Below are 57,671 nucleotides of genomic sequence, written 5' to 3' on the forward strand. Positions count from 1 at the left end.
ACTTCACCAATCGCAACCATCTTATTTTTATTTAATTCCATAAACGAAATCAATTCCTGAAGTTCACTTTCGGAAGGTGCGTTTTGTTCTGGATGAAAACCGAATGCGGAATGGATTCCTTTATGAGATTCCGATAGTTTTAAATTATGGATACTTGAAGGAAGGTTCATTGAAATGCTGATTACATCAGTGAGTTCTGACGTTGGACTTTCCAAATAGTCAATAATCATTTTCCGGACGGTTCCATCGTATTGGTCAAGATGACTATGTGCATCAATGATTGAACGGGCTCTATTAACTTCGTAAGTCATTATGAATCTCCCTTTTCAATTTCATGAACTCATCACTTAATAATAAATCTTCAGTACGTGGACGAGAAAAAGGTATAATGATTTCTTTTTTTATGGAAGCAGGTTTATCTGAAAGAACTAGAATACGGTCCGATAAAAATAGGGCCTCTTCAATATTATGTGTAATAAAAAGAATTGATTTTTGGTATTCTTTCCAAATGGATAACAGCCATTCTTGCATTTCAAAACGCGTAAATTCATCTAATGCGGAAAAGGGTTCATCTAAACAGATAATGGACTGAGGACTGTTGAGACTGCGAATGAACGCAACACGTTGTTTCATACCGCCAGACAGTTGGTGCGGATAAGCATCTTCATATCCACTAAGTCCGGCCTTTTCAATAAGTTCTAAAGCATTCCCGGCATCTTTTTTACCAGCAATTTCAGAACTTAACAAAACATTCTTCAAAATGGTTCGCCAAGGAAAAAGCGATGGATTTTGGGGCATATAGCTAATATGTCCGCGAGTATTGATAAGGTTTTTGCCGTCCAAAGTTATCGTGCCGCTATCGGGAGCAATAAGACCACCAATCAGATGAAATAACGTACTTTTACCACTGCCCGAAGGTCCAACAATCGTGACAAATTCACCCTCATTCACATGAAAAGAGACATCTTGAAGTACTTTGGTTGCTCCATATGATTTTGATATATGCTGTAAATGTAATTTACCCATTCAGTGAATTACCTCCTTGCCGTTGCCATTTCAGCACCCACTTTTCAATCAGTGCAATGATTGCAAAAAAGGTCAAACTTAATATCATAATTAAAAAGATTGCTACAAAAACACGGTCCGTTTTAAATGAAGATGAAGCAAGTGTCATATATACACCAATCCCTTTTCCAGAACCAAGCCATTCGGAAATAACCGCACCCATAACGCTATAAGTACCGGCAATTTTTAAACCTGAAAATATGGCCGGTAGAGCATGTGGCCACTGAAGCTTCCAAAAAACTTGCTTATTCGACGCGCCAGTCATTTTCATATAATGCAGTAGATCTTTATCGGTTTGTCGAAATCCATCAAGTGTTGCAATGGTAACTGGAAAAAAGCAGACAAGCACAATTACAATTACTTTAGGTAACATTCCGAAACCAAACCAAATGACAAGCAAAGGTGCTAAAACGATAATGGGTATATTTTGAGACAAAATAAGCAGTGGATAGAATGCTTCTTGAAGCATTGGAAGTCTAAATAAAAAGATTGCGACGACGAGCCCGACGCTAATCCCAATTGCATATCCGGTTAAAGTGAGACGGATTGTGGATAGGATATGCCCGGAATAATGCATCCATCCATGAATAGCCTCTTGCCATACTTGTGAAGGAACAGGGAGCAGCCATACAGGGATATCAAAAATGCGACCTGCCATTTCCCACAAGATAAGCAAAAGGAGGAGGACCGATAATGGTCTCCATCCTCTTTGTAAAATAGACTTCAACGGTATTTTTCTGTTAATGCATTCATAGACGCTCCGTCAGGTCTATAGAAGATTTTTACTTGTGAAATGATGCTCAGTGAACCCAATTCAATCATTCGTTCATTCATTTTTTGGATAATCTCTAAGAGCTCCGCCAAATTACCTTCCATTGTTGTTTCGAGTGGGGAAACTTGGTATGGGACTCCTGCTTCAATAATCACTGCAATCGCAGCATCGACATAAGGAATTACATCCTCGCCATTAGGTGTTTTCGGTATAATTTGGATACTTACTAATGCGTTTGTCATTTGAAATGCCTCCTTATTTAGGTAAAAATTCATTTGTAAAAGCGTCTTCTGGAATAAACTCACCTTCGAGTAAGCTGTTTTCATTCATCCAGTCTGCATAGTCTTTCCAAACTTCAAGTTTTTGTTCACCCCATTGATCGGCATCTTCTTTATATTTCGGCGAAATCCATTGTTGGCTTGCTTTAACAAGTTCTTCGTCAAGGTCAGGAACTGCTTTCGAGAAAATTGCTGCTGCCTCGTCTGGTTTGTCAATTGCAAATTCATACCCTCTTGAAATTGCTTTGACAAAAGCACGAACCGTCTCTGGATTCTCGCTAATCATTTTTTCATTTGTAATAAAAACAGGTGTGTAATAGTCGAGCTTTTTTGTGTAGTCATTAAGGTATTGCATATTTAAGTCAATTCCGCGAAGTTCAGCTTCAACTCCGGTCCATGCATAGTAAATCCAAGCAAAATCGATGTCACGCTCAAGTGCGGTAAAGAAGTCGGAATTTCCCATATTGATGAACTCAACTTTTTTGACATCCGCATTTTCCGGTTCCATTAAAGAGGAAATTATGGCTTCTTCCACTGGGGCTCCCCAACCACCATAGGTTTTACCTTCATAATCTTTTGGCGATTCTATGCCGTCTTTCTTCAAGGAAGCAAACCCCGAAGTATTGTGTTGAAGAATTGTAGAGATGGAGACGATTGGAATATCTTGTACACGTGCTTCTGTAATGGATTCTTGTGCACTAATTCCAAACTGTGCTTTACCCGCAGCTACGAGTTGGTCTGCACCCGCTTCGCCAGGAAGCATAATATCCACATCAAGACCTTCTTCTTCAAAAAAGCCTTGTTCTTTCGCTATATATAAGCCGGTATGGTTCGTATTTGGAGTCCAGTCCAATACAAATTGAACCTTTTCCAATTTCCCGTCTTGCTCAGTTTCTTTACTTTTCTCTGTCGTACATGCTGTAAGTAATAAAGTAAGCATGATGAACGCAATAATCTTTTTCAATTCGTTTCCTCCTAATAAATTCATAGCAATTACAAATGAACAATTTTTCGGAATACAAAAATGCGTTCTCCGGACAACCGAAGAACGCATAAACATAGACATAGCTAATGAGTATGTTCCCTCCGCTGGCTTTAACCAGATCAGGTTCAAAGGGTCTATACTTCTCGAGTATATCTCAACCAGCTAAACTGGTTCCCCCACATAAAATGTAACTGTATGAAATTTTGAATTATAGTACACTTTCTACTTTGCCACATTTATTCAAATGAATCAAGTGCAACATTTCCTTTTTACTCATAGACAAGTGAAGAAATTAGAAAAGTATGGCACAATGAGGATAGAGTTATTTGAATATTAGGAGGAATGGCGGATGAAACCCAAAGTATATGCAACATACAAAATGCCTGATGATGTGGAACGATTTATGAAACAACATTGTGATATTCGTAAGTGGGAAGGAGAAGAGTTAATTCCTCGGGACGTGCTTTTAAAAGAGATTGCGAATGTAGATGGTCTGTATTCTTCACGCAATTCGGGCGGAATCGTTGATGAAGAACTCCTTCAAAGCGCGCCCCATTTAAAAGCAATTAGCACCGTTTCTGTTGGATATAATCATTTTGATGTTGAGGCGATGAAAAAATATAATGTCATAGGAACCCATACACCAGATGTGTTAAATGAAACAGTTGCAGATTTGACATTTGGACTAATTTTATCGACCGCGAGACGAATTGTTGAATTGGATCGATATGTAAAAAAAGGGAATTGGAAGTCCACTGCGGCATACAGCGAGACTTATGGACGAGATGTACATAGCAGTACAATAGGAATTATTGGAATGGGTAGAATTGGAGAAGCCGTCGCGAAAAGAGCGAAATTTGGTTTCGATATGGATGTTCTGTACTACAATCGAAACAGAAAACAGGAGGCAGAAGAGAAATACGGAGCCGAATATTGCGAGTTGGAATCTCTTTTAAAAAGATCAGATTTTGTCGTACTTATGACGCCACTCACACCGGAAACCGTCCGAATTATCGGAGCCAAAGAATTCAAGCTAATGAAAAAAACTGCGTGCTTCATAAACGTTTCCCGTGGTCAAACTGTGGACGAAAAAGCCATGATAGATGCGCTAAATAACGGAGAAATTTATGCAGCAGGATTAGACGTATATGAAACGGAACCGGTTGAAATGGACAATCCACTACTCACTATGCCAAACGTAGTCACAGTACCACATATTGGTTCAGCTACAGCCAAAACTGAAGACGCCATGGCAATGAAAGCAGCAGAAAACATCGTCGCGATATTAACCGGAAAAGGAAAGTTTGATAAAGCAGATTAATGAAAACCAGTAACTCAAGTGCATTATGCATTTGAGTGCTGCAGGAGTTGGGATAATAAACTAATTACCATTGAATTAGAATCGTATTTAGTTATGCTTCTATTTTTTTAATTAACTAAATAAGAGCCTTATTTTAATAGGGTTTTTATGGATATCATTTAAAAATCGAGCCTTTAGTCAAGTAAGTTTTATGGTTTGTAAAGCTTACCGATGATGAATGAAAGAAGGGATTATAATGACAAATTATTATTATATTGCCTCAGATAAAAAGTTGGAAGATGGTAATGCTTATATTCGTTTACTAAGGGTGATTGCTATGAAAAAGAAAGATACCAGAATGATTTTATCTGCAAGTGTACTTGTTGGAATAGTAGCTGTTTTGTCTGACTATATCTTTCCTAGTGTTAGCCAAACGATTAAAACATTTATTATAGGATTAGCAGGTTTGGTCGGTGCTTTGATAGGTCCCAAATTATTTCTGGACAAAGACTACAATAACAAGAAATAAAATAAAAAATATAATTCAACATTCGGGTGCTAAAACAGAACAAATATTGTGCTTCAATTGGGCCGATTTTTCGGAAGAAAGTAAGATTTTGAGAGTGGGAAAATAATTGATTCCATTAGTATATGACCAAATTAATGGCTGGGGCAAAGACGATGAATTCTTTTTAGGGCTTCTGAATAAGATAAATGCGGAAAAAATAGCTGATTCGGGTTGTGGAACAGGAAGACTGACAACTCATTTTGCCAAGGCAGGTTATCATATTACAGCTATTGACCCGAATATAGAAGCGATTGAATATGCGAAAAGTAAGGAATATCAGGACGTAGTGACTTGGATTGTTGGTGATAGCACAAATTTACAAACAAATGAGTTCGACGCTGTAATTATGACAGCAAATGTTGCCCAAGTATTTCTTACAGAGGATAGTTGGAAGAACGTCGTTTCAGATGCATATCGAGCATTAAAATCTGGAGGACACTTTATTTTTGATACACGTAATCCATTAGTTAAAGTATGGAAAGAGTGGGCAAAGGATGAAACTCCTAATGTTGCAACGGATCAGCTCAGCGGTGAGCGGCTTGAAATTTGGACGGAATACGAGGGGTTCGTAGAAGATGTATTTACGTTTTACGAAACTGTGAAAAATGCACGTACGGATGAAGTAGTTATTCATGAAAAAATACAATTAAGATTCTGAACCGAAGAAGAAATCTATGAATCATTACACCGAGTAGGTTTTTCACAAATTCAAACCTATGGGGATTGGGAATTCGAACAGGCAACTAAGGAAACAAAGTCATTTATTTTTCACGGTGTGAAATAAGGGGTTTCTCCGTATATCAGCCGAGCAGGTTAACCATTAAAATATGGGCCATTACATATCAATAGGGTGAGATTGTTAAAAAAATCTTAGATGCGACAGAATACTAAAAAAATAACCTAAAGAATAGTCAAAATGAGCGCTAACAAGCGATTCAGATTGATTATTTTTTTATATTAAAAAGTAAGATTATACTAGAAATTTAACAGTTCAAAGGTATAATTCCTTATATAATCGAAATGTTTAATGTGTAAAGTATTATTTGGATATGTCACATCATTCAAGATGGGTTTATTTAATTAGAAGTGTGCATAGTCGCACTGTCTATATAGTAAAAAAAGAAAGGGGAGTTTTGCATGAGTTGGGATTTTACATATGATGTTGTAGTTATTGGTTCAGGGGCTTCCGGCTTTGCAGCTGCAATCACTAGTAAAAAAGAAGGCTTGAAAACGATTTTAATTGAGAAAGAAGAGGTTTACGGGGGTGCATCTGCCCTTTCTGGGGGTGGCGTTTGGGTTCCGAATAATCGATATTTGGTAGAAGCTGGTGTGAATGATTCGTTTGAAGAAGCCAAAACTTATTTGGATCAAACAATAGGAGATAAAGTTTCCGATGAAATGAAAGAAACGTATTTAAAACGCGGAATTGAAATGTTGGATTATCTACATGAAACGTCAAAGCACTTAAGGTATTCATACGCGAAAGATTATTCCGATTATTACCCGCAACTTGAAGGTGGAAAAGCTGAAGGACGTTCGATAGAGCCTTTAATTTTCGATCTTAATAAGCTAGGAGATTGGCAGAATACTTTAAAATCACCAGCCATGGATACAAAAGGTTTTGTTATGACTGGACAAGATTTCCGCCACGTAAATATGATTACGAGAACGTGGAAAGGTAAGTTTAGAAGTTTAATATTAGGCAAGCGTTTACTAGAGCACATATTATTTAAGAAGCAATACGCATCGTTAGGGCGAGCGTTAATTGCTAGATTTGCGATGGCTTATAAAGAGCTTGAAGGTGAGCTTTGGTTAGGTAGTGCTTTTACTGATTTAATTGTAGAAAATGGAGAAGTAATTGGCGTTAAATTATTGAAAGATGGAAGAGAAATCAAAGTGAAAGCAAATAAAGGGGTCATATTGGCCGCTGGTGGTTTCTCAAGAAATCAGGAGTATAGGGAGAAATATTTACCAGCACCGACAACGAAAGATTGGACTTCATCACCTGAAGGACAAACTGGGGATATTTTGGAACCAGCGATTCAGCTTGGGGCAAAATTGGCCTTTATGGATAAAGTATGGGGCGCTCCTTCTGTTATTGATCACAAAGGAAAACCGTTCTTTTTAGTTGCTGACCGTGCAATACCTTCAATGATCATAACGGACCAAAACGGTCAAAGATATGTAAACGAGCCAACACCGTATCATGAATTTGTCGATAAAATGTATGAACGTAATGATGCTACAGATGGAAAAGTAATTTATTCTTGGATTATTTTGGATCATAAAGCTAAGAAAAGACACTTATTTGTTGGATTGTTCCCTGGACAAGACTTTCCAAAGGAATATTATGAGCATGGTGTTGTTATTAAGGCGGACAGTATTGCAGAACTTGAAGATAAATTAACGATACCGAACGGAAATCTAATAGCCACTGTTGAGCGGTTCAATGGATTCGCTAAAACAGGAATAGATTTAGATTTTCATAGAGGAGAAACAGCGCATGATAGGTATTACGGAGATCCTACGTTACAAAATCCTAACTTAGATGAAATCAATGATGGGCCTTATTATGCCTTACGCATTTATCCAGGAGACATTGGGACAAAAGGTGGGGTCGTCATTGATAAATATGCACGTGTCATGAAAGAAGACGGAACACCAATCAAAGGACTTCATGCTTGTGGAAACAGTTCTGCTGCCGTAATGGGTGCAACGTATCCTGGACCCGGTGCAACGATTGGCCCCGGAATGGCATTTGGTTATATCGCAGCGAAATATTGTAAAGAGCAAGCATAATATAAAGGAATACTACTAATGGACGTTTTATTGGGAAATTCACTCTTTTTCATCTCAGGAATTGTTGTTTTATGGAGCAAAGATTCTCAGAAAGTCCAACCGTTGTCATCAAATTGTTATAGTGATGAAATTCAAGTGTAAGCTGATTCTGTTCTTTTTGAGTTAGAATAAGCTTTATTTTTTGTTAAACCTCGATGCATAGGCAACTAATAGATCGCTAATTCATATTCGAATTAGCGGTCTATTTGGTGTTTTATTGTTTGTTTTATAGCAGTGACCTGAACGGGTTCAGCATTTGAATTCCAGGTTTTTTTACTGGTATTTTGACATTTAATTTACCAGAAGTTACTATTACGTTACACGATATACCGCTTGACATAACAATTGAAAAAAGGGGTGACTACTATTAAATATGCAGGTGGTCCGATGACCGAAGCAATGTATTATGTGTTGTTAACACTGATGAATCCAAGCCATGGATATGGGCTTATGAATGAAATTACAGAAGTTTCGAATGGTAGAGTTCATATGGGACCTGGGACGCTTTACGGTGTTCTAGCTCGGATGCAAAAAGAAGGACTCATTGTGCTAACGGAAAATGATGGTAGACGAAAGACGTATGCTATTACATCGGAAGGGGAACAAGCATTGCGGCAAGAGTATAAGCGCTTAAATTCATTAATAAATGACGGTGAGATCCTGAAAGAAGGTGACTTACATGACTAAAGTTGTTCGGAAAATGCTTATTGGTGATTTTTGGCGCATTGGGGAAAATGAAAGTTGGTTCTCCGATATGTCGCGTAAGGGATTGCATTTGAAAAAAATTGGGTACTTTTTTGCTCATTTTGAAAAAGGTGAACCGGAAGACATTAAGTACAGAATCGATATGTCACTGGATAAAAACAACTCAGATGAGCAAAAGGAACTCTATATGGAAAGTGGCTGGAATTATATAACGAAGTTTAAAGAACTGAGCGTTTTTGTATCGCCTGTTTCATTGGATTCGCCCGAATTACACACTGATCCTGCAGAACAATCCTATGCATTACAGAGTTTCGATAAAAAGATTGCTAGAAATACATTGTACGTAATTGTTCTTAGTATCCTAGGTATAGGTATGCTGGCATTCATTTGGTTTATTGACAATACGCCTGCACTTTCTCTTATAGAAGGGAGTTCGATTCAATATCCAACGATTGTGTTGGCATATTTATATCCAGTTTATACAATGATTCGAGCCACCCGTTCCATACGAAAATTAAGAAACAATCTTGCTGAAGGAAAACCTATCAATCACCAGGCGCCATGGAAAAAGCATTACAGAATAAATCTTGTGCAATCCATCATCATTATTACAATCGTCGCGATAGGGGCGACAATTCCTTTCATTCAATTAGCGATGAATAAATCGGAAGCATTACCAAAAGAAACCGATGATTCCGCAATTGTTAGACTAATGAACATTGAGCAAAACCCACAATTAGTACTCAGTCAAAGAGCGATGAAAGATCCAGATACTGATAAAATCTTTGGTTGGGAAAATGAAATAGCTTATGAATGGAGCCCTTTAGCGCCACGTCAATACGAAACTAGAGAAAGTGGCATTGTTCCAGAACAAATGTGGGCTGATAAGAGTGGAACGTATTCTCCAAGCATTTCCACACAAGTTTATTACTTAACTTTTCCTTTATTACAAGAAAGAATAATAGCTGACCTATTAACAAGGAATGATTTCATCTTTGAAGGAAATAATCCTGTTCAACACGAAAGCGACGTCTTTGACACACTATTCACTCGTGAACTTGAAGAATGGAAGGAGGTAGTTGGAGCTAAAGGAAAAGGGATCATTCATGTGTTGTACCACGGTTATGCGGATATAGATGAGATTATCATAGTAATGGAAGAGAAAATGGACTTAATTCAAAATAATTGACGCAGCGCAATTAAAACTACACACCCTTTAAATAAAACAAGCTTTTGTTGTAGGTGAAAGGTCATGATTTACGGATATAATTTCAGAAATGTCGGATATATGCTCCGAACTGCCGGATATAAGTCAGAGTGTATCGGATATACCACTCAAACAGTCGGATATACTCCCCGAAGTGTCGGATATCCGTGAGAAACGAACAAACCGAACAAAAGTCAGTATGTAAATTCCAAAGAAACAAAATCCATCACCCCGAATAAGCATTATAAAAACCTCCCAAGCATACTATATAAAAACCATGCCCTAGATGGAGGGATAGAATTGGACATATTAAGGAAAGTTAAAAACTTCCGAGAAGAAGAAGACAGACTACAGTGGGAAGGTACATTTGCTGAGTACTTGGCAATTGTCAAAGAACGAAAAGAAGTCGCCCAAACAGCACATTCACGTGTCTATAATATGATCAAAAGCTCTGGGCTAACTGAAAGAGATGAAAACAAACTCTATCATTTCTTTGGTGAAGAAATTTTTGGACTTGAAGATGCCATTCAAAGGCTTGTGGAAGAATACTTTCACCCTGCCGCTAAAAGACTTGATGTACGTAAACGAATCTTATTATTAATGGGTCCAGTAAGTGGGGGGAAATCAACAATTGTTACATTGCTCAAACGTGGCCTTGAAAAGTATTCAAGAACAGACGAAGGTGCGGTTTATGCAATAAAGGGATGTCCAATGCATGAAGACCCGCTTCATTTAATTCCACAGAACTTATACGATGACTTTTTTGAAGAATATGGAGTTCGCTTAGAAGGTACATTATCGCCATTAAATACAATGAGACTTGAAAAAGAATACAACGGTCAAATTGAAGATGTACTCGTAAAAAGAATCTTTTTTTCGGAGGACAAACGAGTAGGTATCGGTACATTTACACCTTCAGACCCAAAATCACAAGATATAGCCGATTTAACAGGGAGCATCGACTTTTCAACAATTGCTGAATTCGGTTCTGAATCCGATCCGCGTGCTTATCGTTTTGATGGGGAACTGAACAAAGCAAACAGAGGATTAATGGAATTCCAAGAAATGCTTAAATTAGATGAAAAGTTTTTATGGCATTTATTGTCTTTAACGCAAGAAGGGAATTTCAAAGCAGGCCGATTTGCTTTAATTAGTGCAGACGAGTTAATTATTGCTCATACAAATGAAACGGAATATCGTTCCTTCATTTCCAATAAGAAGAATGAGGCACTTCATTCTAGAATTATCGTCATGCCCATTCCATACAATTTGAAAGTGCATCAAGAACAACGGATTTATGAAAAAATGATCAATGAGAGTGATATGTCGCATATTCATATTGCGCCTCATGCCTTAAAAGTGGCGGCCATCTTTTCAATTATGACGAGACTTGAAATCTCAAAAAAACAAGGAATCGATATTGTTAAGAAAATGAGATTGTATGACGGGGAAAGTGTTGAAGGTTTTAATCGTGTAGACGTTGGAGAGTTAAAGAAGGAATTTCCAAACGAAGGTATGAGTGGCATTGACCCACGATATGTCATCAATCGAATTTCATCTGCCATGATTCGAAAAGAAGTTCCTTCAATTAATGCACTTGATGTGCTGCGTTCACTTAAAGATGGATTGGACCAGCATGCATCGATTTCCAAAGAAGACCGTGAAAAGTATATGAATTACATTTCAATTGCCCGAAAAGAATACGATGAAATTGCTAAAAAAGAAGTGCAAAAAGCGTTTGTTTATTCATATGAGGAGTCGGCAAAAACACTTGTAGACAACTACCTTGATAATGTGGAAGCTTTTTGCAACAAAAATCGTTTGAGGGATCCTTTGACAGGTGAAGAAATGAACCCTGATGAGAAACTCATGCGTTCAATTGAAGAACAAATAGGTGTGTCAGAAAATGCGAAGAGAGCTTTTCGAGAAGAAATTTTAATTCGTTTATCAGCCTATGCAAGAAAAGGCACTCGCTTTAACTACAAATCTCATGCGCGTTTAAGAGAAGCTGTTGAAAAGAAACTGTTCGCGGATTTAAAAGATATTGTTAAAATTACAACTTCTTCACAAACTCCAGATGAATCACAGCTTAAGAAAATCAACGATGTCGTTGCAAGTCTGATTGATGAATACGGCTATAATTCAATATCAGCTAATGAATTACTAAGGTATGTTGGAAGTCTTTTGAATCGTTAATCGAAACAAAAAAACAAGGCTAATCGAGAATTAGTCTTGTTTTTTTTTACCTACTGTTAATGCAATAACTTGTATCCCTTCGCATATGATGAAACAAATTGGATAGGTGGGATGAAAATGAACAAACATCAAAAGGACAGTTTTGTCGTCTCCCAGGAAAATTGGTCCCTCCATCGGAAAGGCTACCAAGATCAGCTTCGTCATATGGACAAAGTGAAGGAAGCTATTCACAATAACTTACCGGATTTAATTAGCGAGGAAAGTATAATTATGACGAATGGAAAGGATGTTATAAAAATCCCCATTCGTTCGCTGGATGAGTATAAAATCCGTTATAACTCAGATAAATCGAAGCATGTAGGTCAAGGCGATGGAGATAGTAAGGTCGGGGATGTTGTTGCGAGTGACGGCAGCCCAGGGGGGAAAGCCGCACCTGGTAAGGGGAAAGAAGCTGGAGATCAGCCGGGTAAAGATTATTTTGAAGCGGAAGTTTCTCTAGCTGAAGTAGAAGAAGCGTTATTCAAAGAACTTGAATTACCGGATTTAAAGCAAAAAGAAGCAGCTGATAGCATAATTGATAAAATAGATTTTAATGACATTCGTAAACAAGGGCTTATCGGTAATGTTGATAAAAAACGTACAATATTAACGGCAATTAAAAGAAATGCAATAAAGGGTAAAGCGGAGATTATGCCGATACACAATGATGATCTGCGTTTTAAAACATGGAATGACATTGAAAGACCAGAATCCAAGGCAATTGTCCTTGCGATGATGGATACAAGTGGTTCCATGGGTACATTTGAAAAGTATATTGCGAGAAGTTTCTTTTTCTGGATGACACGTTTTTTACGCTCTAAATATAAAACGGTGGAAATTGAATTTATTGCACACCATACTGAAGCGAAAGTAGTTACTGAAGAAGACTTTTTTTCAAAAGGAGAAAGTGGAGGAACGCGCTGTTCGTCTGTGTATGCAAAAGCGTTAGAACTTATTGATGAAAAGTATAATCCCATACAATATAATATTTACCCATTCCATTTTTCGGATGGAGAAAACATGACATCTGACAATGAAAAATGTATGAAACTTGTTGATGAGATTATGGCGGTTTCTAATATGTTTGGTTATGGAGAAGTGAATGCATATAACCGATATTCAACATTAATGTCTTCATATAAAAAGATTGAACATCCAAAGTTTCGCCATTATATTTTAAAAGAAAATCGGGATATTTATTTTGCATTGAAAAGCTTTTTCCAAAAGCGCTTGGAGGGTTTCGAATGACAAATTTAAAAGAACTTTTTAATGCTGTTGATGAAATCACAGAAATTGCAACTGGGTTTGGTCTAGACTTTTACCCAATGCGTTATGAAATTTGTCCTGCAGATATTATTTATACATTCGGGGCTTATGGCATGCCGACCCGTTATACTCATTGGAGTTTTGGAAAGCAATTTCATAAAATGAAGCTTCAATATGACTTAGGACTAAGCCAGATTTATGAGCTCGTTATTAATTCGAATCCGTGTTATGCCTTTTTACTAGATACAAATAGTCTTATTCAAAACAAACTAATTATTGCTCATGTTCTTGCCCACTGTGATTTCTTTAAAAATAATGTACGGTTTTCCACCACAAGAAGAGATATGGTGGAAAGTATGACTGCCACTGCTGAGCGTATTGCACAATATGAAATGATCTACGGTCAGCTCGAAGTGGAAAGGTTTTTAGATGCAGTAATCGCAATCCAGGAACATATCGACCCATCCATTTTAAGAGATAAACAACATTCCAACTCGAATGATGATACAGAAGAAGAACTTGTTGAACGAAAAACAGAATACGATGATCTTTGGAACATAAATAATAAGGAAGCTTCAATAGAACAACGACTGCTTCCACTGCGAAAAAAAACACCTCGACAACCTGAAAAAGATCTTCTACTTTTTATACAAGAACACAGTAGCGAATTGGAAGATTGGCAAAGAGATATATTAACAATGATGCGAGAAGAAATGCTCTACTTTTGGCCACAACTTGAAACTAAAATAATGAATGAAGGTTGGGCTTCTTTTTGGCATCAACGAATATTAAGAGAAATGGATTTGACAACAGAAGAATCTATTGAGTTTTCAAAGTTAAATGCCGACGTTGTTCAACCATCAAAAACGTCCATTAACCCTTACTATCTTGGTTTGAAAATTTTTGAGGACATTGAAAAAAGATATAATCATCCGACAGAAGAAATGAAACAGTACGGAGTAAAATCGAATTCAGGAAGAGAAAAGATTTTTGAAGTTCGAGAAATCGAGTCAGATACCTCATTTATTCGGAACTATTTAACGAAGGAATTAGTGAAAAAAGAAGATTTATATCTGTTTGAAAAAAAAGGGAAAGATTATCAAATTACGAACAAAGAGTGTGAAAGTGTAAGAAATCAGCTGGTTTCTATGAGAGTTAACGGCGGTTTTCCTTATATTGTAGTTGATGATGGAGATTATATCCGTAACGGTGAACTCTATTTAGTCCATAATTATGAGGAAACAGAACTGGATGTTCAATATTTAGAAAATGTATTGCCCTATATCCATCAATTATGGGGACGAATTGTCCATTTGGAAACAAATGTAGACAAAAAACAAATCGTGTATTCTTATGGTGGAAACAAAATATCACGGCGCTTCCTTTAATTCAAATAAAAAAATGTACATTTTGTTTTCAAACTACCAGCTTAAAAGACGCTTGACTCGTCTTTTAAGTTGGTAGTTTTTGTTGGTTTACCATGCATTAGTTCTAATCTTCTGTGTATAATGGGGGTGTTATATTTAATTATAGGAGGGTTTGTATGATTGAACATTTAGGGATTATACCAATAAAAGTAGATTTACCTTTTCGTTTGAATCATGTCAATTGTTTTATGGCAGAAGGTGAAGATGGATGGACAATCATTGATACGGGATTAAATAATGAGTACACAAGTAAAATGTGGGCTGAAAACATTCAACAACGTGAAATCAAAGACATTTTTATTACGCATTATCACCCAGATCATTACGGCCATTCTGGAACACTTCAACATAAAACAGGAGCCGAGGTATGGATGTCTAAGATTGATTCGGATGCTGGAAAGACGGCATGGAATGATGACTTTTTAAGTGGCCTACATAAGTATTACTCAGCCTCAGGAATTCCAGATGAAATTGCAAATCAGATGGTGAAAAACAATATAGATTTTAAACCTTTAGTCTATCCACTGCCGGTCGTAAATCACTATTTTGTCGAAGGCGAAAAAGTAGTAATTGGTCGTTACGAATATGAAATCATTTTTGCTCCAGGGCATTCAGATGGAATGGTTTGTTTTTACAATAAAGAAAAAAATGTGCTTCTATCGGCAGATCATATATTACCTAGAATCACACCAAATATATCGTATTGGTATCACGGAGACGATAACCCATTAAAATCCTATCTTTCATCAATTAATGATTTGAAAAGCTTGAATATAGACTACGTAATTCCATCTCATGGGAAACCTTTTCACGGCGCGAATCATCGCATCGATGAAATTATACTTCATCACGGGCAACGTCTGGAACAAACGTTGGCTGCACTTGGAAAGCCATCTTCTATTTATGATGTGTATCAAGAATTATTTCAGTTTGAGCTCACAATTCATGAAATACGCTTTGCGGTAGGTGAAACATTAGCACATCTTGAATACTTGCGTCACAAGGGCGAGTGCCAGAGGGAATTGCGAAATGGCGAATGGATTTATTTTTTATAAATATAGAAAAATCACCGATTGATTTTCATGTAAGTTGCTCGCTTTTTAATAATAAATAAATAAGTGTAACTTTTACCAATTTGGTCCGTCAAATGGTGTGAATACCGAATTTGAAAAGGAGTGATTCTATGAAGAGAATTGGTGCAATTGCGTTATTAACATTATTAACAGGCGGTGTAGTTGGGAGTACAATGACATTTGCCGAGGAACGTACAACAGTAATTTCAGAGGTGGAGAAAGATACGACGAATTATATGAAGTTTACTGGAGTAATTCAAGAAATTGAAACATCTGAAAAAGGAAATATGGTTACAGTTGTAAATGAAGATGATTTAATTATGGTTTTAAGCATTACGGATGATGCTCTCCTTCTTAATAGTGACACAACTGAACAAATGAAAAAGGATGAATTCAAAAAAGGTTCGATAGTCGAAGCTTACTATGATAAAATTAAGCCGATGATTTTAATTTACCCTGCACAAGTAACACCAGAAATAGTTGTTTTAAAAGGTGACATAGTGGGCGAAGTGAAAATAGCAAAATTCGATGACGTATTTCTAAGTTTGGATAATGAATTGAAATTGAATATTGGTGAAGACACAATTCTTTTGAACCAAAAAGGTGAGACAATAGAGGAAGCGGATCTCCACAACAAAGAATTAGCCGTTTTCTATTCAGCAACAACACGTAGCATTCCACCTCAGACTTCACCATCTAAAATCATAGCTTTGGATTACGTAACTGAAGAAATGGTCTTAGCACAGGAGATTATCGAAGCGGATCATTACGTGAAGAACGGTGTAAAAATGATTCCTCTACGCAAAGTTGCGGAAAAATTAGGTTACCACGTAGAAGCACAAGCAAGAGTTTCGGGTGCACTCATTACTAAAGAAAATCGTTCTTTTATGATCAATCGTGGAAAAGTAGTATACGGTTTTAATAAAAGCATTGGTAAATTTGAAATCGCACCTGAATTAAAAGATAAAAAGACGTATGTACCTATTGCGTTTTTAGATTTATTACTGGAGAAATAAAACAAATTGAGTACGTAGAATAAAGTGAGCTTGAAACGAGTAAACTGCGAGTAACTGCAGACGTTTCAAGTTTTTTTATATGTTATTTACAAAGAGCAGGTATTGCTTAGATTTTAATTGCACTATACAGGGCTTTTGAAAACCTGTAAGTTTATAGATAATGATAGATTGAGAAAAGGGGGGGCAAAGTGTTGAAAAGACTTATATCTGTTCTAGTGGTTCTTCTTATTGTAGTTATTGGAATCAGAATGGTTTTTGTAAAGTCGGTAAATGAAGTTGTCCCTTCAGTAAATACCTCATTGGTTGATGATGAACTAATTAGTACATCCGGCCTGGATACGAAAACGGAGCTTCCTTGCTATAGTCCATTAGAAAGGGAAACGTACTCTATAAATGTTCCAGTGACTACGTTGTGGAAAGAACCTAATCAAGACCGGGAAGTAGATTCGTATGCAACTTCTTCAGTATCGAATATGAAAGAGTGGACGGAAGTGATGACCCTTCCAGAAAAACAGTGGCTTGTCGGAAAAATTGAAACACAAGCATTGTACGGGCAGGAAGTTACAATTCTCAGCAAGAGCGGAGAGTGGTACGAAATCGCTGTGAAAGATCAGTACACTCCGAAAAACAAAACAGGCTATCCTGGTTGGGTGCCGAAGAATCATATTGCACAAATGAGTCAGAACTACGCAGAGTGTAAGGTTGCAATCGTAAGTGAGCCTTCAATTGAGATGTATAGTGATCGAACTTTAAAAGAACATTTTATAGATGTCAGTTTCAATACAACTTTACCGATTATCGAAGAAGATAAAGAGCTTTTGCATGTTCAAACTCCTGTAGACGGTGTGAAATTCATTCGAAAATCAGACGTGAAAATAGTCGCAAGTGGAGCAGAAGTTCCAAAACCAACTGAAAATGATATTGTCAATACCGCTAAAGAGTTTTTAGGTCTCCCTTATTTGTGGGCTGGGACTTCTGGTTTTGGATACGACTGTTCTGGCTTCACATACTCGGTTTATAAACAGCACGGAATTACACTTCCGAGAGATTCGACAGTTCAAGCAACGAGTGGAACTGCTGTTTCTATTGCGGACTTAAAACCTGGGGACTTAATGTTCTATTCTCACGATAAAGGGAAGGGCAATGTCCATCATGTGAGTATGTATATTGGAGAAGGGCTAATGATTCATTCACCAAATCCGAAAAAGACTGTTGAAATTGTGTCCATCGACCTTGCTCAATTTAAATCTGAGTTTTCAGGTGCCAGAAGATATTTGAAATAAACAGAGGTGTCCTGTTTGAAACAATTAAGAATTGTTTCCTAATGGGATGCCTTTATTTTGTATTGTCTGAGTGGGCAGAGTGATGGTTGCTATTATTTCTGTGTTAAAATTAAAGACATACATGTTTTTGAAAGGACGAGTGAGTATGATCAAAAAGGAAGCAATTAAACTAACATCATTAACAATAAAAGGGGGTTGTGGTTGTAAAATAGGCCCTGCAGATTTGGAAGCTGTTTTACGTATGTTGCCGCAAACTAAAAAAGACCCCAATTTACTCGTAGGTTTAGATACAAGCGACGACGCAGGAGTATACCAAATTAATGAAACGACAGCGATTGTCCAAACATTAGACTTTTTCACACCAATTGTTGATGATCCATATGATTTCGGTCAAATTGCAGCAACGAATGCGATTAGCGATGTATATGCAATGGGCGGAACACCGATAACGGCGTTAAATATTGTTGCATTTCCGATTGCTACGTTAGATAAAGAGATTCTTGCAGATATTTTAAGAGGTGCTGGAGACAAGCTTATTGAAGCGGGTGTTACTCTGGTTGGCGGACATTCAATCGATGACAACGAGCCGAAATTCGGTCTTGCTGTAACGGGTATTGTTCATCCCGATAAAATTAGAACCAATTCGGGGGCACAACCGGGAGACCAATTAATTTTGACGAAGCCAATTGGTGTAGGTATTTCTACGACATCACTCAAACACAACTTGTTAACTGAAGAAGAAATACAAAATGTAACAAAAGTAATGAAGACACTCAATAAAGCGGCTGCTGAAGTTATGGCAACGTATGATGTTCACGCTGCTACGGACGTTACAGGTTTCGGGCTTCTGGGTCATGCTTCTGAAATGGCAAAAGGAAGTGGAGTTGGTATCCAAATCAATTTCAATAAAGTACCTCTCCTACCACGTGTGAAAGAACTTGCCAAAGCGGGATCTGTACCTGGAGGAACGAAAAATAACTTTGCACATATTGCAGACGTTGTAGATTATGCAGAGACATTAGATCAAATTGATAAATGGATTTTATGCGATGCCGTCACTTCTGGTGGATTGCTCATCTCTATTACACATGATGAAGCGGATGAAATGCTAAAAGAGTTGCGCGACAAAGGTGTCGATGCACATATCATTGGTAAAGTAACGGAAGAGCAAAAAGGAAGAATTCAAGTACTGTAATAGGATCAAAATCAACCTAGAAGGTGAAAAAATGTTTCGAGATATTTCATTAACCGATTTACTAGAAGTACAGAGTAAAGGCGAGCACACGTTAGTAGATGTGCGTTCACCTAGAGAGTTTAAAGAGTCAACCATACCAGGAAGCATCAATATACCTGTATTTAATGATGAAGAACGCGCCGAAGTTGGAACTATTTATAAACAAGTAGGTGCAGACGAAGCCAAAGTAAGAGGACTCGAGATTTTTTCCGAAAAGCTCCCTACTTTTATAGCCACTTTTAATAAAATAAAAACTCCAATTACCGTTTTTTGCTGGCGCGGGGGAATGCGCAGTAAAACGGCTGCGACAGTGCTCGATTTAATGGGGATCCACGCAAAACGTTTAAATGGAGGAATCCGTTCGTATAGACAGTGGGTTGTTCATGAACTGGAGGACAAGAAGTTTTTGCCGAAGTTAGTTGTACTCAATGGATATACAGGTTCAGGAAAGACAATTATTTTAAAGAAACTGTATGAAGAGGGGTACCCTGTTATTGATTTAGAAGGAATGGCTGGCCATAGGGGCTCAATATTTGGTCAAATCGGCCTTGAACCGAGCAACCAAAAAAAGTTCGATTCCCTACTTTTGAATGAAGTTACACGCTATAAAAACGAACCTTTTGTTTTCATCGAAGGTGAGAGTAGACGCATTGGGAAAGTGAGTTTACCGGAGTTTTTAAATGATAAAAAAGAAAAGGGAAAGCAACTATTTATCCATATTCCTATAGAAGCAAGAGTGCCAATTATTTTGGATGATTATAAACCATGGGAGTCTTCTATGCCTTTTAAAGAAGCCTTTCAACTCATTAAAAAGCATATTCACACACCTGTTGCTCAACAAATTGAGTCTGATTTGGACAACGGTGATTTCGCTTCTGCAACAAAGCTTTTACTCGAGTTTTACTATGATCCGAAGTACAAGCATTCCAGCAATCAATATGCTGAAGACCAGAAAATCCATATCGACGCAGTAGATGTGGATGATGCCTATCAAAAAGTAGTCGACACAATCGAGAATCTAGTAAAGAACTAAAATGTTGCGAAGTTATGCAGAAACTGTGTGAAATACTCTATAGTAGGATTCACGCATCACTTATATTTTAAGTGGTGTTTTTTGCGTTCAAAAGCTGATAATTTATTCATCCAAAGTGTCAAAAGACTATAAACTCTAAATAACTTTATAACCTATCGAGATTTAGTATGTTACTAGTCTTATCCGCATGTTATGCTAGAGTTATCAGAACTTTTTCACAAGGAGGAATATCAGCTTGATCAAGAAGAAAATTGCATTGATATTAATGAGTGTCTCATTATTTTCTGGAACAGTACTTTTCTCAACACCTGAACAACAAACAATCCAAGCTGCAGTTCAGTATTCGGAAATCAATAAATCAATCAATCAAATAATGACAGACAGTAGAATGAAAAATTCAAATAATAGTGTTGTCGTTCGTAAAGCGTCTTCAGGAGAAATTGTTTATCAACATAATGGAGATAAAGGAATTACACCTGCTTCAACGTTGAAACTACTTACTTCTGCAGCAGCACTAGAAACATTAGGTGAATGATTTAGATTTACTACAGACCTACTTGTAGATGGACCCGTTGAGAACAGGACTTTGCAAGGCAATTTGTATCTCAGGGGGCAGGGCGATCCCACTTTACTAAAAAAGGATTTTGATAACTTTGCCACACAGATATCTAAGCTGGGAATTAAACAAATTTCAGGTAACTTGGTTGGAGATGATACTTATTTCGATGCAGTTCGTTTATCACCAAGTATTGAAAAAAGAGATGAACCTTATTATTATGCAGCGCAGATTTCTGCATTGACGGTATCTCCGAATGCAGATTACGATGCTGGAACAGTTATTGTTTCCGCAAAGCCTACAGTTCCAGGCAAAATTACAAATGTTTCATTGACTCCAGCTACAGGAGCCGTACAAATTTCAAATCGGTCGAGAACAGTTGCAAAAGGCAATAAGAACACATTGAAAATAACGCGTCAATACGGAACAAATACTATTTTAATAACGGGGAATTCTCCGATTGGCACTTCTGGTAAAAAAGAATGGATTACAGTTTCGGATCCAACAAATTATGCACTGGATGTATTTAAAAAATCATTGGCGGAAAAAGGCATTAGATTCGTCTCTTCATCAAAAGTTGTTCGTGGAAAGACGCCAGAAACTGCTGATGTTATAGCGACAAAAAACTCCATGAACTTAAAAAGTTTAATGAAACCATTTATGAAATTGAGTAACAATACACACGCTGAAATATTGGCGAAAACGATGGGGAAAGTTATTTACGGAGAGGGCAGTTGGAATGCCGGACTAAAAGTAATGCGTGATTACGGTGAATCTGTTGGATTGGATATTGATAAATGGCTGTTTGAAGATGCTTCAGGAATGTCGGGGTCAAATAAAATATCCTCTGCACAACTGACAGAACTTCTATTTCTTGTTCGATCTGCCCCATGGTATCATTCGTTTTTACATGGTATTCCAATATCGGGTGGCTACGATCGATTTGTTGGAGGGACTCTTAGAAACCGTTTGAAAACTCCGGCGGTAAAAGGGAAGGTTTACGCCAAGACAGGCAGTTTGGATAATGTTAGTTCTTTAGCCGGTTATGCAACGGCAAAAGACGGAGAAACGTTGATATTCAGTATCTTAACAGAGAATACTAAAAAAAGTACGGTTCCAGTTATTGACCGTATCGCAACAGCAATTGTTAATTCTTCGAAGTAAATTCTTCAATAATAATAGAGGGGTATGACAGTTTAGTTCTGTTGTACCCTTTTTAGTATGAGGAAATATCCAGAAGATATGTCCTTTCTGAGAACAATAAGCAGCTACTTGTTTAAATTAAGGTCGAAAGTCTTTAATTTAATTGAAACTAAATGGTATTATTAATAATGATGAAGAATAATTAAAATGAACTCGTTTAAATGATTTTTAAGGGGAAGATATTAAATGATTACGGAAGTGATTCCTTCTGTGGAAAAAGATAGAAGTATTTCGAGGGTGATTGCAGATATTAAATCACTTTTTAAAGGGCTCGTATTAATCGCAAACGTGCTCCCTGTTTTTGTAGGTTATTGGTTGGCGCTTCACTTTACAAATGCAGCGTTTAGCGAACATCTGGATATGTTCTTTTTAACGATGATTGGAAGTACGGTACTTATGGCGGGTGCTCTTGTTCTAAATAATTGGTACGATGTCGATATAGATACGGTAATGACCCGCACACAACAGCGTCCTACGGTTACAGGAAGAATATCTCTTAAAACCGTTTTAATTCTAGGCATAGCACTTTCGATTATTGGTTTTGTCCTTTTACTGTTCACCACGGTAGAAGCAGCGATTTATGGATTTATTGGTTGGTTCACCTATGTAATTTTATATACAATGTGGTCAAAGCGGCGCTATACACTTAACACAGTAATTGGTAGTGTTTCCGGAGCTGTGACACCCTTAATTGGATGGGCGGCGATTGCGCCAGCAATGCATATTGTTCCTATCGTTTTATTTATCATATTGTTTATATGGCAAATCCCACATACATTTGCAATTGCGATGAAGAAGAGTGAAGAATATCGAGTTGCGGATGTCGCTATGCTGCCAGTAGTGTATGGCTTCGATATGACTAAGCGACAAATGGCCGTGTATATCATTTGTTTACTGCCGTGGCCATTTTACTTAAGTTCACTTGGCATGACCTTTGTGATTGTGGCAACAGTCCTAAATCTCGGTTGGTTCGTTGTCAGTGTGAGCAGTTCATATATAAAAGATGATTTTAAATGGGCGCAGATCAACTTTCTGTATTCTGTAAATTACTTAGCAATTCTCTTTATAATGATGTTTATAGCAACCCTTCCTTTTTTCAATTAAAGGAAAACAACATATGTACATCTTAAGACGACGGTAGATTCCGTTGTCTTTTTATTTTTTATAATAAAATACTATGAATTGTGTTCAAATCATGTTATCTTATTAAGTGTTAACGCATTAACGTGCTAAAGTAAATTATTGAAATAGGGAAGAGGTTTAATAGAATATGAAAAAACTAACGACACTACTATTAATAATGACGGCGTTTTCTGTCCTTCTAATGGGATGTTCGAAATCAGGAAGCACGGATAAAAACGATGAATTGATTATTGGTGTAGATGATAAATTCGCACCAATGGGGTTCCGTGATAAGGATAATGAACTGACGGGCTTTGATATTGAATACGCAATAGCTGCAGCAGAGAATATGGGAATGACGGTGAAGTTTCAGCCAATCGATTGGAAAACAAAAGAAACAGAACTGAGTAGTGGTCGAATCGATTTAATTTGGAACGGGTATACAATTACGGATGATCGTAAAGAAAAGGTTCTATTCACAAAACCATATTTAAGCAATGCACAAGTTGTTGCGACGTTAACGGACTCAGCAATTGAGGCTTTAGATGATTTAGACGGTAAAATTGTTGGATTGCAAGCATTGTCATCAGCTTCAGATGCCCTAGCTGCGAATCCTATCCACTCTAAAATTAAATCCATTTCCGAATATGCGGATAATGTATTAGCACTTACAGACTTGAAAATTGGTCGTGTAGATGCTGTCGTAATTGACGAAGTCGTTATCGATTACTATATGGCCCAAGAACAGGATATATTTAAAGTGATTGGCGATGAGTTAGCACCTGAAGAATACGGAATTGGCGTGAAAAAAGGAAATGAGGAATTGCTTGAGAAACTTCAAGCTGCCTTGGATAAAATGAATGAAGACGGAACTGCTGAAGAAATCTCAATCAAGTGGTTTGGTGAAAACAAAGTATTAAAATAAAACGACCCAACAAATAAGAAGCAAACAGGATTTCCTTGGGAAACCCTGTTTTGTTTTTGGAGGAATCTTTTAATGTCCTTAGACTATATCATCTCAATAATGAAACCCATGCTTGAAGGAGCGCAGCTGACAGTTATTTTATTTTTGATTGCCATTGTTGCATCCATTCCGCTTGGCTTCTTGCTTACACTTGCTGTCCGCAGTAGCTTCAAACCGTTATCGTTATTCGGACACGGCTATATTTATTTAATGCGCGGTACACCTTTATTACTGCAATTATTATTTATTGTTTTTGGATTGCCACTCATTCCGGTTATTGGTGAATACTTAGTTTTAGATCGTTTTGTCGCTGCATGTTTAGGTTTCATTTTAAACTATGCTGCGTATTTCGCGGAAATTTTCAGAGGCGGACTTCTAGCGATTGACAAAGGTCAATATGAAGCTTCTAAAGTACTTGGTCTAAATAAATTTCAAACAACAACAAAAGTTATTTTACCTCAAATGTTTCGTATCGCACTTCCAGCCGTGGCAAATGAGTCTGTGACGCTTGTGAAGGACACTGCACTGCTCTACGCGGTTGCTGTCCCAGAGTTGTTGCACTTTGCCCAGACGGCAGTGAATCGAGACTTTACAATCGTTCCGTTCTTTATTGCAGGAATTCTATATTTAGCAATTACTCTATCGTTAACACTATTCTTTAAATGGTTAGAACGAAGGTTTAACTACGACTGAAAGGGGCACTCACTTTGGCACTCGTTGAAGTAACAAATCTCAAGAAATCATTTGGACAACTCGAAGTACTTAGAGATATTACATTTGAAGTTAATAAAAATGACGTCATCGCAATCATTGGGCCATCCGGCTCTGGGAAAAGCACAATGCTGCGCAGTTTAGTACATTTAGAAGATATAAACGGAGGAAGCATTCGCATCTCGGATGATTATTTAGTAAAAGACGGGGTTTATTCAAAGCCGCAAGAACTTAAAAAAATCACTGCAAAGATGGGCATGGTCTTTCAACATTTCGATCTTTTCCCTCATTTAACTGTTTTGGAAAATCTAGAACTGGCACCGAGGTTAATTAAGAAAGAGAGTTTAGAAGTGATTAAGCAGAGAAGTAAAGAGCTATTGGAGAAAGTTGGTTTGTCGGATAAAGCAAAAGTCTATCCGTCCAAATTGTCGGGGGGACAAAAACAACGGGTTGCAATCGGTAGAGCATTAATGATGAGCCCTGAAATCCTGTTATTCGACGAACCTACTTCCGCTTTAGACCCTGAACTTACTGGAGAAGTATTGCAAGTGATGAAAGACTTGGCTAGGGAAGACATGACGATGATTGTCGTTACACATGAAATGGATTTTGCAAAAGAAGTCGCCAATCGTGCGATATTCATGGACAATGGTGAAATCGTCGAAACAGGTCATCCCGTTGACTTACTTACAAATCCTCAATTAGACCGAACGAAAGCCTTTTTAAATCGCAGTTTAAAATAAATAATCGAAATACCCTGCTAGAGACAATCTTGAATTGTTTCTAAGCGGGGTATTTTTTTGTAGAAAATTAAAAGTGTAAGCGTTTTGTAAGAGGATGTAAAGCGTTCAGTAAGAGCTGAAATATATGATTAGGTGTGGATATAGAGACTTTGAGAGTACTAGTTTTGAGGGGGGAGTCGAAATTCGTAAATGGATAGGTGTGTTACTCATAATTTGCGGTTTGACGATTGTTTCCTACCCGGAAATTGAAAAAAGAATTCACCACAATGATCAACAGAAGTTAGTTGAAAGCTTTCAGCAACTTGGTAATACAGATGAGTTGGAAAGGCTTTCCACAAACTATGAAGATCTGATTCAAGTGGAAGAATATTCGAAATCTCCGGATGAGGAAAATCCGTTAATGGATGGAGCGCGTGGAATTTTATCCATCGACAAAATTGATTTGGAAATGGTTGTTTTTGAAGGGACAAGTGTTACCGAGTTAACAAAAGGAATCGGCATGATTGAACCCGATAAGAAATTTGGTGTCAACAACATAGGCCTAGCTGGACATCGTGCTGTGGCAAAAGGGAAACAGTTCAATCGTTTAGGAGAATTGGCAGTAGATGATGAAATTCAAGTGATAACAGAAGATGGTGTACTGGATTTCGTTATAGTGGATTCCTTCGTAGTCCATCAATCAGATGTTTCGGTTCTAGACGATTCAGCAGAACCACTCATTACACTCGTCACATGCACACCACTCGGCAGTCGAAACCCACCAGACAGGTTAATTGTGCAAGCCAAACTCAAGAAATAACCAACTTTATTATTTATATGAATTTATATAGATGAACATTATGAATGAGGAGGAAGGTATATGGCAGTACATCAAGAAAGGCCGTGTGAATTTAAGACAAAACAAGGAGGAAATTATGAAGAAATTTAACATTTTTTTAATTATGCTATTACTTATTAGCCAGTCGGTGTTGGGGCCGATAGGGATGGTTAGTGCTAGTGCAGATACTTCCATAACTGAAAGTAATTCTGCAAACGTGGATTCAGATAGCAGTGAAGTAAACGTGGATTCAGATGGCAGTGAAGTAAACGTGGATTCAGATGGCAGTGAAGTAAACGCGGATTCAGATGGAAGTGAAGTAAACGTAGATTCAGATGGCAGTGAAGTAAACGTGGATTCAGATGGCAGTGAAGTAAACGCGGATTCAGATGGCAGTGAAGCAAACGTGGATTCAGATGGCGGTGAAGCAAACTTAAATCCTGAAGATTTTGAGCACGAAAAAACTGATCAATCCTTACTAAATAGGAATGAAGAAATAGCAACAGGGGTTACTATGAGCTTTGTTGGATTAAAAATAGGGAATGATTTGGTAGCTAAAGATGGTGATGTTTATGAGTTGCCTACTCTTGGAACAGATACAACAGTATCCTACAAATTTGATATTATTCCTGATGGAGATTATGGTGCTGGTTCTTACTTTACATTCCAGTTACCACGTGCATTGATCGTCTTCAATGACGGTGCTTTATCTGGTAATAGTCCCGATGGAGCAATTAATAAATATTCATATACAACAGATGGAAACGGAAAAGTAACAGTACAATTTGATGATGAACTTGAAAAAGAGCAACCATTAACAATTACGTTCAACTTCGGAGCGGAATTTTCTGGACATTTAAATAATGATGATTTTGAGCAAGAAATTATTATACCAATTGAAGGCAGTGAAGATATTTCTTTAAATTTAGTATTTAAGCCTAAAACGCTAGGAGCAAAAATGTCCAAAAGTGGTGTTGCAAGTTCAGAAAATGGAGAAAAGTATATTGACTGGAAAATTAATGTGAATCATGAAGGCGCTGATTTGATAGACGCAGAAGTCCGTGATGCTTTAAATGATGCTGATTATGAGCTGGAAGGTTCAATTTCAATAAAAAAAATTCCAGTAGGTTTAAATGGTCTAGGTAACGAAGTTACACCAACAAAAACTTCAGTACCAAATTTTCCAGTAACCTTAGATAATGGACGATTTGCTTATGAACTATCTTTCCGCACAAAAATTGTTCGAAACATAACGAAGGACAAAGAACAGTTTTCGAATACTGCAGAGTTTTATAATAATGGGGGAATATTGGATACTGGTAGTGATACCGTAAAAATCACATATGGAACGCCATTATCTAAAGAACTTCTAGATGGTAGCACTAAATACAAAGCAAACTGGGAAATAAAATACAATTATTTAGGTGCTCCTATTGATAATGGTAAAGCGACAATTTCAGATACTATTGTGGGTGCACATGCTATAGTTGATAATAGTACAATAAAAATTTATACAGTTAATGTTGATATTAATGGTGAAGAGATTGGAGATTTAGTGGAAGTAACAAGTTACTACAATCCAGCATCTACTTCTTCGGGTAAAAAGCTTGACATTAACTTCGGTGCTGATGCCGAAAATGGCCAAGCTTTTAAAATAATATACACGACAGAATCAACAAGTGAATTTATTATAAAAGGAACAAAAGTGATAAACACAGTCACAAGTCCAAATATTACTCCTGCAGAGAAGGAACTACCTTTAACAGAAAACATCTTTACCAAAAGTAAAGTAGTTAACCACGGTGCAGGCGATTCTACAATCACTTGGACGTTAACAATCAATGCTGATAAAGAAATGAAAAAGCTAGTTATAGATGATGTATTCCAATTAACCGGTGGTGACAGCCGACAAACATTAATAAAGGGAATGCCAGGTGATAAGTATTTTGCAATTTCAAATAACTCTGAAGTAACAGAAACGATTACAGATGCTAGATTAGGATATAAACTAGAATTCAAAAACCCAATCCCGGTAGGCACATCTATCACAGTAATATACAAAACTCGAATGGACGTTGATTCATCTGGCGCAACATATGAATATGGTAATACAGCCACTATCACATGGGATGGTGCATCTTCTACCGGTAACGAGATAGTAAAGTCAGCATTGTACAAACCAGTTGACACACCAATGGGTAAAAACGGATACAAGAGTTTAGATAACATTAGAACATACGGATTTGATCATGTAAACCAAGTATTTAACTGGGAACTCGCTGTTAACATCTCAAAACAAAACATTAATGGTGCAAAAGTTGTTGATACAGTTGGCAGTGGTCATGAAGTTGTTAAGTTAGAAGAAATCAAAGTTTATCTTTTAAATTTAAATGATGATAATGACATAGGTGAAAGCGGAACCGAGTTAACCAAGGAAAGCGGTTGGACATTAAGCGAAGATTCAACAGTTCAAAAATTTACAATCAATTTTAGTGGCTTACCTGACGGTGCTAAAAAGCAAGCATATATCATCAAATATCAAACGAAAGATTCAGATACAGTCATTGGAAATGTAGATGGAAACACAAAAAAATCCAATGAGTATGTAAATAATGCCTTATTTACTATTGATGGAAAAGATTATCCTTTTGAAGCAAAAGGTAAAATCCGATTTGCAAATGAATTAATTGATAAATCGGCAACAACAAATGCAGAAGATGAAACTATTACATGGAAAGTAAATATTAATAAATCTCATTCAATACTAGGTAACATCACATTAACAGATAAACCATCTGCAAATCAGATGCTGTTAAAAGATACATTTATAAAACGGGAAATCTTACGTAGTATAGATGGAGGTTTTACAATTAGTGATATAAAAATACCGATACCATCAGAAGATATTAAAGATAATGAAGATGGTAGTTTTAGCATAGAACTAGGTAATTTTGATCAAAAGGGTTATCAAATTGAATACAAAACGTTCTTTCTTGGAGGATCTGGTGATAAATTTTCAAATACTGCTTCAATAAATTTCACTGGAGCAAATTCTGATGTAAAAACTGATGCAGGTGGATTACCGATAGTGTTTAACTTTAATACATCGGATACTGATATTACATCTACAATGGGTTCATTTACACTTCATAAAGTGAAAATAAACCCGTTAACAGGAAAAACAGGTAATTTCGATGGTATTGTATTTGAGCGTTGGAACAAAAAAGGGAATATAAAACTTGACGAAGCAACAACTAACTTACAAGGTATGGTTGAGTTTAAAAAAATTCGTTACGGAAATTATACAATTAAGGAAAAAGTAACTCCAACAGGTTATAAAATACTTGAAAATTTTAATGTCCTATTGAACGCTGCAACAGATACGTCGAGAGTTGGAAAATTAATTCCTGTAGAAAATATTGAAGACGTAGACATGACAAATCTCTGTCCTTTATTTACATTAACAATAAGAGGTCTTGACGGTAAGCCCGTAACGGCAGGAAAAAGTGTTACATTGACAAATAAAGTAACAGATAAGGTAATAGACTCTAATGACACTGGAAATACAGGAGCAAATGGAGAAATTACTTTAGATCCTGAAAAAGTCAAAGCTGGAGTATATGCTGTTACTATAGATATTGAAGGAACACCAATAGATTTAGGTGATATACAAGTCAATTATGATAAGAATGCGGATGCAAATTGTATAGGTGAGGTAGTCCCATTAACAGTATGTCCTAATTTCACTCTAACAATAAACAACAGCAGCAATAAACCACGCGCAAATATTGAAAAGGTTACCATAAAGGACCACAATGGTAATGAAGTAGAAGGTATAGATTCAGACGGAAAACCAACTACAACATTCAAAACAAATGCAACAGGTCAAATTACATTCCCTTATGTAATTGAAAAGGGAACGTACAGAGTTTATGAAGGAACAAAACTAATTAATTCATTCACGGTAAAAGACACATGTGAAGCAATAGTGAAACCTAAACCAATTCCACCAACTCCGGCTCCGACTTGTGACTTGTTTACAATCATAGTGAAGCAAAATGATGTGATTGCAGGTGCAGATGTTGAACTTGTAATAAAGTCAGGCGATACTGAAATTGCGAAGGGAACTACAGATTCGGAAGGTAATATTGTGTTTGCGAAAGGTGATTTACCTGAGGGCAAATATACAGCGTACGATAAAGACGGCAATGAAGCTGGTAAAATAACTGTGTCTTATGAATATGATCAAACAAAAGATGAGTGTCAGGCTGCTGTAAACATGATAGCAGACACAAAAACATGTGACGTATTCACAGTTACAGTAAAAGAAAACGGCAAGGCAGTCGACAAAGACGTAGTTCTTACAGTTAAAAACAAAGACGACAAAATAGTTACAACAGGTATGACGAACAAAGACGGCGTAATTGAATTTGAAGAATCAAATCTACCTGATGGTGAATACACAGTACATGACGAAGATGGTAACAAAATCGGTTCAATCACTGTTTCTTATGATGGAAATTGCGAAGCTGAATTTAACCTAACGTCAACGCCTAATGCATGTGATGCATTCACGATCACAGTAAAAGAATCAGGCGAAATAGTACAAGCCGATGTAGCATTAATCTTGAAAGATGTCTCTGGTACTACAGTAGCGACCGGAAAGACAAATGCTAACGGAAAAATTGAATTCACAAAAGAAGATTTACCAGAAGGAATCTACACTGCGCAAGATATAAATGGTAGCGTTGTAGGAACAATTACAGTGTCCTTTGATGTAGGTGAGTGTTCTGCAGTTGTGGATTTGGAGGTAAAAGTGTGTGATTTCTTTATGATTACAATTCTAGATAGACCGAACACATTACTTATTGTTAAAGATATTACAAATACTACAATTGCAATAGTTACTACAAATAATGATGGAATTGCAACAATCTCAAATGTTCTTATAGGTGGTAAATATAGAGTATATATTAAACATGATTTAGTTGCAGAAATAATTGCTACTGATTCTTGTGAAGTTACATTTATAGCAGGTACTCCAGGAACACCGCCAGTAAATCCAGGTGAACCCGATAAACCAACAGAACCTGATAAGCCAGGTGAAAAAGAACCCGGCAAACCAACAGAGCCCGGTAAACCAGGTGAAGAAGATTCAGGCAAGCCATCAGAACCCGGTAAACCGGGGGAAGAAAATCCAAACAAACCGACAGAGCCAGATAAGCCAGGTGAAGAAGAACCAGGCAAGCCATCAGAACCCGATAAACCGGGTGAAGAAGATTCAGACAAACCGACAGAGCCAGGTAAGCCAGGTGAAGAAGATCCGAGCAAGCCAACAGAACCCGGTAAACCAGATGAAGAAGATTCAGGCAAGCCAACAGAATCCGGTAAACCGGGCGAAGAAAAACCAGGTGATAACTCTGGTGATTCAAATACTCCAGGAACACCAAGCGGACCAGGTACTCCTACTAAACCAACAGGACCAAACGCAGGAACTGGATCTAGTAAACCAGGTTCATCAACAGGTACTACAGGATCGAAAAATCCGAACCTAAACCTGAACAGCGGACCTAAATTACCGCAAACAGGTGAAGCATTCCCTGTCATCCCGATGGCAGCTGGAATGATGCTTATCATACTAGGCCTATGGTTAGTATTCGGTTTAAACAATTCACGTAGAAAAAAGTTGAATCTTTAAGAAATATTATTGAAATTGTAAAAGGCAAACTACGCAATATGTAGTTTGCTTTTTTTATTAAAGTATTTTGTAAGAAGACTGTAAGAGTGATTGTCTATAATTAGAGATAGCAAAGTGTATTGTGAAATCTGTTATGTAATGTAAGGAGTGAAAAAACAATGTCAGACTCACTGAGTAATTCAAAAGGCATGGAAACGAACTGTATACCTTTTGGGATATTAAAGACTGTGAAAAAGTTGTTGAATCAAACTTCTATTCTTATAACAATAAATTCTAAAGGTCAATTGATAGATGTTAACGAATCCTTCTCAAGTACTTTTAACTATTCTCTATTAGAAATCCACATGCAAGATTATTCGCTCTTGCATTCGGGCTATCACTCTGAAGAGTTCTGGAAGGCCAAGTGGGCTTGTCTTGATGCGGGAGAACAATGGTCGAGCGACCTATGTATGAGAGCGAAAGACGGCCGTGTAATCTGGCTTCGATCTTCTTTTGTCCCGATTCAGAATAATAAACGTGAAATTATAGGATACTTATCTATTTCAACAGATATTACTGAGCAAAAGATGTATGCAAAGTGGAAATACATCGCTCATCATGATGAGTTAACAAACTTACCAAATCGAAGAATGTTAAACAATGCAATAGAGTCTATGATAACGAGGTCAAATCGAATGCATAGAAAAATGGCAGTTTTGTATATGGACATTAATGAATTTAAACGAGTAAATGATACGTATAGCCATTCTGTAGGAGATTTACTATTGCAGGAGGTCGGTAATCGTCTGAAAATAATACCATCCTTAAATAGAAACGTGTTTCATTTAAGTGGAGATGAATTTATTGTGCTAATTGAGGATGTTCACATGATGGAAAAACATATTCTATCCATTTTTAATGTGTTTACGAACACATTTTATATTGGGACAAATGAAATTAAAGTGAGCGTCAGCATAGGTACGAGCATGTATCCTGATGATTGTACAGATGGGACAATGCTTGTCAATTTAGCGGATATTGCAATGTATCATTCGAAATCAAAAGGTGGAAATAGGTATAGTTCATTCAAGACGTCGCTGATTCCTTAATTATCTGGAAGGAGGGATAGCCATCGTAAGAGTTGGAAAGTCCACATAATTACAAATAATAAGAAGGTTTTTCAGATTAGGATGGCGAACATAATTGATTATGAAAAAGAAAAATGTGATTGTCGTAATCGGCATATATTTACTAATTCTATTAAGTCTTCGGATTTCTTGGTTTCACTTTAATTCTACTTACGAATACCCACATGCAAAAGAAGGAGTATTAAATCTCCAAGGCATAGATTTAAATGATGATACCGTTTTGTCATTAGACGGTGAATGGCTATTTTATCAAAATCAAATAATTGATCCTAAAAAAATAGAGATTCCGCTGATATCTCAAAACAATACATTAATAAATGTTCCAGAAAATTGGGAAGGAAAACTTGCGAACGAAGAACAATCACCATTTGGGTATGGGACTTATCGATTGAAAATAGTATTGGATGAGAATCAGGAAGAAGCTTACAGCTTCTATTTTAAAGAAATTAGATCGAGTTCAACTATATTTATTAACGGAAGGAAGGTAGCGGAACAAGGTAGAGTGGCAGAAAGGGCTGACAGATCCATTCAAGACTTTCGACCAATTAGCGTAACAATAGATGGGAAAACAAAAGAAATCGATTTAATAATTCATGTATCTAACTTCGATTCTTCTCGTTCTGGTGGTATTGTAAAATCGATTAAATTTGGAAAGGTTTCATCCGTAAACAAAGCCCAACTCATTGGATACTTATTCCAAATTATTATTGCAACAATATTGTTGCTGCATTGTTTTTATAGTTTAATTATATTTTTTTTAAGTACTAGAAAAATAGAAATGCTCTACTTATCGAGCGCTTTCTTTTTTGCTGCAGCATCTATTTTATTGGATGACGATAAATTAATTTTATATTTATTGCCTTCAATTGGTTTTAGCCTGTGGTTTAAACTAGTTTATATTACATACGCAAGTGGAGTATTTTTCGTTTTGCAATTTTTTAAAGGTGTCCTACATCAATATGTTGAGGGCCGAAAGTGGCTATCTTACACGTACAAAATTCTATCTATTTCATATGTCTTGTTAATCGCAAGTTTTATTTTAGAAATAAATGAAATTACAACAGTGTTGTTTCCAATATTTATGCGTTTGATACCTATTCTAATTTCAATCAATATATATAAAATAATGATAAGCAGTAAAGCGAGTATCATATATTTTCTTCTGGCAACCATTAGTATAGCGTCGAGTATTATTTGGGGTTCTATTAAAACGAATAAGCTTACATCTTTTTCATATTATCCTTTTGAAATTATGTTTGCAGTATTTTTCTTTGCTATATATTGGTTTAATGAATTTATTTATACAACTAAAGAAAGTGAAAAGCTATCTTTAAAGCTGCAAAAAGAAATTAAAAGGAAAGATGACTTTCTAGCAAACACATCCCATGAACTAAGAAATCCACTTCATGGGATTCTGAATATCTCACAAACCATTTTGGAATCTGAAAAGGATAAATTATCAAATGAAGGGAAGAACGATTTGCAGTTGCTTCTTACAATTGGCAGACGAATGTCAATGACTTTGAATGATCTTCTAGATATTTCAAAACTGAAAGACAACGGAATTGTATTGAAAACAACTGAAGTGCAATTGATATCAGTAGTTAATGGAGTATTTGATATGTTGCAGTTTATGAAAGAAGGTAAAAATATTGTATTTGTAAATGAAATATCAAATACATTTCCAAAAGTTATAGCAGATGAAAATCGTTTATTCCAAATTATCTTTAACATACTACACAATGCGGTGAAATTTACGAATGAAGGTGAAATAGTGGTTACTGCTGAGGTGAAGAAAAAATGGGCGGTAATTCATATTATTGATAATGGGATCGGGATAGATGATGAAACTCAGGACACTATTTTTAAGCCATATGAACAAGTAGATTCGGGAATAACGTCTATTTCTGGAGGGATTGGACTAGGGCTAAGTATTTGTGATCAGTTGGTAAAACTTCATGGGGGAGTATTGTCTGTAAAGTCCAGAAAGGGAATGGGTTCAACATTCACATTTACACTTCCAGTTGGTACAAGTGAAGTAAAAGAGAGCAATCTACAAACGGACGCTGCGGTTGTTCCAATGATAGATATAGCAGAAAGGGCCTTACGTAGGAACTTGAATGTTGAAAGATTACGCGTGCTTGTTGTTGATGATAATCCGCTAAATTTAGCAATTGTCGAACGTATTTTAAAAGCCGAAAAATACGAAGTCTTTACGTGTACAAGTGGAAAGGATGCATTGTTTTTATTGGATAAAGGTAATTGGGATCTCGTTATCTCTGACGTTATGATGCCAAATATGTCAGGATATGAACTTACGCAAAAGATTAGAGAAAGATTTACCCTTTCCGAATTGCCTATATTACTTTTGACTGCGCGTAGTCAATTGGAGGATCTTCAAACGGGTTTTTCCTCAGGCGCAAATGATTACGTTAGAAAGCCAATAGAGAAGATGGAACTAACTATGCGGGTTGAGGCACTTACGAATATTAGAGAATCTATAAATGAACGCGTAAGAATGGAAGCGGCTTGGTTGCAAGCCCAAATACAACCACATTTCTTATTCAATACTTTAAATACAATTGCGGCTTTGAGTGAAATAGACCCTCCAAGGATGACGGAGCTTTTGGATAACTTTGGAACTTACTTGGCATCTAGTTTTACTACACAGAATTTAAATCAAGTAATACCTTTAAAAGATGAAATAAAGCTCGTTCAATCTTATTTATACATTGAACAGCAGAGATTTGGGGAACGTTTAGTTATTGATTGGGATTTTGATGCGATTCCAATGATAGAAATACCACCACTTTCTATCCAAACAATTGTCGAGAATGCTATTAGGCATGGCGTTTTAAAACGACCTGAAGGCGGAATTATAACCATCCGGATTGTCAATCACGTGGAATCAATAGAAATATCAGTAGTGGACAACGGTGTTGGGATAGCTCAAGAGAAGTTGAAGGATCTGCTAACGACAAATGTTGATAGTGAAAGAGGAATTGGATTGTTGAATACACATAAAAGACTTATACGTCTCTATGGGAAAGGGCTAATAATAACTAGCTCTCTCAATAAAGGAGTATCCGTTCGATTTAATATTCCAAAAGGTCATCTCTAAAATGTGGAAAGACAATGGACAAAATATCTATTGACTTTTCTTCAAAGAAACTGCATTTGCTCTATTGTACTGTTGATAAGTAAAGGAATGAATGAACATATGGATACTGCTAAAGAGTTAAAAATTAGAAGTATATTTCTAATTATTATTTCACTTATTATTATACTCTCGGTTTTTCGCCTTGCTTGGATATTAAACTATAAACAATCTGTTCATCATTTTGCTCAAAATGGTGTCATTGATTTAAGTGAACTTTCTTTTTTAGAAAATGAAATAGTCGATTTAGATGGGGAATGGGAGTTTTTTCCGAATCAGTTACATGAACAAAGTTCTGAGTTCGCAAATAGTAAGAGAGAATTAATAGCAGTTCCTGGTGACTGGGGTGAACTGTCAAGAAAAGATGAATTAGTAAATTACGGTACCTTTCGATTGAAAATTTTACTTCCAAATAAGAATCAAGAGCTTTATGGTATACATATTCAAGATATATCCTCAGCAGCGAGTGTCTTTGTAGATGAGAAGCTAGAATTTCAAACCGGTCAAGTGGCTGCTTTTGATAGTCAATACAAAAGTAAATTAGGCTCTAATAAGCTTTTCTTTCATGCGGATCGTAGTGAAATAGAATTACTTATTCATGTATCGAACTTTGAAGAATTTATGGAAGGCGGCATTACAAAATCTATTAGATTTGGCTCAATGGAGGCAATAAATAAGAGTGTGAATTTAACTAAAAACGTGCAGCTATTAGTTACAATTATTCTACTTGGGCATAGTTTATATGCTTTTTCATTATATTTTATAAATAGATACAAACGCCGTAAAGAGCTTATTTATTTCGGTGCAATTACTTTTTTTGCAGCTTTTTCCATATTAATAGATGAAGATAAACTGTTGCTTGATTTACTACCAATTAATGCGGGATGGTCTTATATTCTTTTATATGTATCTTTTGCTGGAACATTGTATTTTGTCCTGCGATTTGTGAAGTACATGTTCAATCTACAGAGTATAATATTCCGTTGGCTTTTTAATGCATATGCAGCTTTAATAATTTCTCTATTAATAATTCCGATAAAATATGTGATGTACATCGGCTTTGGTATTATGCTTTTAAATGCATTTTCCTATGTATTTATTACTTTTCAATTGATAAAAGTCATTCAAAATGGCAATAAAACCGCGATTTATATTTTAATTGCTAATACTATAAACCTTTCGAACGTAATATGGGGTGTCGCTATTAACATGAATATGATAGATATTCCTTACTATCCATTCGATTATTTAATTGCCATCAGCGCGTTTGCCGGCTTATTGTTTAGCGAACATTTTCGAATGGTCCGTTTAAATGAAGAGCAGACGATAAAACTTCAAAAAGCTGATAAATTAAAAGATGATTTCTTAGCAAACACATCCCATGAATTAAAAAATCCGCTTCATGCTGTTATTAATATTGCACATACGATCTTAAATGATAAAACGGAAACATTAACAATAAAAAATAGAGAAAATCTGCAATTGCTCGTTCGTGTTGGTCAAAGAATGAAGTTCTTACTGAACGATCTACTTGATTTAAACAGTTTAAAAGAAAAGCGTATCCGTCTCAATAAAGAACCTCTAAATATGCATATTATTGCTTCAGGTGTGTTGGATATGATTCAATTTATGACGGAAGGGAAAGAATTGCAGCTGAACATGGAAATTCCGTCTACATTTCCCTCGGTTTATGGAGATGAGAATAGAATGATTCAGATTTTATTTAATCTTATTCATAATGCTGTTAAATTTACAAATAAAGGTTCTGTAAGTATTGAAGCGAGCTATACGAATCATAAAGCCACTATTTATATAAAAGATACAGGCATTGGAATCAGTGAAGAAATGAAGCAGAAAGTTTTTGAAGCATACGAACAAGTGGATCCCAGCATTACATCTAGTGGGAGTGGAATCGGATTAGGGCTTGTGGTATGTAAGCAATTAGTAGAGTTACATGGTGGAGAAATAACCGTTGAATCGAATCTTGGTAAAGGAAGCGTAATTTCATTTACCCTGCCTTTAGCGAATGCAAAACTTGTTGAATCAGAAAGGATTTCAGAAACTGCAGCTTCTATTCATTTTGATGAGTATTTTGTTGAACCGTCAACTATTTATCCATCCTTTTCGACTACCAATCAGCCAAAAGTAAAATCGAACAGTTTAGTAATATTATTAGTAGATGATGATCATGTGAATTTAAGATTGTTAAGTATGATTTTACAGAAGGAATATGAAGTTATATGCGCATCGGGTGGTTATGAAGCACTAACAATCGTTGAAACAAGAGAGTTGGATTTAGTGATTTCAGATGTAATGATGCCGATAATGTCTGGGTATGAACTCACTAAACAAATACGCAAGCAATTTACAATGTCTGAACTACCAATATTACTTTTAACAGCTCGCAACGATCCTATGGACATCTACACAGGATTTTGTTCAGGAGCGAATGATTATGTTTCCAAACCGATGGATGCGTTGGAATTTGAAATTCGTGTAAATGCATTAACTAATTTAAAAAGGTCAATTAATGAACAACTTCGAACAGAAGCTGCTTGGCTACAGGCACAGATTCAGCCACATTTTTTATTTAATACATTAAATACGATTGCTTCTTTAGCAGAGATAGATACAGAACGAATGATTAAACTTTTTCAGGAGTTCGGAAACTACTTGCGAAAGAGTTTTGATAGTAACAACACACAAGCGGTTGTGCCATTAGCAGATGAATTAGATCTAATTCGTTCTTATTTATATATTGAAAAAGAAAGATTTGCGGATCGGCTAAAAATAGTGTGGGAGATTGATAGTGAAATCGATTTAAAAGTTCCTCCTTTATCAATTCAGCCACTTGTAGAAAATGCTGTCAGGCATGGTGTTTTAAAAAGGGTTGAAGGAGGTACAATCTGTATTCGAATAAAGGATTGTGGTTTATATTTTGAGATTTCAATTATAGACGACGGCGTAGGGATAGAAAAAGAAAGGTTACAAGAACTATTGAAAGTCTATCCAAATCAAAAAGTAGGTATCGGTTTAGCAAATACAAATCGGCGCTTAATAAAGTTGTATGGTAGAGGATTAGAGATTAAAAGTATAGAGGGTGTTGGAACAACTGTTAGTGTCCATATTCCAAATAAAATCGGTTCAAGAAAAAATAATTCGGAGAGAATCACTACAAGATGAGAAGAGGGTAAGAAAGGACTATGGATTTTATAAAATCCATAGTCCTTTCTTTAATGAATTGGATTCCCTTGTAAGATTGAATCATATAGTGAATTTGTCTCATGCTCAGGTAAAATGCCTAAGTCATTGAGCAACACTTTTGTGAATTCATGGTAGGCTTTAACAGCATCACCGCGATTACCAATCTGAACATAATGGTGCATGAGTTGCTGTAATACATTTTCAGAGTATGGATTGTATTGGAGCAGTATCACCAAATAGCGTTGCTTTTTATCAAGGTTATTACTTTCTGAGTAGTAGGTAATCATCTTTTGTAACAACTGTACTAGTTTTTGAAGAATGCTCTGTGCTTGAAGTAAGGCCCATTCATAGCCGTTTCTTTCCATAAAGTTACCATGATATCCTTCAACTATTTGTTCGAAGTCTTGTATATTACCTTTATGTACTGTTGGTGAATCATTGATCATCCGAATGAAATCAATTGAATCGCATTGAAGGTTAGGGAGTTTCAGTATATAGTTTTGATCTAAAAACTCTATAACATTAGGATACCCTAGAGAATTTAATGTGCTTCTTAAATAGGACATAGACGTATGTAATTGGGTCTTAGCTTTTTGATAGTCATTTTCAGGCCAAATCAAATCTATAATGGTATCCCGATTTACATATTCATTATGATGAGCTATAAAAAATGCGAAAAGTTCCTTTGCTTTAGATGTTTTCCATTTTACAGGTATATCATTGTGATACATTATGAATTCATCAAAACATACAATTCGTATGGATGGTGCAGTATTGGTTGTTGATGATACTTGTATTTCATTCAATTGAATTTTTTCTTGAATACGAGTAATCGTTTTTTTTAGTCGTTCCGATAATATTGGTTTCATTAAATAGTCTATCGAATGTAATTCAAAAGCATCAATCGCGTATTCTCGATAAGCTGTAACAAAAACGATAATAATAGTGCTGTCCCAATCTTGAATGAGTTCAGCCAAGTCCAGTCCGTTAAGTCCAGGCATTTCAATATCTAGAAAGGCAACTCTAAAATCCAAATGTTTCATTTCTTTTAACACAGAACTGGCATTTGAAAAAGTTTTAACAACTTCTACAGTTCCCAATTCTGTCAACTTTTTTTCCATATGATTTATAGCTAGTGGTTCATCATCAACTAAAATTGCCCGAATCATGAAAAAACCTACTTTCAAGTATATAGACTATTACTATAATTATACCAAATTTATCCTCACTTACAAACAACTTCGAACAATACATACAAAAGAGATATGAAAACCTTTGTTATAAGCAAAGCGGTCAAAGGGCATGCTTGGTATGTGTGAAAAATTGAAGGAGGTTTTAGGATTAATGTCTTTAAGCAAAGAATTGGAGTCTTTAAAGGGCTTTCGTTGTGACAAACGCTGTGTGTTAAGTGTGTACTTGAATACCAATCCAGGTGATCCGGAACAATTAAATGGGGCATGGAAAATTCATTTAAAAAGCGGTATGAAGCGAATTGAAGAATACTTGAAACTGTCCAAAGATCCAGATGAAATCAAAGCGTTTGGCATTCTGAAGGAAAAAGTAGCGCAAGAAATTGAACATAGTCAGAACAACTTAAATAAAGGAGTAGTGATTTTTGCTTCGATAGAGCCTGAGTTATGGTCCGTTCACTACGTTCAAGTTCCAGTGAAAACGAGTTTTCATTGGGAAGACCATCCTGTGCTTGAGGAAATGGAATACATGTATAAAGCTTATCCCGAAGCGGGAATTATCCTTCCAAGCTTTGGCGAAGTACGTGTTTTGGACACAGCTATGGGTTTTGTTGAAGATGAACTAAAGTATCGATTTGACCCCAATCTTGAGGTGTGGGGAAAACAGAAACGTATGGATCCAACAAATCAACATGTTATTGGGAGTACGAAAGTGGATGATTTGGAACCAAGACTTAAAGAGAACTTGGGAAGGTTTTATAAAGGAATGGCTGATATTGTTGAGAGATTAAAAAAAGAGCGAGGGTGGAGAGAAATTCACATTACAGGCGAGGCGGAACTAGCAAAAGCATTTGCAGAAACCTTGAGGACAATACCGACAAGTTGTATTCACAAAAACTTAAACAACAGCAGCGTGCACGATATTATCCATCAAGTTTTTGAAAAATGAAGAGCCGTGCTATATACTGAAAGGATAGTATAATTTCAGTATATGGCACTATTTTTATCGGTTTAAGTTAGTTCTCTAATCGATTTATTGACATGAAAACACTGAATCTACACTATTCATAAAAAAACTTGGAGGGCATTATGACAAAACATCCATTTATTCCAGTAATTATTGGAACAGATATAAATGCATACAATATGGCAATCTCGTTTCATGAAGAATATAATATAAGACCGATACTTGTAGGAAAAGAAGCTTTATCCTTTACGAGTTTAAGTACGATTATAGGAAACATCGAGTTGGACGTAAACTTCCATAAAAAAGAAAACTTTTTACGATTGTTGAAAAATGTAGCTAGAAAATATGCTCAGCCTGATAAAAAGATGATTTTGATTGGGACAAACGATGCATATGTACGAATGATTTCGGAAAATATGGATGAGTTAGCAAAGGATTATGTGTTTAATTATATTCCAGAATCATTAATGAATACATTATTAGTGAAATCAAACTTTTATAAGTTATGTGCAGAACACGATATCGACACACCGACAACGTTTATATACTCATGTCTAGAAGATGAAACGTTTACCGAGGAAATGCTTTATCCCGTTATTGTAAAACCAAGTAACGGTGTGGAGTACTACTTGAACAGTTTCCCAGGACAGCAAAAGGTATACAAAGTCGATTCAGCAGAAGAAGTGCAAGCTGTCATCGATAAGATTAAAGCGAGCGGATATAAAGAAGATCTCATTATTCAAGACTTCATACCGGGTGACGATACCTATATGTGGGACTCGGTTGTTTATATGAACAGTGCTGGAAAAGCAGAGCTGGTAACGTTTGCCCAAGTAGTGTTGCAAGAGCATACAGTGACAGCCATTGGTAATTACACGGCTGTTATAACTCGATATAATGAAGAGTTAATGATGAAATTAAAAGGTTTTCTAGAAGATATTCATTATGTTGGATTTGCAAATTTCGATTTAAAATATGATGAACGTGATGGTAAATTCAAAGTGTTTGAAGTGAATATTAGACAGGGAAGATCGAGCTATTACATAACTCAGTGCGGACACAATATGGCAAAGTACTTTGTAGATGATTTAATTTATCAAAAAACAAAATCATTGACGCTATTAAATGAAAAGTTCTTATTTACAGTTGTGCCGAAAGTTGTTTTGAAAAAGTTTGTTACAAACAAAGCAATCAATACTGAAGTTCGAGAACTAATCAAAGCTAAGAAATTTGGTAATCCATTATTTTATAAAAAAGATCGCAGTTTCAAACGAAAACTATATTTATTAGCTAGACAAGTTAATTACTATAAAAAGTATAAAGATAATCAGTGGGAATAAATTAAACTTAATAGTTATAAAACCCTAACAAACTCATGAAACTTTACTACTATAAAATAAGTAGTTACAGGAAGTAATTCTTATGCTAAACTAAGATAAATAGAATCATTGGAATTGTCCGAGTATTGTAGAGATTGTGGGGTTTAAACTATGGGGAAATTAAAAAACAGAAAGTTAATGAAACTTATTGGACTAGTATGCGCGTGTACGTTATTGCTAGTAGGATATAAAGAGTCGTATATTATGGAACCCGTAGAGATGGGCGGTATGGTAAGCGTTGCCCACCGTGGTGCATCAGGATATGCACCCGAAAATACCCATGCAGCATTTCGTAAGGGATTGGAATTAGGCGCGGATTTTTTAGAACTGGATTTACATCTATCAAAAGATGGTGAGCTCGTAATCATACATGATGATAAAGTAGATCGTACTACAAATGGCAATGGTTTTGTAAGCGATTACACGCTTGCTGAGTTAAAGAATTTAGATGCAGGTAGTAAGTTTCATAAAAATTTTAAAGACGAAAGAATAATTACATTAGATGAATTGTTTTCGGACTTTTATGGGCAGATAGGTTTGCTAATTGAAATAAAAAAACCGTCAAAATATCCTGGAATTGAAGAAAAAGTAGCTGCGGTTTTGGAAAACTATAGTGATTTAAGTAGTGTGATTGTACAATCTTTTGACATTGAATCAATGAGGAAAATGCATCAACTCGTACCAGACCTTCAAGTTGCTTTACTAATGAAGAGGTCCGCGAGTCAGCTTTCTTCAAAAAAAATTGAAGATCTTTCCTCATTTGCAACCTTTATCAATTTTAATATTTCGCATGTAAACAAACATATTATCGATCAAATTCACAGCTTTGGTGGTAAAGTATTGGTTTGGTCTGCAAAAGATGTACGTTCTATAAATAAAGCCTATCAGTATGGTGTTGATGGAATAATTACAGACTTTTCAATTTGGCCGTTAGAAGATGAAATATTTATTGCAAAAGAATAACAAAAAACGAGTACTTAAAAAGTACTCGTTTTTTGTTATTCTTTTTCGGTAGGATTATTATAACTTTGGTTATTGGATTTAATAGAATCTTTGGCATCTTGCTTAATTTTATCCAATTCTAATTCAGCTTTTTTTGCTGCTTTGTCCGCAACTTCAGACCAGTTAGGCTCGCTGCTTGCTTCGTTACTTGCTTCTTTATTTGCTTTATCGGAATAACTTCTACCGTTCAAAAGAAACGCCTCCATTCCTAACAAAAAGTATCTATATTATTATTCCCAGTCTTGTTCAGATTTAAACAACAGATAAACAAATAAACACCAAAAAACGAACTAGGTATAAGTTAACGGTCCTGTGTTTGATATAGCACCGTTATTAACCTAGTTCTCATTTGGCGTTTGTATACTCGCTTGTTTCTTCGGAAATGATGTCGTCTAAAGAATAATAAAGATTGTCCTCAGAATCATGCAATAGGCGAGTGCATTGGCCGTTATCGGCTATAAATACCATCCGATTTAATTGTATTTTTCCGGTACAAATAGTAAAGGAATGACTTTCTTGCTGCATTTTTAGATCGGTATAATGAATAATATCGTGAATTAAATCCGATAAGTCATTGTACTCTGTAAATATATAGTGTTTATTCACCAGATAGGCTTTCATCTTGAACACCTCATTTACTTATTTTTTAAACTCTTGAAATACATAAAACTATTATAGAAACTTATATGAAAGTCGGAACTCCTAATTCTTTAGTTTATTGGACGAATTTCGAAATGAGTCTGTTACTATATGTTCATGTTTGAAAAGCATTTATATCTATAAATTTATTATATAGTAGTTTAGGTGGTCTGCCTACTGAGGAATGTTAATATTCGGAATATTGTCAGATTTTTTTCATGTTGTGAATTTATAAATCGGAGTTTTTAAAACTTGCCATTGTTTTTAAAAAGGACAAAAGAGCTACCTTATCGGTTTGTTGGAGTTCGATTCCTTGAAATGTAACAGAGGTATTTAAAATGTTTTCCATTTCAAATTTATTTGATTTTTTGCTGTTTTTTTCTGAAAAGGAGTTTTCAACAGTTTCGAATTGGTCTGGAAGAAATCCAGCAAGTCGTAAAAGTTCGTTTGGGTCTGCATCTAATGGTGCTGCAAGTGAATATATAGATTCTCGGGATGGCTTGTATCTTCCTTTTTCTAATGAAGCTATGAAAGAATAACTTAGATTTGAAAGGTCAGCTAAATGACGTAACGTCATATTCTTTTGTTTGCGCAATTGGTGGATTCTTCTTCCAAATTCATTCATTCTGTTTCACGTCCTATTTTATGGTTTTATTAGTGTGGAAAAGTATTGGTATTTAATTTTCTGTTATATTAAATCCCTTTAATATACATAATGTTTGATGAGTCTCTTTTCATAATAGCTTAAACGAGAGGAAAAACATAGAAAATCGATGGAATATGAATTTAAATGTCATTATATTCGTTGAATTTCGAAGGATTTAATTAATAATTTTGTAAAAAGATTAATTTTCCTCCGAAATGTGTTGACTAAAAGAACAAATCTGTTTATAGTGTGTTGTAAGACGAAACAAAACATTTCGAATATTTAAGTCTATTCATATTAAAAATAATTAAACATATTTTTTTACGCAAAATGTTTTGTTTTTCTACACAAGTATATTTAATAAATAATGAAAGGGGATGCCTACTTGATAGCAAACAATATAAAAAAGATGCGTCAATCCAAACATATTACGCAGGCAGAAATGGCGAACCAAATCGGAATTGGTCGGACGGCTTTATCAAAAATAGAAAATGGTGTTTATTATCCAAGTGCTACTACTATGAAAAAGATATCGGATTATTTGAATGAACCACTAGGGGATGTTTTTTTTAATTCAGATGTGTTGAGAAACGACACGAAGGAATTTAGTGAATAAATAAGAGATAAATGAAAAGGAGTGAACGTCACAATGATAAAACGAGGAAAATTCAATATGAGTCTGTTACTTTTAGCAATCATTTTCTTAATGTGTTTTTCATTTCCTATATTAACAGATGCAAAAAACGAAACTGAACCTAAAGTTTTGGTTATGTTCACATCGAAATCTGGAGAAATTGACGAAAATACCTTAACAGTGGATATGATTGTTGGCCATTTTACAACGGATATTACCATTAAAAATAGCCAAGATGTAAAGAAGTCTGATTTGGTAGGGGTTACACATTTAATCTATTACGGACAGGTTGCTAAGAAAGAAATGGCTTCGTTTCATCATTTATTTGAAGGTTATTCAGGCCATTTTATTGCAATTGGATATAATTCGGAGCGCCTCGGGGAAAGGTTTTCTTTTGTCAATACATTACATGAGGTGAAAGTAGATCGGATTTTTGAAACGAAAAATAAAGATAAAGAACTAACCATTACTCCCGAATACGTAATTGATATCGAAATTGTTAAAGAAAGTGATGTGTTAGTTCAAGGGAAAATGTCAAGTCAAGGAAAATCTACTCCTGTGGTTGTAAAAAATGATAAAAATCTATTTATTGCATTTGATGAATTATCATTTCCCAAATACTCAATTATAGGCGAAGTACTTCATGAGTCTTTTCAGTCAAATCATGAAAAATCACATCCTGCATACATTCGTCTAGAGGATATTCACCCTCTTGTGAATCCGATTAAAATGGAGGAAATTACAGATATATTAATTCAGAAAAAAATACCCTTTATGATGGCCGTCATACCGGTCTATACAAATCCCGAAACAGGAAAAGAATATCACTTTTCCGATTCACCAAAGTTATTGAAGGTGTTAAAGAATGCCCAGGAAAATGGTGGGAGTATTGTTTTACACGGCTACACACATCAATATCGGGAAAGTGAAACAGGGGAAGGCTTTGAATTTTGGGATGTCGACAACAATACTCCTATTTATGCGGAAGCTAATGAAGAATTTGTTTTAAAAAAAGAAAGCGAATTCGCAACTATAGATGAGTATGAAAAGTATACAGAGGAATTAGTTGCTTTTGAAAGTAATTATATACGAAAAAGAGTCACGAGAGGAATACAAGAATTAACGAACTATGGATTATACCCTTTAGCTTTTGAAGCTCCACATTATACAATGTCACAAAATGGTTACAATGTTCTAGCAGAATTTTTTTCAACTTACGTGGGCCAAGTCCAGTTAAGTGATAAGGACTGGGAGGTAATGGGCTCAGCACCATATGCCACAAATCCTTCATTTTTAAAGGGCATGCATTTATTACCTGAAACTATGGGGTATATACGACCTAATGATCCTCAAGCGGTTGAAAAAATGTTGAGTCAAGCTGAAATTTATCAATATACAAGAGATGGAATACTGGGGGCTTTTTATCATCCATATCTAGGTGTAAATAGATTTAAGGACATGCTTATAGAAATGGAGAAACTACCAGATATATCTTGGATTGATTTAAAGAAGATGGATGTATGGGTTAAGGTAGAAAATGTTGAAATTAGTACTGTTTATGGACAAGTTGTTACAAAAGTTAGTCGTGGCGGGCTATTAATGTCATCTATGGATTTTCCTGCTTATCATTTACAGCGTATTACGGATAAGGTTGTTTGGATAATGGCTGTGGTTGGTGGAATAGCTGTACTACTATTCATTGGATTCACTCTAATGTTATCTAGTAGAAATATGAAAATGGAGGGGTGATTGAATTGACAAATCTATTATTATATATATCTCTATTCTTAATATGGACAATGTTGTTTTACCATGCCTTTCTCATGGTGGGGGGGTACTTTCATTCATTAAAATATAAGTCTTTTGAAAAAGAGTTGTTAAGCGAATCTCGAAATTTACCTACAGTAAGTATTTTAATACCTGCGCACAATGAAGATGTAGTTATTGAAAATACTTTGAAGTCTATGATCCGACTAAATTATCCTAAAGATAAGTTAGAAGTAATTGTTATTAATGATAATTCTAGCGATGACACTGGCTCTATTGTTGATGCTTACGCAGAGCAATATCCATTTATAAAGGCCTTGCACACAAAGCCGCCGAATGCAGGTAAGGGGAAATCTGGAGCTCTTAACAAAGGGTTCAAAAAATCAACAGGTGAAGTTATTATAGTATACGATGCGGATAATACACCTGAACCCGATGCAGTTTATTATCTCGCATTAGGATTACAAAATGATGAAAAAGCGGGTGCAATTGTTGGGAAATTCCGTGTTGTAAATGCAAATAAAAATTTACTGACAAAGTTAATAAATATTGAAACATTAACATTTCAATGGTTGGCACAAGCAGGACGCTGGTTCTGGTTTAAGATGTGTACAATTCCGGGAACAAATTTTGCTATCCGGAGATCCATTTTAGAAAGATTAAATGGGTGGGATGAAAAAGCTCTATCCGAAGATACCGAATTGAGTATTCGGGTATATGATTTAGGATACTATATCCGTTTTTTTCCTTCGGCAATTACTTGGGAACAGGAACCGGAAACTCTGCGTGTTTGGTGGAGGCAAAGAACTAGGTGGGCAAGGGGGAATCTATATGTTATTTTTAAATATCTATTCCGATTACACAAGCTGAAAAACAGAAAAGTGTTTATCGATATATTTTATTTCTTGTTCACATACCTAATGTTTTTTGCAGGGATTTTGATATCTCATTCAATCTTTGTTGTAAATATATTTTATGATTTGGAATTGAAAATCGGCATCGTTTCTTACGTTTTACTTATTGTCGGTTTTCTACTATTTGTAACGGAAGTTTGCCTGGCACTCAGTATGGAACAAAAGCAATTAACTGTGAAAAATTTCTTTGTAGTATTGTTCATGTACTTTACTTACTCACAATTATGGATATTACTTGTTGTCTATTCATCAATTCTAGAAATCAAAAGGGTACTATTTAAACAAGAAGCGAAATGGTATAAAACAAAACGTTTTCAACAAACATCATGATAATAGAAAAGGGGTAATATAAATGGTGAAAATAACACCAATATTTGGAGTAAGACCGAATGTTGAACATTTTGAGACTAGAATAAGAATAAATAGTAGGTATTTATCGTTCCCAGAGGGATTTGAAAATCTAGTTCCAAAGAAGAAGGAGATGACTCATAGTGTGGGTCTTTCAAAATGAGGTTCTGGTTGTCTCTTATCATTGGAATTATTGTGATAGGTGGTTTATTAACTTTGATTTATAAAAATAATGAAGATCAAAAAGAAATAGCGGACACTGAAGCTTTTATCGGAAAATGGTTAACCAATAAAAATGGAACTCTATCTACATATATAAAAGAAGGAGACAAAGTGGATAGTGAATTTGTAAAAGGTAGGGAAACGTTATCAGAATCGATAGGAATATGGATGGAATATCTAATCGTGAAGGATGATCAAATAAAATTTGAAAAGGCTTATACAGTTTTTATGAATAACTTTTTTGAAAAAGATGGTTTTATTCGATGGAAATTGACTGAAACTGGTGATAGTAAAGCTTCTGCAAATGCACTCGTAGATGATCTGCGAATCCTGGAAGCTTTATTTGCCGCAAGCGAAAGGTGGGATGATCAACGTTATGAAAAATCGGCTAAAAGTATCAGTAACTTCTTGATGAACTTTAATGAAAAAGAAAATGTATTAACTGATTACTATGTTAAGGGAGGGGGTGCTGGTCCATACATTACGCTTTCCTATATAGAACCAAAGGCATTATCTAGACTTGATACACTCGGATTAATAGATAAAGTCATTTATGAGAATATGCTGAGTATATTAGCGAATGCCCAGTTAGACGGCTCATTTTTTCCAAAAGCATTTGATGTAGATAAAGGTATTTATCTATACGATACGAAAGTGAATATGATTGATCAGGCACTAGTTGCCTTGTACCGTTCTAAAGAAGACTATTCGACAAAAGAGTTTTTGAATTTCATTAAAAATGAAATAGAAGTACAAGAAAAAGTTTATGGTCAATATGATCGGAAAACCGGTAAAGCAGTGGTGAAGTATGAATCACCATCAGTTTATGGATGGTTAATATTATACTGTCTAGAAGTAAAGGAGTACCCATTAGCCCAACAATTATATGAAAGAATGATTCATTTTAAATCTAAGGAGCCTGAATATACGGGTGGATATTCCGTGAATGATGACAATACGCATATTTTTGATAACTTAGTTCCGCTTTTAGCAGAGATTGAAATGATTCAACTAAAATTGATAAAATAATGTATACGTATAGTAATATACCTACCCCTGAATAGTAATTTAAATTCGGGGTTTTTATTATAGGAGTGTATTTATATGTAGTGCATGTAGGACAGGCTATGATACACTAAAAAGAGCAGATTGAAAGTAGGGGTAAAGATGTCCTTTTTAGATAATATGGATGATGTTTTTAAAGAAAAATGGAAGTTCCAGCATGAGCTTCCTGTACAAACACAAATGATACCAGCAATGATTTCTGGTAAAGACATTGTGGCGGAGTCACCAACAGGCACAGGGAAAACGCTTGCTTATGTTCTTCCGATTCTACAGCTTGTTGACAGTCAAAAAAAGCAGACACAGGCTCTTATTGTAACTCCATCTCAGGAGTTGTCTATGCAAATTGTGAATGTTATTCGTGACTGGGTTGAAGGAACAGACATTACAGTGACACAGCTAATAGGCGGAGCAAATATCAATCGTCAATTAGACAGATTAAAAAAGAAGCCAACGATTGTAGTTGGAACTCCTGGCCGACTTGATGAACTTGTTAAGACAAAAAAGCTGAAAATGCATGATATTCGCTATATTATTCTTGATGAAGGTGATCAGTTATTATCAAGAGATCACCGAGTTGCTGTGAAAAATATGATTGAGAACTCGAATCCCGAGCGTCAAATTGCTGTCGTTTCCGCAACAATTACAGAAGAAATAGAAATCATTGCAAACAAGTTTATGAATGATCCACTTCGAATTCAAGTTTCTTCTGAAGAAATGCCAAAATCAGGGAAAATTGTTCACTCATTTGTGAAAACGGATATACGTGATAAAACTGATCTATTAAGGGGACTTTCTCATCTTAAAAAGATTCGTGCTCTTGCATTCATTAACAATGTAGATCAAGTTCGGATGAGAGAGATGAAACTGAATTACAACAAAGCTCCAATCGTTGTTCTTCATTCTGACATGAAAAAGTTTGAACGTCAGCAAGCACTAGAAAGTTTCCGTAAAGGGGATGTCAGTGTTTTAATAGCGACGGATCTGGCAGCTAGAGGTCTTGACATTGAAGGTTTGACACATGTAATTCATGTTGATGTCCCGCATACAGTTGAACAGTATTTACATCGCTCTGGTAGAACAGGTAGAGCTGGAAAAGATGGTGAAGTTTTAACATTCTTATCTTATACAGAGGAACGGGATTATCGAAAACTTACAAAAGGTATTAAACCGGTACAAAAAGTATGGCGTGACGGTAAATTGCTGGAGAAGCCAGCAAAAACAGAAGTAATAAAAAGAAAGAAATAAAAAAAAGGGCGATTCCAAAATCCAGTTAAGCTGGATAGTGGAACCGTCCTTTTATAATTGTGTTAGAATAATCGGCTTGCCTTTAGTAACAATTATTGTATGTTCAATTTGGGCAACGAGTGAATTATCTTCTGTAATGAATGTCCATCCATCACCGGATTCAATAATATTCTCGGCTTTTTCAGATATGAAGGGCTCAACAGCAAGTACCATTCCTTCTACTAAAAGTGTTTTATCCCAAGGATCATAATAATTTAAGATGTGCTGTGGTTCTTCATGCAAAGACTTTCCAATACCATGACCAGTTAAATTTCTAATAACTGCTAATCCATGACTTTTAGCTTCTTTTTCAACTGCTTTACCAATGCCGCTTAGACTAGATCCTGCTTTTACTTTAAGCATTGCACGATCAAATGCGCTTTTAGCAACGTCGCATAATTGTTGTTTTTTAGCATCAGGTGTACCAGCGACAAAAGAAATCCCTGTATCTGCAAAATAACCGTCAATTGAACCAGAAACGTCAATGTTTACTAGGTCACCATCTTTAATGACTCTTGGACCGGGCATACCATGCGCGACTTCATTTCCAACGCTTATACATGTGTATCCTGGAAAGTCATAAGCTGAGATCGGAGCAGAAATCGCACCTCTTTCTTCAAATAATCTTCCACCAAGTTCGTCAATTTCTTTTGTAGTCATACCGGGCTTTGTAGCTTCTTTCATTATATCTCTAATTTCGGCAACGATTTTACCGATTTTTTTTAGAGCTGCTATTTCCTGTTCGGTTTTCGCAATCACTTAACACAAATCCTTTCTTTCGTTCCTTTATTTATATACCACACTATATCATATTGCTAAGCATAAAAAAGCCTACAACTCTTGAAAATGTTGTAGAACTTATTATTGGTTTTGTAACATTACCTTTATTTTATTAATCTAATGCCTTGTACAATATTCCAGATGAAAATAATCGCGGTTATCAGTCCGTAAATAAGCATAAAAAAGAGTGGACTGATATTCCAAAAGCTTGAATTTCCTTGCATCATATCAAACATTCTATTTTCCAAAGAAAAGATCGATAATGAAAATAAGATGAATCCGACTATAAGTAAAGCGATAGGAATGATATGTGAAATAAAAGAACGTTTAGCATGGGATCTAACTTCCGTATCATTAGTTACTAAATAAATTATAATGGGAAGAAGCAATGGGGAGAAGAGAATACTGAAATAGCTTAATGCGGATAACATTTTATTACTCGGCAATGGTAATCAGCTCCCTTATTCGTATCATGTATAAAGGAGAGGTAGATTATACAACTAAATAAAAAAAATACACCACAAATCAAATAGAAGATGAGTGGTGTATTTTATATGTTTTTGATTTATTCTTCCTGGGAAGAATAAAAATTGTGACGAATAATACCATTACCAGAAATAAAGCTGCGGATGATACAAAGAGTTCTTCGAATCCATTTTTGACAGCAATACCTGTGAAAACCCAGATGAAAACTAGAGTAAATGCGATATCATGGTAGTGATAGATGAAGTGGAGTGCAATTGCTGTAGCAATCGTTAGATAAATAACTGTCCAAAGTGGAGCACTTAACCCCCAATCAGACCATTCATGAAGTGTTAAGACATAAAGTATATTTGTAATGAATGTGAAAATAATCCATGCCAGGTAAACTGCAATCGGTATTCGTCCAAAGAGACGATTACTATCTCTTGGATAAGTTAGATAAAGTAAGCTCAACGTTACAAGAAGTGCTGCAAGTGTTATAAAAGATAAAGTGAAAAATTCGTAATGCCAAAGCATAATCTGAATAATATTAAAAACTGAACCCAAAATGAAGAAAATTGATCTTCGAATAGATAAGGGGTGTACTAAATTATTGCGTTCCTTCCAAAAACCGAAAAGCCATACAGCTATAAGTGAATATATGACGAACCATATTAACAGTACGTAGCTTGCAGGTGTAAAAAGAATTGGAATTCGATTTGAAATCTCAACGTAAGTACTTCCGTTGAATGGCACTATATTTGCTGCTCCATTGACAATAACAAGGGCAATGAACGAAAGGGTCATGATAAAGATTCTTAGCATATTTAATATCCTCCTACTTAGACCAGTATACATATGAAAAGAGTGTTCTGCGGAATAAAGTATGGAGTTTATGTCACAGAATGAAATAGTTCGCTAATCGAAGTTTAATGATACAATATAGAAGTGTATTTAGAAAATTTGGAACGTATAAGGGGGAAACATCATTGACGAAAGTAAACTATTCAGAAGTATGGGATCTTGATGTGTTTTTTGAAGGCGGTAGTAATTCAGAAGAATTAAGACTTCATTTAAATAACTTGAAAGCAAAAATTACAGCATTGCAAAATACAACAGCACAATTCGACACACCAACATCTGCGAATGATGACTCGAAGGTGTTTGACATCATCGAAATGACTAAAGATGTAGCACTGAATATGTCACAAGCCAGTGCAGTAATAGGTTGTTTTCTTGCTGCAGATACGACAGAAAAAAAGGCTTTACTTCTTCAAGGTGAAATTGGTATTTTTGGTGCGAGTTTTTCAACGGCTTTACTTCAATTTCAACAAGTATTAGCAAAAGTAGAGGACGACGTTTGGACTTCATTAATAAAGTCTGAAAAGTTGAAGGAGTTCACTTTTGTACTGAATGAGTGGCGGGATGAGGTTGGTCTAAAGTTATCCGGAAAAGAAGAAAGTTTGATCACATCTCTTAGTGTTGATGGCTACCATGGTTGGGGTCAACTTTATGATTTACTAGTAGGCAACATTAAAATAGAGCTTGAAGTGGATGGTGAATTGAAAACGCTATCTGTCGGTCAGGCAAATAATCTAAGTTCACATAGCGATGGAGAGGTTCGAAGAAAATCGTTTGAAGCCCTTGAAGAGGCTTGGGAAGAAAAAGAAGACTTTTTCGCCTCAGCACTTAATCATCTTGCTGGCTTTAGGCTTGCCGTATATGAAAAGCGTGGTTGGGAATCAGTTCTAAAGGAACCATTACTTCGCAACCGAATGAGTGAAGAGACGCTTGACGCAATGTGGGGAGCTATTGGTGCAAGTAAAGAACCTTTCGTTAATTATTTAAATGTTAAGGCAAAAATGCTTGGTACAGATAAACTGAATTGGTATGATATTGATGCACCTGTTACTTCATCGACTAAAGAAATCAATTATCAAGAAGGTGCAGAATTCATTTTAGAGCATTTTGGAAAATTTGGACCAGAGCTTGAAGCGTTTTCTCGTAAAGCTTTTGAAGATGGCTGGATTGAAGCAGAAGATCGCCCAAACAAAAGACCAGGTGGTTTTTGTACTGGAATGCCAATGTCTGAGCAATCACGTATTTTCATGACATATAGTGGTTCAATGTCGAATGTTGCAACTCTTGCACATGAACTAGGTCATGCTTTTCACTCATACGCAATGAGGCCTGTTCATTGGATGAATCGTCAATATGCAATGGGCGTTGCTGAAACGGCTTCAACCTTTGCAGAAATGATTGTTGCCGATGCAGCAGTAAAAGCTGCAGAGACAAAAGAAGAGAAAATTGCTTTGTTGGAAGATAAAATTCAGCGCAGCGTAGCGTTCTTTATGAATATTCATTCTAGGTTCCTTTTTGAAACAAGATTCTATGAAGAACGTAAACAAGGTATAGTACCAGCATCACGACTTAATGAATTGATGGTAGAAGCTCAGCAGGAAGCATATGGTGGAGCCCTTGATACAACACATCCACATTTCTGGGCATCAAAGCTTCATTTCTATATTACTAGAGTCCCTTTTTACAATTTTCCTTATACATTCGGTTACTTATTTTCGCTAAGTATTTATGCTAAAGCATTAGAGGAAGGTACAGACTTTGAACAAAAGTATATGGCGTTACTTCGTGACACTGCATCTATGAGTGTTGAAGACCTTGCGATGAAACATCTTGGAGAAGATATTACGAAACAAGATTTTTGGGCAAAAGGAGTAGCACTTTGTGTGAAAGACGTTGATGAATTCATGGAACTAACGTCAAAAGAAGGGTGATAGGAAATTGATAGTGCTTGAAGGTGAAAAGTGTTATTTACGAATACTAACCGAAGATGATGTTTTCGCGTTCACAGAACTTTTAACAGCTAATAAAAAATACTGGTCTGTTTTTGAACCAAGACAAGATGCAAGTTTTTTCACAGTTTCAGTTCAAAGAGATAAGATACGAGAGTCATTATTTCAGATGAGAGACCGAAGAGAGTATAATTTCGGGATTTTTGAATCGGATACAAATCGTCTTGTAGGGCATATTTCACTATACAGCATTAAAAGGCTTCCTTTTTCGAGTGGGTTTATTGGCTATTCAATTGATGAAAACATGGTGGGAAAAGGAATTGGTTCAGAAGCAGTTCGTCTTATTACTACTTTTTCTTTTGAAAAAGTAGCTTTGCATAGAGTGGAAGCATATGTGTCACCAAGAAATAAAGGTTCAATAAAAGTTTTGGAAAGAGCTGGCTTCTTACAAGAAGGATTACTGCGTAAACTCCTTTATATTAATGGAGTTTGGGAAGATCACTACTTGTATGCTCATATTGAAAACGATTATTGAAAGGGTAAGGCCGCTTTGCGGAAATTGACAGCTAAAATTAAAAGCCGATTTCTCTAATTAGAGAAATCGGCTTTTATATATGAAGCTTTTGTCTATTTCCCGGGAAATTTGTCGGAAAACTACTTACGTACTAAAGTGTAACCATCGACAATAACGTCTAGATGACCTGTTTCGGGATTAGATACCAGTCCATGGACTGGTACTCTTGGATCCATAAGTGGGTGATTGCGAACGGTGTCAACGCTTTGCTTTACGCTGTCCGTAACATCATTAAACCCACGAAGCCAGTCTTCCATATCGATACCTGAATTCTTTAGTGTATTAAAAAGACTTTCATCAATTCCTCGGTGGACCATATCTTTAATAATTGTCTTCGTATCAATAGAACTCATTCCACAATCTTGGTGTCCTATAATAAATACTTCATCCGCTTGTAACTCATAGACCGAGATAAGAATACTACGCATAATTCCACCAAATGGATGGGTTACAACTGCACCAGCACTTTTTATAATTTTTGCATCGCCGTTTCTCAAATTCATAGACCTAGGAAGTAATTCCGTAAGTCTTGTATCCATGCAAGTAAGAATTACGATACGTTTATCTGGAAATTTAGTCGTTGCATATTTTTCATACTTTTTATGTTTAACAAATTCAGCATTGAATTCAAGAATACTTGATAAAGTTGTCATATTAATTCCCCCATCCGAATTGTATTCAGTCACACTGTTTAAAAAGGGGTAAAGAAAAGAGTCGCCAGATTGGCAACTCTTATAGTTTTACTTCAGGTTTTGGATCAATTCTAACTGAGTCAGAAGCAGGCATATCTAGTGTAATGTAGTGCATAATAAAAGCTGCTGACAGTCCGATTACAACAACGAATCCGATAACAGTGGTATACATTAAGCCCATAACAATGACTCCTCTCTACATGTTGATATTATAAGTATACAACAGTTTCTCAAGATTATTAACTAAAATGTGATATTCCTTTATGAATTGTGACGTATTTTAGAATGCCCAGTTGCCGTTTCTGAAAATAGGCTCGCTAGTACCGTCATCGTTTATTCCATCAATATCCATATATTCTGAGCCGATCATGAAGTCCACATGCGTGATACTTTGATTGAGACCGTGCTTTTCAAGCTCTTCAGGAGACATTGTTTTACCACCTTCGATGCAAAACGAGTATGCACTTCCAAGCGCGAAATGATTCGAAGCATTTTCATCAAATAATGTGTTGTAAAAAAGTATCTGTGATTGAGATATTGGCGAATCATGTGGAACAAGGGCCACTTCACCTAAATGTTTAGCACCTTCATCTGTATCGATGAGTCGTTGTAGAACCTCTTGTCCTTGTTCTGCTGAAACTTCAGTTACTCGGCCGTTTTCAAATGAAATTTTAAAGTTGTCAATGATATTACCCCCGTAACTAAGAGG

General features: G+C 35.9%; 49 protein-coding genes, 1 pseudogene and 1 riboswitch (2 of these 51 cut by a window edge). Of the genes and pseudogenes, 35 read left to right on the forward strand and 15 right to left on the reverse strand.

What is annotated here, in order from left to right; translation table 11 throughout:
- The 5 genes in view from ACFSFY_RS06840 to ACFSFY_RS06860 are tightly spaced (at most 13 nt apart) and all read right to left on the reverse strand, a layout consistent with a single transcriptional unit that may run on beyond the window.
- On the reverse strand, window positions 1–311 hold the start of the coding sequence (locus ACFSFY_RS06840) for a TatD family hydrolase (RefSeq protein ID WP_381536538.1). 490 nt of this gene lie to the left of the window's left edge; 311 of the gene's 801 nt are visible here — the first part of the coding sequence; it begins with the start codon at window positions 309–311; its stop codon lies beyond the left edge, outside the window.
- Entirely contained in the window at window positions 295–1,026 is a 732-nt protein-coding gene (locus ACFSFY_RS06845) for an ABC transporter ATP-binding protein (protein ID WP_381536540.1), read from the reverse strand. Before ACFSFY_RS06845 ends, ACFSFY_RS06840 begins: the two co-directional genes overlap by 17 nt.
- Complete coding sequence (locus tag ACFSFY_RS06850) at window positions 1,019–1,792, reverse strand: ABC transporter permease (RefSeq protein ID WP_381536542.1); 774 nt, start codon at window positions 1,790–1,792, stop codon at window positions 1,019–1,021. Before ACFSFY_RS06850 ends, ACFSFY_RS06845 begins: the two co-directional genes overlap by 8 nt.
- The gene (locus ACFSFY_RS06855) at window positions 1,789–2,079 is read right to left on the reverse strand and encodes a thiamine-binding protein (RefSeq protein WP_381536544.1); all 291 of its coding nucleotides are present in this window, start codon (window positions 2,077–2,079) and stop codon (window positions 1,789–1,791) included. The genes ACFSFY_RS06850 and ACFSFY_RS06855 overlap by 4 nt, the downstream gene beginning before the upstream one ends.
- A 13-nt stretch (window positions 2,080–2,092) precedes the next feature.
- Window positions 2,093–3,079: an ABC transporter substrate-binding protein gene (locus ACFSFY_RS06860; protein ID WP_381536546.1), complete on the reverse strand. Its 987-nt coding sequence runs from the start codon at window positions 3,077–3,079 to the stop codon at window positions 2,093–2,095.
- Between the two features lie 100 nt (window positions 3,080–3,179).
- A riboswitch (TPP riboswitch) is annotated at window positions 3,180–3,288 on the reverse strand.
- 161 nt (window positions 3,289–3,449) lie between these two features.
- Between ACFSFY_RS06860 and ACFSFY_RS06865 the strand changes: the two genes are divergently transcribed.
- The 24 genes and pseudogenes from ACFSFY_RS06865 to ACFSFY_RS06980 all read left to right on the forward strand — a co-directional run bounded on the left by ACFSFY_RS06865 (window position 3,450) and on the right by ACFSFY_RS06980 (window position 39,566).
- Window positions 3,450–4,421, forward strand: coding sequence for a 2-hydroxyacid dehydrogenase (locus tag ACFSFY_RS06865; protein ID WP_381536547.1), 972 nt, complete (start codon window positions 3,450–3,452; stop codon window positions 4,419–4,421).
- Window positions 4,422–4,656: 235 nt separating this feature from the next.
- Entirely contained in the window at window positions 4,657–4,929 is a 273-nt protein-coding gene (locus tag ACFSFY_RS06870; RefSeq protein ID WP_381536549.1) for a hypothetical protein, read from the forward strand.
- A gap of 106 nt (window positions 4,930–5,035) precedes the next feature.
- Entirely contained in the window at window positions 5,036–5,626 is a 591-nt protein-coding gene (locus ACFSFY_RS06875; RefSeq protein WP_381536551.1) for a class I SAM-dependent methyltransferase, read from the forward strand.
- A gap of 479 nt (window positions 5,627–6,105) precedes the next feature.
- Window positions 6,106–7,767 carry an FAD-dependent oxidoreductase gene (locus ACFSFY_RS06880; RefSeq protein WP_381536553.1) on the forward strand — a complete coding sequence of 554 codons (1,662 nt, stop codon included), beginning with the start codon at window positions 6,106–6,108 and terminating at the stop codon, window positions 7,765–7,767.
- Between the two features lie 396 nt (window positions 7,768–8,163).
- Window positions 8,164–8,493: a PadR family transcriptional regulator gene (locus ACFSFY_RS06885; RefSeq protein WP_381536555.1), complete on the forward strand. Its 330-nt coding sequence runs from the start codon at window positions 8,164–8,166 to the stop codon at window positions 8,491–8,493.
- The gene (locus tag ACFSFY_RS06890) at window positions 8,486–9,700 is read left to right on the forward strand and encodes a DUF2812 domain-containing protein (protein WP_381536557.1); all 1,215 of its coding nucleotides are present in this window, start codon (window positions 8,486–8,488) and stop codon (window positions 9,698–9,700) included. Before ACFSFY_RS06885 ends, ACFSFY_RS06890 begins: the two co-directional genes overlap by 8 nt.
- A gap of 318 nt (window positions 9,701–10,018) precedes the next feature.
- The gene (locus ACFSFY_RS06895; protein WP_381536559.1) at window positions 10,019–11,914 is read left to right on the forward strand and encodes a PrkA family serine protein kinase; all 1,896 of its coding nucleotides are present in this window, start codon (window positions 10,019–10,021) and stop codon (window positions 11,912–11,914) included.
- A 117-nt stretch (window positions 11,915–12,031) separates the two neighbouring features.
- Complete coding sequence (gene yhbH, locus ACFSFY_RS06900; protein WP_381536561.1) at window positions 12,032–13,201, forward strand: sporulation protein YhbH; 1,170 nt, start codon at window positions 12,032–12,034, stop codon at window positions 13,199–13,201.
- Window positions 13,198–14,607 (forward strand): SpoVR family protein, encoded by a 1,410-nt coding sequence (locus ACFSFY_RS06905; protein ID WP_381536564.1) that lies wholly within the window; start codon window positions 13,198–13,200, stop codon window positions 14,605–14,607. Before yhbH ends, ACFSFY_RS06905 begins: the two co-directional genes overlap by 4 nt.
- Before the next feature lie 155 nt (window positions 14,608–14,762).
- A complete protein-coding gene (locus ACFSFY_RS06910) occupies window positions 14,763–15,701 on the forward strand; it encodes an MBL fold metallo-hydrolase (protein WP_381536566.1) in 939 nt (312 codons plus the stop codon).
- A 128-nt stretch (window positions 15,702–15,829) separates the two neighbouring features.
- The gene (locus ACFSFY_RS06915; RefSeq protein ID WP_381536568.1) at window positions 15,830–16,735 is read left to right on the forward strand and encodes a stalk domain-containing protein; all 906 of its coding nucleotides are present in this window, start codon (window positions 15,830–15,832) and stop codon (window positions 16,733–16,735) included.
- A 188-nt stretch (window positions 16,736–16,923) separates the two neighbouring features.
- Window positions 16,924–18,018: a C40 family peptidase gene (locus tag ACFSFY_RS06920; RefSeq protein ID WP_381536570.1), complete on the forward strand. Its 1,095-nt coding sequence runs from the start codon at window positions 16,924–16,926 to the stop codon at window positions 18,016–18,018.
- Window positions 18,019–18,163: 145 nt separating this feature from the next.
- Window positions 18,164–19,213: a selenide, water dikinase SelD gene (gene selD, locus ACFSFY_RS06925; protein WP_381536572.1), complete on the forward strand. Its 1,050-nt coding sequence runs from the start codon at window positions 18,164–18,166 to the stop codon at window positions 19,211–19,213.
- Window positions 19,214–19,244: 31 nt separating this feature from the next.
- Window positions 19,245–20,285 carry a tRNA 2-selenouridine(34) synthase MnmH gene (mnmH, locus tag ACFSFY_RS06930; protein WP_381536574.1) on the forward strand — a complete coding sequence of 347 codons (1,041 nt, stop codon included), beginning with the start codon at window positions 19,245–19,247 and terminating at the stop codon, window positions 20,283–20,285.
- A 265-nt stretch (window positions 20,286–20,550) separates the two neighbouring features.
- Window positions 20,551–22,005: pseudogene (gene dacB / locus ACFSFY_RS06935) on the forward strand (D-alanyl-D-alanine carboxypeptidase/D-alanyl-D-alanine endopeptidase).
- 225 nt (window positions 22,006–22,230) lie between these two features.
- On the forward strand, window positions 22,231–23,148 hold the full coding sequence (gene cyoE, locus ACFSFY_RS06940; RefSeq protein WP_381536576.1) for a heme o synthase: 918 nt from the start codon (window positions 22,231–22,233) through the stop codon (window positions 23,146–23,148).
- 166 nt (window positions 23,149–23,314) lie between these two features.
- Window positions 23,315–24,091 (forward strand): amino acid ABC transporter substrate-binding protein, encoded by a 777-nt coding sequence (locus ACFSFY_RS06945; RefSeq protein WP_381536578.1) that lies wholly within the window; start codon window positions 23,315–23,317, stop codon window positions 24,089–24,091.
- Between the two features lie 72 nt (window positions 24,092–24,163).
- On the forward strand, window positions 24,164–24,823 hold the full coding sequence (locus ACFSFY_RS06950) for an amino acid ABC transporter permease (protein ID WP_381536580.1): 660 nt from the start codon (window positions 24,164–24,166) through the stop codon (window positions 24,821–24,823).
- A 14-nt stretch (window positions 24,824–24,837) separates the two neighbouring features.
- Window positions 24,838–25,584: an amino acid ABC transporter ATP-binding protein gene (locus ACFSFY_RS06955; protein WP_381536582.1), complete on the forward strand. Its 747-nt coding sequence runs from the start codon at window positions 24,838–24,840 to the stop codon at window positions 25,582–25,584.
- Window positions 25,585–25,708: 124 nt separating this feature from the next.
- Complete coding sequence (locus ACFSFY_RS06960) at window positions 25,709–26,383, forward strand: class D sortase (protein ID WP_381536583.1); 675 nt, start codon at window positions 25,709–25,711, stop codon at window positions 26,381–26,383.
- 115 nt (window positions 26,384–26,498) lie between these two features.
- Window positions 26,499–32,099, forward strand: coding sequence for a collagen binding domain-containing protein (locus ACFSFY_RS06965; protein ID WP_381536584.1), 5,601 nt, complete (start codon window positions 26,499–26,501; stop codon window positions 32,097–32,099).
- Window positions 32,100–32,257: 158 nt separating this feature from the next.
- Window positions 32,258–33,187: a diguanylate cyclase domain-containing protein gene (locus ACFSFY_RS06970; protein ID WP_381536586.1), complete on the forward strand. Its 930-nt coding sequence runs from the start codon at window positions 32,258–32,260 to the stop codon at window positions 33,185–33,187.
- Between the two features lie 100 nt (window positions 33,188–33,287).
- Entirely contained in the window at window positions 33,288–36,347 is a 3,060-nt protein-coding gene (locus ACFSFY_RS06975) for a hybrid sensor histidine kinase/response regulator (RefSeq protein WP_381536685.1), read from the forward strand.
- A gap of 99 nt (window positions 36,348–36,446) precedes the next feature.
- Window positions 36,447–39,566, forward strand: coding sequence for a hybrid sensor histidine kinase/response regulator (locus ACFSFY_RS06980; RefSeq protein ID WP_381536588.1), 3,120 nt, complete (start codon window positions 36,447–36,449; stop codon window positions 39,564–39,566).
- 50 nt (window positions 39,567–39,616) lie between these two features.
- On the opposite strand, the gene ACFSFY_RS06985 is transcribed toward ACFSFY_RS06980, so the two are convergent.
- A complete protein-coding gene (locus ACFSFY_RS06985) occupies window positions 39,617–40,756 on the reverse strand; it encodes a response regulator (RefSeq protein WP_381536590.1) in 1,140 nt (379 codons plus the stop codon).
- Window positions 40,757–40,931: 175 nt separating this feature from the next.
- Here ACFSFY_RS06985 and ACFSFY_RS06990 point away from each other — a divergent pair, with 175 nt between their 5' ends.
- The 3 genes from ACFSFY_RS06990 (at window position 40,932) to ACFSFY_RS07000 (ending at window position 44,086) form a co-directional block, all read left to right on the forward strand.
- Window positions 40,932–41,726, forward strand: a complete 795-nt coding sequence (locus tag ACFSFY_RS06990) for a VLRF1 family aeRF1-type release factor (protein ID WP_381536592.1) — start codon at window positions 40,932–40,934, stop codon at window positions 41,724–41,726.
- Window positions 41,727–41,866: 140 nt separating this feature from the next.
- Window positions 41,867–43,084 (forward strand): carboxylate--amine ligase, encoded by a 1,218-nt coding sequence (locus ACFSFY_RS06995; RefSeq protein ID WP_381536594.1) that lies wholly within the window; start codon window positions 41,867–41,869, stop codon window positions 43,082–43,084.
- A 150-nt stretch (window positions 43,085–43,234) separates the two neighbouring features.
- Complete coding sequence (locus ACFSFY_RS07000; protein ID WP_381536595.1) at window positions 43,235–44,086, forward strand: glycerophosphodiester phosphodiesterase; 852 nt, start codon at window positions 43,235–43,237, stop codon at window positions 44,084–44,086.
- A 35-nt stretch (window positions 44,087–44,121) separates the two neighbouring features.
- Here the strand turns inward: ACFSFY_RS07000 and ACFSFY_RS07005 are convergent, their stop codons facing one another.
- The 3 genes from ACFSFY_RS07005 to ACFSFY_RS07015 all read right to left on the reverse strand — a co-directional run bounded on the left by ACFSFY_RS07005 (window position 44,122) and on the right by ACFSFY_RS07015 (window position 45,389).
- Window positions 44,122–44,316, reverse strand: a complete 195-nt coding sequence (locus ACFSFY_RS07005; RefSeq protein ID WP_381536598.1) for a hypothetical protein — start codon at window positions 44,314–44,316, stop codon at window positions 44,122–44,124.
- A gap of 154 nt (window positions 44,317–44,470) precedes the next feature.
- Window positions 44,471–44,746, reverse strand: coding sequence for a hypothetical protein (locus ACFSFY_RS07010; protein WP_381536600.1), 276 nt, complete (start codon window positions 44,744–44,746; stop codon window positions 44,471–44,473).
- Between the two features lie 247 nt (window positions 44,747–44,993).
- The gene (locus ACFSFY_RS07015) at window positions 44,994–45,389 is read right to left on the reverse strand and encodes a helix-turn-helix domain-containing protein (RefSeq protein WP_381536602.1); all 396 of its coding nucleotides are present in this window, start codon (window positions 45,387–45,389) and stop codon (window positions 44,994–44,996) included.
- A gap of 406 nt (window positions 45,390–45,795) precedes the next feature.
- Here ACFSFY_RS07015 and ACFSFY_RS07020 point away from each other — a divergent pair, with 406 nt between their 5' ends.
- The 6 genes from ACFSFY_RS07020 to ACFSFY_RS07045 all read left to right on the forward strand — a co-directional run bounded on the left by ACFSFY_RS07020 (window position 45,796) and on the right by ACFSFY_RS07045 (window position 51,605).
- Entirely contained in the window at window positions 45,796–46,026 is a 231-nt protein-coding gene (locus tag ACFSFY_RS07020) for a helix-turn-helix transcriptional regulator (RefSeq protein ID WP_381536604.1), read from the forward strand.
- Window positions 46,027–46,059: 33 nt separating this feature from the next.
- Window positions 46,060–47,793, forward strand: coding sequence for a DUF2334 domain-containing protein (locus tag ACFSFY_RS07025; protein ID WP_381536606.1), 1,734 nt, complete (start codon window positions 46,060–46,062; stop codon window positions 47,791–47,793).
- Window positions 47,794–47,798: 5 nt separating this feature from the next.
- Window positions 47,799–49,055 carry a glycosyltransferase family 2 protein gene (locus ACFSFY_RS07030; protein ID WP_381536608.1) on the forward strand — a complete coding sequence of 419 codons (1,257 nt, stop codon included), beginning with the start codon at window positions 47,799–47,801 and terminating at the stop codon, window positions 49,053–49,055.
- Between the two features lie 22 nt (window positions 49,056–49,077).
- Window positions 49,078–49,236: a hypothetical protein gene (locus ACFSFY_RS07035; protein WP_381536609.1), complete on the forward strand. Its 159-nt coding sequence runs from the start codon at window positions 49,078–49,080 to the stop codon at window positions 49,234–49,236.
- Complete coding sequence (locus ACFSFY_RS07040) at window positions 49,233–50,324, forward strand: glycosyl hydrolase family 8 (protein ID WP_381536610.1); 1,092 nt, start codon at window positions 49,233–49,235, stop codon at window positions 50,322–50,324. The genes ACFSFY_RS07035 and ACFSFY_RS07040 overlap by 4 nt, the downstream gene beginning before the upstream one ends.
- 138 nt (window positions 50,325–50,462) lie before the next feature.
- Window positions 50,463–51,605: a DEAD/DEAH box helicase gene (locus ACFSFY_RS07045; protein ID WP_381536612.1), complete on the forward strand. Its 1,143-nt coding sequence runs from the start codon at window positions 50,463–50,465 to the stop codon at window positions 51,603–51,605.
- Window positions 51,606–51,656: 51 nt separating this feature from the next.
- Here ACFSFY_RS07045 and map read toward each other — a convergent pair whose 3' ends face one another.
- From map to ACFSFY_RS07060, 3 genes are all read right to left on the reverse strand, one after another.
- Window positions 51,657–52,403 (reverse strand): type I methionyl aminopeptidase, encoded by a 747-nt coding sequence (gene map, locus ACFSFY_RS07050; protein ID WP_381536613.1) that lies wholly within the window; start codon window positions 52,401–52,403, stop codon window positions 51,657–51,659.
- A gap of 125 nt (window positions 52,404–52,528) precedes the next feature.
- Complete coding sequence (locus ACFSFY_RS07055; protein WP_381536687.1) at window positions 52,529–52,855, reverse strand: magnetosome magnetite crystal formation protein family; 327 nt, start codon at window positions 52,853–52,855, stop codon at window positions 52,529–52,531.
- Window positions 52,856–52,949: 94 nt separating this feature from the next.
- Entirely contained in the window at window positions 52,950–53,711 is a 762-nt protein-coding gene (locus ACFSFY_RS07060; protein ID WP_381536614.1) for a tryptophan-rich sensory protein, read from the reverse strand.
- 164 nt (window positions 53,712–53,875) lie between these two features.
- Between ACFSFY_RS07060 and ACFSFY_RS07065 the strand changes: the two genes are divergently transcribed.
- Both ACFSFY_RS07065 and ACFSFY_RS07070 read left to right on the forward strand, forming a co-directional pair.
- A complete protein-coding gene (locus ACFSFY_RS07065) occupies window positions 53,876–55,678 on the forward strand; it encodes a M3 family oligoendopeptidase (protein WP_381536616.1) in 1,803 nt (600 codons plus the stop codon).
- Between the two features lie 7 nt (window positions 55,679–55,685).
- A complete protein-coding gene (locus tag ACFSFY_RS07070) occupies window positions 55,686–56,231 on the forward strand; it encodes a GNAT family N-acetyltransferase (RefSeq protein WP_381536618.1) in 546 nt (181 codons plus the stop codon).
- Between the two features lie 119 nt (window positions 56,232–56,350).
- Here the strand turns inward: ACFSFY_RS07070 and ACFSFY_RS07075 are convergent, their stop codons facing one another.
- The 3 genes from ACFSFY_RS07075 to ACFSFY_RS07085 all read right to left on the reverse strand — a co-directional run.
- A complete protein-coding gene (locus tag ACFSFY_RS07075) occupies window positions 56,351–56,923 on the reverse strand; it encodes a beta-class carbonic anhydrase (protein WP_381536620.1) in 573 nt (190 codons plus the stop codon).
- Window positions 56,924–57,002: 79 nt separating this feature from the next.
- Window positions 57,003–57,143, reverse strand: a complete 141-nt coding sequence (locus ACFSFY_RS07080; RefSeq protein ID WP_381536622.1) for a hypothetical protein — start codon at window positions 57,141–57,143, stop codon at window positions 57,003–57,005.
- Window positions 57,144–57,242: 99 nt separating this feature from the next.
- Window positions 57,243–57,671, reverse strand: the 3' portion of a protein-coding gene (locus ACFSFY_RS07085; protein ID WP_381536624.1) for an aminopeptidase. 804 nt of this gene lie beyond the right edge of the window; 429 of the gene's 1,233 nt are visible here — the last part of the coding sequence; its start codon lies off the right edge, out of view — the gene reads right to left on this strand; it ends in the stop codon at window positions 57,243–57,245.

The organism is Sporosarcina siberiensis (assembly GCF_042681925.1).
In the GTDB taxonomy this organism is placed as follows: Bacteria; Bacillota; Bacilli; order Bacillales_A; family Planococcaceae; genus Sporosarcina; species Sporosarcina siberiensis.

Coding starts and splice junctions, on each gene's coding strand:
- ACFSFY_RS07045 (WP_381536612.1), top strand. CDS start 50,463: ATGTCCTTTTTAGATAATATGGATGATGTTTTTAAAGAAAAATGGAAG.
- ACFSFY_RS07000 (WP_381536595.1), top strand. CDS start 43,235: ATGGGGAAATTAAAAAACAGAAAGTTAATGAAACTTATTGGACTAGTA.
- ACFSFY_RS06870 (WP_381536549.1), top strand. CDS start 4,657: ATGACAAATTATTATTATATTGCCTCAGATAAAAAGTTGGAAGATGGT.
- ACFSFY_RS06985 (WP_381536590.1), bottom strand. CDS start 40,756: ATGATTCGGGCAATTTTAGTTGATGATGAACCACTAGCTATAAATCAT.
- ACFSFY_RS06995 (WP_381536594.1), top strand. CDS start 41,867: ATGACAAAACATCCATTTATTCCAGTAATTATTGGAACAGATATAAAT.
- ACFSFY_RS07075 (WP_381536620.1), bottom strand. CDS start 56,923: ATGACAACTTTATCAAGTATTCTTGAATTCAATGCTGAATTTGTTAAA.
- mnmH (WP_381536574.1), top strand. CDS start 19,245: ATGTTTCGAGATATTTCATTAACCGATTTACTAGAAGTACAGAGTAAA.
- ACFSFY_RS07010 (WP_381536600.1), bottom strand. CDS start 44,746: ATGAAAGCCTATCTGGTGAATAAACACTATATATTTACAGAGTACAAT.
- cyoE (WP_381536576.1), top strand. CDS start 22,231: ATGATTACGGAAGTGATTCCTTCTGTGGAAAAAGATAGAAGTATTTCG.
- ACFSFY_RS06845 (WP_381536540.1), bottom strand. CDS start 1,026: ATGGGTAAATTACATTTACAGCATATATCAAAATCATATGGAGCAACC.
- ACFSFY_RS06865 (WP_381536547.1), top strand. CDS start 3,450: ATGAAACCCAAAGTATATGCAACATACAAAATGCCTGATGATGTGGAA.
- yhbH (WP_381536561.1), top strand. CDS start 12,032: ATGAACAAACATCAAAAGGACAGTTTTGTCGTCTCCCAGGAAAATTGG.
- ACFSFY_RS06880 (WP_381536553.1), top strand. CDS start 6,106: ATGAGTTGGGATTTTACATATGATGTTGTAGTTATTGGTTCAGGGGCT.
- ACFSFY_RS06960 (WP_381536583.1), top strand. CDS start 25,709: ATGATTAGGTGTGGATATAGAGACTTTGAGAGTACTAGTTTTGAGGGG.
- ACFSFY_RS07080 (WP_381536622.1), bottom strand. CDS start 57,143: ATGGGCTTAATGTATACCACTGTTATCGGATTCGTTGTTGTAATCGGA.
- ACFSFY_RS06910 (WP_381536566.1), top strand. CDS start 14,763: ATGATTGAACATTTAGGGATTATACCAATAAAAGTAGATTTACCTTTT.
- ACFSFY_RS07015 (WP_381536602.1), bottom strand. CDS start 45,389: ATGAATGAATTTGGAAGAAGAATCCACCAATTGCGCAAACAAAAGAAT.
- ACFSFY_RS07055 (WP_381536687.1), bottom strand. CDS start 52,855: ATGTTATCCGCATTAAGCTATTTCAGTATTCTCTTCTCCCCATTGCTT.
- ACFSFY_RS06970 (WP_381536586.1), top strand. CDS start 32,258: ATGTCAGACTCACTGAGTAATTCAAAAGGCATGGAAACGAACTGTATA.
- ACFSFY_RS06890 (WP_381536557.1), top strand. CDS start 8,486: ATGACTAAAGTTGTTCGGAAAATGCTTATTGGTGATTTTTGGCGCATT.
- ACFSFY_RS06965 (WP_381536584.1), top strand. CDS start 26,499: ATGAAGAAATTTAACATTTTTTTAATTATGCTATTACTTATTAGCCAG.
- selD (WP_381536572.1), top strand. CDS start 18,164: ATGATCAAAAAGGAAGCAATTAAACTAACATCATTAACAATAAAAGGG.
- ACFSFY_RS06945 (WP_381536578.1), top strand. CDS start 23,315: ATGAAAAAACTAACGACACTACTATTAATAATGACGGCGTTTTCTGTC.
- ACFSFY_RS06905 (WP_381536564.1), top strand. CDS start 13,198: ATGACAAATTTAAAAGAACTTTTTAATGCTGTTGATGAAATCACAGAA.
- ACFSFY_RS06855 (WP_381536544.1), bottom strand. CDS start 2,079: ATGACAAACGCATTAGTAAGTATCCAAATTATACCGAAAACACCTAAT.
- ACFSFY_RS06980 (WP_381536588.1), top strand. CDS start 36,447: ATGGATACTGCTAAAGAGTTAAAAATTAGAAGTATATTTCTAATTATT.
- ACFSFY_RS06915 (WP_381536568.1), top strand. CDS start 15,830: ATGAAGAGAATTGGTGCAATTGCGTTATTAACATTATTAACAGGCGGT.
- ACFSFY_RS07060 (WP_381536614.1), bottom strand. CDS start 53,711: ATGCTAAGAATCTTTATCATGACCCTTTCGTTCATTGCCCTTGTTATT.
- ACFSFY_RS06950 (WP_381536580.1), top strand. CDS start 24,164: ATGTCCTTAGACTATATCATCTCAATAATGAAACCCATGCTTGAAGGA.
- ACFSFY_RS07040 (WP_381536610.1), top strand. CDS start 49,233: ATGAGGTTCTGGTTGTCTCTTATCATTGGAATTATTGTGATAGGTGGT.
- ACFSFY_RS07035 (WP_381536609.1), top strand. CDS start 49,078: ATGGTGAAAATAACACCAATATTTGGAGTAAGACCGAATGTTGAACAT.
- ACFSFY_RS07025 (WP_381536606.1), top strand. CDS start 46,060: ATGATAAAACGAGGAAAATTCAATATGAGTCTGTTACTTTTAGCAATC.
- ACFSFY_RS06990 (WP_381536592.1), top strand. CDS start 40,932: ATGTCTTTAAGCAAAGAATTGGAGTCTTTAAAGGGCTTTCGTTGTGAC.
- ACFSFY_RS06975 (WP_381536685.1), top strand. CDS start 33,288: ATGAAAAAGAAAAATGTGATTGTCGTAATCGGCATATATTTACTAATT.